We start from the raw sequence: 57,671 nt of genomic DNA, 5'->3' as shown, positions 1-57,671 counted from the left end.
ACAGGACGAATGCAGCTATAATTATAGCCCTTAGCGCTATCTAATTCATAGTAAGCATATCTGTTAATTAGAGATTTTATCAAGTTTAATAATATTCGAAGCTCGGTTTAATCGTATTTCGAGTGCAATTACACGCAAGTAGCTCAGTAGGAGAATTCATGGAATTTAGTGTAAAAAGTGGTAGCCCTGAAAAACAACGCAGTGCCTGTATTGTTGTTGGTGTTTTCGAGCCCCGCCGTTTATCCGCTATTGCTGAACAATTAGATGAAATTAGTGAAGGTTATATCAGTAACTTATTACGTCGCGGTGATCTGGAAGGAAAATCGGGCCAAATGTTGCTCCTCCATCATGTGCCAAATATTTTAAGTGAGCGCGTGTTATTAGTTGGCTGTGGTAAGGAACGTGAGCTAGACGAACGTCAATACCGTCAAATTATCAGCAAAACCATTAATACCCTAAACGAAACGGGCTCAATGGAAGCGGTATGCTTTTTATCTGAATTACACGTCAAAGGCCGTGATACCTACTGGAAAGTAAGACAAGCAGTAGAAGCGACGAAAAATTGCCTTTATAGCTTTAACAGCTTAAAAACTCGTAAAGAAGAACCGCGCCGTCCACTGCGTAAAATTGTATTTAACGTACCAACGCGCCGTGAATTACCCATTGGTGAACGCGCTATTGCGCACGGTCTAGGTGTTTCAGAAGGTATCAGCACCTGCAAAAATGTTGCGAACATGCCACCAAATATTTGTAACGCTGGATATCTTGCAGAACAAGCCAAAACCTTAGCCAATGATTATGACAAAGTCAGCGTTGATGTAGTGGGTGAGCAAGAAATGGAAGCCCTAGGTATGGGGTCATATCTAGCGGTTGGCCGTGGTTCGGTTAACGAGTCTATGATGAGCATCATTAATTACCAGGGTGGAGAAACAGGTCAAGCACCAATAGTTTTAATTGGTAAAGGTTTAACCTTTGACTCAGGTGGTATTTCAATTAAGCCAGGCGAAGGCATGGATGAAATGAAATATGATATGGGTGGTGCTGCTAGTGTCCTTGGTGCAATGCACGCGTTAGCTGAATTAGACTTGCCAATTAACGTTATTGGTATTTTAGCCGGTTGTGAAAACATGCCTGATGCCAATGCCTACCGACCAGGAGATATTTTAACCACGATGTCAGGTCAAACGGTTGAAGTTCTTAATACTGACGCTGAAGGCCGATTAGTACTGTGTGATGTGCTAACTTACGCAGAACGCTTTGAGCCAGAAGCCGTTATTGACGTAGCTACCTTAACGGGTGCTTGCGTTGTCGCGTTAGGTAAACATGCCTCAGGCTTGATGAGTAATCACAACCCGCTTGCTCACGAATTATTAAATGCCTCAGACCAAAGTGGTGATCGCGCATGGCGCTTACCTCTTTGGGACGAATACAACGAGCAACTTGAAAGCCCATTTGCCGATTTTACTAACTTAGGCGGCCGCGCAGCAGGAACGATTACTGCTGGCTGTTTCTTAGCAAAATTTGCCAAAAAATACCATTGGGCACATTTAGATATTGCTGGCACAGCATGGAACGGCGCGGGTAAGTTGAAAGGTTCCACTGGACGCCCAGTTAGCATGCTAACGCAATTTTTATTAAATCGCGCCGGTGCAGAGCAAAGCGAATAATTGGGTATGCAAACGCAGGCAGTATTTCATTTAATTCCTGATGGCGCTAGTGAATTAGCCAACGTGCAATATGCTTGTGCGTTGGCAGCAAACTATTACCGTCAGCAACAGAAAGTCTACATACTAACTAATGACCAAGCGCAAGCTCATCAAGTCGATGAGTTGTTATGGTCATTTGAGCCTGACAGCTTTGTACCGCACAATTTAGTCGGTGAAGGCCCTCGCCAAGGTGCGGCAGTAGAGATTGGTTGGCAACCGCCTAAAGGTAGGCGACCGGTGTTAATCAATCTCTCTCAAACCATGCCGACATTTGCCGGACAATTTTCTCACATTGTTGATTTCGTCCCAAATGCTGAAAATGAAAAGCAATTAGCCAGAGAACGCTTTAAGGCGTGTAGGCAAATGGGCTTTAACGTGGACACCCACACCATTAACAGCTAACGAAATCAGTTTAAACAACATAAGCGAATAGACAGTAAGATGGAAAAAACATTTAATCCTTCTGATATTGAACAACAGCTTTATCAAAGCTGGGAAGAAAAAGGTTATTTTAGCCCTACTGGTGACGGCGATGGTTACAGCATTGCCATTCCACCTCCGAACGTCACTGGCAGCCTGCATATGGGGCATGCATTCCAACAAACGATTATGGATACCTTAATTCGTTACCAACGTATGCAAGGCAAAAAGACCTTGTGGCAATCAGGTACCGACCACGCAGGTATCGCTACTCAAATGGTAGTTGAGCGTAAAATTGGCGCTGAAGAAGATAAAACTCGCCATGATTATGGCCGTGACGCCTTTATCGACAAAATTTGGGAATGGAAAGCAGAGTCTGGCGGTAATATCAGCCAACAAATGCGTCGTTTAGGTAATTCTATCGATTGGACGCGTGAACGCTTTACCATGGATGAAGGCCTATCTAGCGCAGTAAAAGAAGTATTCGTACGTTTATACCAAGACGATTTAATTTATCGCGGTAAGCGCTTAGTTAACTGGGATCCAAAATTACACACGGCAATTTCAGACTTAGAAGTTGAGAACAAAGATAAAAAAGGCCACATGTGGCAGCTGCGTTACCCGCTAGCTAACGGTGTTAAAACTCAAGACGGCAAAGATTATTTAGTGGTAGCCACTACTCGCCCTGAAACCATGTTAGGTGATACCGGCGTTGCAGTTAACCCTGAAGATCCACGTTATAAAGACCTTATTGGTCAACACGTGTTATTGCCATTAGTTAATCGTTTAATTCCAATTGTTGGCGATGAACATGCCGATATGGAAAAAGGCACCGGCTGTGTAAAAATCACCCCAGCACATGACTTTAACGATAATGAAGTGGGTAAGCGCTGCGGCCTTGCCATGATCAATATCTTCGATAAAGACGCTGCAGTATTAGCTAACGCTGAAGTTTATGATACCAACGGCGAGCCGTCTGACGTTTTTGACAGTGCCTTACCTGCGGAATATGCAGGTTTAGATCGTTTTGATGCCCGTAAAGCGATTGTTGAAAAATTCGATGAGCTTGGTCTATTAGAAAGCATTAAAGATCACGACTTAGTAGCGCCATACGGTGATCGTTCTGGTGTAATTATCGAGCCACTGCTGACCGATCAATGGTATGTTCGTGTTGCGCCTTTAGCTAAACCGGCAATTGAAGCGGTTGAAAATGGCGATATTCAATTCGTACCAAAACAGTATGAAAACATGTACTTTGCCTGGATGCGCGATATTCAAGATTGGTGTATCTCGCGTCAATTATGGTGGGGACATCGCATTCCTGCATGGTATGACGACAACGGCAATGTTTATGTTGGTCGTGATGAAGCCGAAGTACGTGCGCAGCACGGTTTAAGTGAGGACGTGGCATTGCGCCAAGACGACGACGTACTTGATACTTGGTTCTCGTCTGCATTATGGACGTTCTCAACCTTAGGCTGGCCAGAGAAGACTCCTGATTTAAAAGACTTCCATTCAACTGACGTGTTAGTGACTGGTTTCGATATTATCTTTTTCTGGGTTGCTCGCATGATCATGATGACCATGCACTTCATCAAAGACGATAGTGGCAAACCACAGGTGCCATTTAAGCAAGTCTATGTTACTGGGCTTATTCGTGATGAAAATGGCGATAAGATGTCAAAATCTAAAGGTAACGTCATTGACCCATTAGATATGATTGACGGCATTTCGCTAGAAGCATTATTAGAAAAGCGCACTGGTAATATGATGCAGCCGCAACTAGCGCAAAAAATTGCTAAAGCGACGAAAAAAGAATTTCCTGAAGGTATTGAAGCCCACGGTACCGATGCCCTGCGCTTTACCTTAGCCGCATTAGCGTCTACTGGTCGCGACATAAACTGGGATATGAAGCGCTTAGATGGTTATCGTAATTTCTGTAATAAATTATGGAACGCCAGCCGCTATGTGTTAATGAACACTGAAGAGCACGATTGCGGTAAAGCGGTAGATGGCAAGCAACCAGAAATGAGCTTCTCACTAGCTGATCGCTGGATTATGAGCCAATTCCAACATACGGTTAAAGCTGTTCATGAAGCGTTTAATACTTATCGCTTTGATATGGCGTCACAAGCACTTTACGAGTTCACTTGGAACCAATTCTGTGACTGGTATTTAGAGCTAACCAAGCCAGTATTATTTAAAGGCAATGAAGCTGAGCAACGCGGAACACGCTATACCTTAGTAACGGTATTGGAAGGCTTATTACGCTTGATGCATCCAATTATGCCATATATCACAGAAACGATTTGGCAGCGTGTAATGCCACTGACTGATTTTGCCGCAACTGGCGACAGCATCATGGTTCAACAGTTCCCGCAATACGATGAAACCAAAGTTGATCGCCAAGCATCAACCGATTTAGAGTGGGTAAAACAGTTTATCGTTGCTATTCGTAATATTCGTGGCGAAATGGATATTGCGCCAAGTAAAGCATTACCTGTATTACTTAAAAACGTCGAAGCTGAAGATCAGCGCCGATTAGATGAAAATCAGCAGTTCTTAAGCTCGCTTGCCAAGCTTGAAAGCATTCAAGTGCTAGAAGCTAATGATGATGCACCCGCTTCAGCATCAGCCGTTATTGGTAATATGACAGTGTTAATTCCAATGGCGGGATTAATTGATAAAGATGCAGAGCTTGCACGTTTATCAAAAGCGATTGATAAACTAGAAAAAGACGCACAAAAAATCAAAGGCAAATTGAGTAATGAAAACTTTGTTAGTAAAGCGCCAGCCGCAGTTATTGACAAAGAAAATGCGAAATTAGCCGAAGCCGAAGCGGCATTAAGCAAAATGATCGCTCAGCGCGATGAAATAGCTGCGCTATAGAAAGTGCTGCCGTAAAGGTTATATCATCCCCAAAGGGCTGCTCATTTGCAGCCCTTTTTATTTTCACATCATAATTATGTAACAGAAATTCAGTAAGTTTTTGTATGCTTAATCACAATCTTTGTGTTAAGCTAGTTTCGCGTTGAGTTTTTGCGTTCGGATGAAGGTTTTAATTAGCTGCAAAGTAGTAAGTTAAGTCACCTGGCGCGTTAGTGTTATTGGAATACCTTCCTCTGTCTGTACTTTTGGGTAGAGGGCATTTACTCCGTGAACGGCTATTTTGGCCACTTTTTTAATATTTATGACTACGGGAAATGAAGGTATGTCTGATACAGTAACTGGTAAAGTAAAATTTTTCAACGAAACTAAAGGTTTCGGTTTCATCGAACAAGAAAACGGCCCTGACGTTTTCGTTCACTTCAGTGCGATCCAAGGTTCGGGTTTCCGTACTTTAACTGACGGTCAAGCTGTTTCTTTCAACGTTAAGCAAGGCCAAAAAGGTCCAGAAGCTGAAAACGTTAACGCAATCTAAGTAATACTTGATTGAAATAAAAAGCAGCCTAGGCTGCTTTTTTTGTGTCTGGAATTTGGTGCTAAAGGCGCTCAATTCAAGGAAAGGACAGCGCTTAGATATGGGGTTTTATTAAATCCAGCATTAGCTCGATATGATCATCGCGATCATTCAGTGCTGGAATGTAGTGATATTGCTCACCGCCAGCATTGATAAACACTTCACGGTTTTCTGAAACCAATTCTTCTAAGGTTTCTAAACAATCAGCACTAAACGCTGGCGACATAATGGCAATATGCTTATTGCCCTGTTTTGCCAACTCTTCCAAGGTTTCGTCAGTATAAGGCTTTAACCATTCTGCTGTACCAAAACGCGACTGGAAGGTCATGACAAAATCATCGTCAGTTAGCCCTAACTGCTCTGCGACTAAGCGCGTGGTTTTCGCGCAAAAGCAATAATACGGATCGCCATTTTCCAAAAACAGTTTTGGCATACCATGGTAAGACAATACCAATTTATTTGGCTTGCCATGCTGAGCAATATGTTCACTTACCGTATTGGCCAGCGCCTGAATATACAACGGATGATCATGATAACCACTAACAAAGTGAATGCTAGGGATCCAACGCCACTGCTGAATTTCTTTAACCACAGCATCAAACGCCGACGCTGTCGTTGGCCCTGCATATTGTGGGTATAATGGCAACACAATTAAATTATTAACCCCACGTTGCTGCAGCTTTTTAAGAGCGCTGCTCACCGAAGGGTTACCATAGCGCATCGCCACCTCAACAGATACATTTTCGCCATACTCACTATGTAACTGCTGTTTAACTTTGGCCATTTGCTGCTGACTAATGACCAATAAAGGTGAACCTTCGTCGGTCCAAATACTTTGATAAAGTTTCGCTGACTTTGCCGGACGAATGCGCAAAATAATGCCATGTAGAATGATCATCCAAGCAATGCGTGGTATTTCTACCACACGAGGATCAGATAAAAATTCTTTTAAATAGCGCCTTAACGCGCCTTCTGTTGGTGCATCGGGTGTGCCTAAGTTTACTAATAGCACACCGGTTTTTAATGATTTGTCGTGAACACTCTTATCTAAGCCGGTATAACGAGACATACTACTTACTTATCTCCAAAACAATTATAAAACGACTTCTATAGCCTGAATAAATTCCGCATCATCAGGTGCTACACGGCTATTAAAATGTTGAATGTTTTTGCCATCTTTAGAAACTAGGTATTTATAAAAATTCCATTTTGGCGAAGTAGTTTCATCACCTAAATGTTTAAACACTGGATTAACATCTGAGCCTCTGACCGCTGTGGTCTGCAGCATGGTAAACGTTACGCCATAATTAACAAAACAGACTTTTGCCGTGTCTTTTTCATCATCTTCTTCTTGAAAGAAGTCATCCGATGGAAAGCCAATAACCACTAGGCCTTGAGCTTGATATTTCTTATGTAGTGCTTCTAGCCCTTTAAACTGCGGTGTAAAACCACAATTAGAAGCCGTATTAACTAATAACACCGGCTTGCCAGCAGTAAGTTTGCATAAATCAACTTCGTCGCTTGCATGCAATTTTCTAAATTTATGATCTAAAAATGCCAGGCACTGATTCGCCTGTTTAACCTGTTGTTCATCACCAACTTCAGGGGCTGCAACAGCCATAGTTATATTTACCAACAGCACTAATGATAGTATCGCGATTTGTTTCAGCATTATCGACCTCTTGTCTAAGCTTAGTTACCTTAGTGATTTATTCAACTAACGTATTAATTTCTAAAGATATTGTTTCTGTAGTGCTCACGGCAATATTCTTAACTTCAGCTTTCATATCACCCGGCTTAATACCTGCGCCACCTAGTTTTGATACCACCGCATAAATATTCACCCTTTCAACACTACTTAAGTTCATTTGCGGGCTCATGGCTCTGGCATTGTTAAGTACAACATTGACAGGCAAATCAGAAGCCATCAGTTTAACTGCCGCTACTGGCATTCTTCCGCCATTGGCAGGCACCGCATAAACAAATACGACCTTATCTTCACCTTGGTTCAATTGTGCTAAAAATTCTTCACTTAATGTCACCGCTACGGTTAATTCAGGTCCAACTTCTGCATTTTGATCGTTACTTTCTGCATCATTAGTCAGCCCTAAACGTGCTTTTGCCTCATTTACCGCTTGGGTTAACGCCGCAACATTGACGGTAGGTCTAGCATCATCAATCACTTTTTGCCAAAAGCCAATTGCCGCCTGATAACTTTGATTCATAAAGTTATGCATACCCAGCAAGATATTAGTCGACGGATCATTAGCATCAATTGTCAACGCTTGATCAATGAGCGCCTGCACTTGTGGCGTAATTTGCTGCTGTGCTGCGTAATAGCTAGCTTGCGCTTTTGCCCCTAATAAATCGGCATGAATACCTTCAATGGCAATGACTTGATCAAATGCCTTAATCGCTTGTTCAAACTGGCCAGCACTCACATACATTTGCCCTAAGCTATACCAAGTTTCAGGGTTAGTAGCATCAGCCTGAGTTAATTGTTCTAAACGTTCAACTTCCGCTAAAATTTGCTGTTGCTGATCCATCATTTGTTGCTGCTGTTGAGCACTAACACGAGGTTCAGACAGTTTTTGATATGCCCCTTGCTTGCTATACATTACAAGGCTAAAAACCAAGACAAAAATACTTAAGCCAATTGGCCATAACACAGATAATGACCGAGAACTGCGCAGTTTAGTCGCTTGTTCCGCTTTATTTTGTTCAATATCTTGCAATAAGCTTTTATCTAACTCTGCCAGCAAATAATCATAACTTTCTTGATCGATATTGCCTTCAGCAAAGTCATGTTCAATTTCAACTTTATGCTCTTTATACAAGGCAATATTAGTTGTTTCACGCTCTTCACTTTCGCCAGTAGTTGATGGTAATTTCGCTGACTTAATAAAATGCCACCAAATAATGGCCAACAGCAAAATAATAAATAAAACAATTAAAACCAAAACTTCAAACATAGCTTACTCTTTTTCTTTTAGAATGGCGTCGAGCTTAGCTTTTTGCTCGTCAGATAAGGCTAACTCTTGGCGACTAACCGCTTTTTTTCTCGCAACCACCACCACAATAACCACACCAATAAATAACAAAATGGCCGGGCCAAACCATAGGATGTAGGTGAGTTCATTTACTCTTGGTCGATATAAAACAAACTCTCCATATCGGTCCACCATGTAGCTGGTAATTTCCATATCGGCTTTGCCTTCTTTAAGCATGGTATAAACTTCATGACGCAAATCGACAGCAATTTGCGAGTTTGAATCAGCTAAGTTTTGATTTTGACATTTTGGACAGCGCAACTCTTTGACTAAGGCTTTATAGCGAGTTTCCATGACCGGATCATCAAAACTATAAGTGTCACTTGGCATCGCCTGAAGGTCGGTAGCAAACAGCAGGCTGAAGAATAATAAGGCACTGAAACGCTGAACTATTTGAACTAACATCACTATTCCCCTCGCGCTTTTTCTTGTTTAATCATTTTAACCAAAGGCGCAAATTCTTTTTGCCACACTTTGGCGTCAATCGGGCCAGCAAAGCGTTTACGAATAATGCCGTGATGGTCAATAACAAAGGTTTCAGGGGCTGCATACACGCCAAGATCTAGCCCAAGGCGACCTTGGTCATCAAACACTGAAAACAGATAAGGGTCACCTAAATCTTCTAGCCATTTCACTGCCAGTTCACGTTCATCTTTGTAATTTAAACCATAAAGCTTAACGTCTTCATTTTTTGCGACATCCAAAAGATAAGGATGCTCATAGCGACACGACGGACACCAAGTTGCCCAAACATTCAGTAAGACAATATCACCCGCTAAATCACTTTCGCTGACTTGGGTATTTTCATCAAGCAACTTGGTCAACGTAAAGCTTGGTAGTGGTTTTCCTACCAACGCTGACGGTAATTCCTGAGGATTTAAAAACAAACCGCGATATAGCACTGCACCTAACGCGATAAAAACAATTAGTGGTAAAAAACGTATTAATTTTGCCATAAAGATTCTTTCTTAAATTCTTTTTATAGTGAAAAGGTTATAACGCCGAGGCATTAACATTGGCGCTTACAGCTGGTGCTGCTTTTGCCACTTTTCTGGCTTGGCGTTGACGATAACGTTTATCCAAAATCGACATTAAGCCACCAATACCCATAAAGATCGCCCCTAACCAAATCCATCTTACAAATGGCTTGATATGCACACGAATAGCCCACGCTCCTTGTTCTAGCGGATCACCTAATGCCACATAAACATCACGGAATAAGCCTGGATCAATTGCCGCTTCGGTCATACCCATGGTTTGTACCATATAAGTTCTACGCTCTGGCTGTAATAGCGCGATAAATTTATCGTCTTTATAGACCTCAATTTGGCCTTGCTCCGCTGAATAATTCGGCCCTTTCACTGGTGTAATACCGTTGAAAGCTATGGTAAAGCCATCAACATTTACTCTATCGCCGGCTTCCATTCGAACGTTAGTTTCGGTTTCATATACTGAAACCAAAGTTACACCAACAATTGTCACCGCAATACCGAAGTGAGCCGCGGTCATGCCCAACTGGCTCATGCTTAATTTACCGGTTTTTCTTAAGGTGATAATCGCTTCTTTAATTACTACGCAAGCTACCCAAGTTGCTAAACCAATGCCTAGGCTTACTAACCAGTCAAATTCGCCGCCATAAATAAATGGGAAAATAATGCCGACAAAGACGCTGACTAGAGTAATAGGATTAATTTGTTTTCTGAGCTCGCCTTTTTTCGCTTTTTTCCAGCGAATCAATGGTCCTATACCCATGGCAACAAATAATAAGCACATCATAGGAACAAATACCGCATTAAAATACGGTGGTCCTACGGAAATTTTGCCAAGCCCAAGCGCATCAATAAACAGCGGATATAAAGTGCCTAACATCACCGTTACCGCGGCAGTAACCAAAATCACGTTCGCGACTAATAATGCCGTTTCACGCGAATAAAATGAGAAACGCGAAAAACTTTGCACATTGCTGGCGCGCAGTGCATAAAGCGTAAGTGAACCACCAACAGCTATCGCTAATAGTAATAAAATAAATGAACCACGGGTTGGATCGGCAGCAAACGAATGCACAGAAGTAATTACCCCTGAACGCACAATAAAGGTGCCAAGTAAACTCAAGCTAAAAGCGAAAATGGCTAGCAGTACTGTCCAGTTTCTAAAGGCGCCACGTTTTTCGGTTACCGCTAAAGAATGAATTAATGCAGTGCCAACAAGCCAAGGCATAAACGAAGCGTTTTCTACTGGATCCCAGAACCACCAGCCGCCCCAGCCAAGTTCGTAGTACGCCCACCAGCTGCCTAAAGCAATGCCTAAGGTTAAAAATATCCAAGCGCCAACTGTCCAAGGTCTTGACCAACGTGCCCATGCCGCATCCATTTTGCCGCACATTAATGCCGCAACAGCAAAGGCAAACGCAACGGAGAAACCAACATAGCCCATATAAAGCATGGGTGGATGCACTATAAGGCCAATATCTTGCAATAAAGGATTTAAGTCTCGTCCTTCCATTGGCACATTCGGCCATAAGCGCTCGAACGGGTTAGACGTTAATAGCGTGAACGCCATAAAGCCAACGGCTATCATGCCCATAATCGCCAGCACCCGAGCAATAAACTCTGGCTCAATGTTTTTGCTAAAACTCGCAACCGCCATTGTCCATGCCGTTAAGGCAAACACCCATAACAATAATGACCCTTCATGACCGCCCCAAACCGCACTTATTTTAAAGTAATACGGCAGGTGGCTATTGGAGTGGCTGGCGACATACATCACCGAAAAGTCATCAACTACAAAGCAGTATCCCAAGATAACAATACTGATAGTAGTAAAAATAAACATGCCAAACGTCAATGGTTTAGCATAACTGGCTAGTTTAGGTTGATTAACGAATACGCCAACAAGTGGCACAATAGATAAGCAAATAGCAAACGCCATGGCAATAATCAGGGAAAAATGCCCTAACTCAGGGATCATGAACTTCTCCAATGCAATGTAATAATGTCGCTGCTGGTTATTTTGTTTATTAGCAGTCGATAAAGCTGGTGAATTCTACCACTAAAGAAGTCTAATTTTCAGCTTTTTCGCCGAGCAAATTTACGACAAAATGCGACAAAAGCTGATTTAACGCAATAAATGATTAGCCACGGCGACCGACACTGTTTCGCTCAGCCAGTTTTGTAGTATGATAGGTCGCATTATCTAACGGTAACGACAAAAATAGCGTTCGCCTTAACCTAAATAAAATGAAGTAACCCTTTGTCAGATTCATCAGCCCTGCTCCAAGCCCACCAATTAACCTGTATTCGTGAAGATCGCATTCTGTTCGAGCAGCTGTCGTTTGACATTCATGCTGGCAATATTGTGCAAATTGAAGGGCCGAATGGCGCAGGAAAAACTAGCTTATTACGCTTGTTAGCTGGACTGTCTTCACCGTATGAAGGTGAAATTCATTATTTAGGCCAAGCAATTAATGAGCAGCGAGAACGCTTTACCAGCGATTTACTTTATATCGGCCATATGCCGGGGGTAAAATCAGAGCTTACCGCTCAGGAAAATCTAGCGTTTAATTTAAGCTTACATGGGCAAGCTGCTGACAATGCTGAAGCTGTACTAGCAAACGTTAATTTACTAGGTTTTGAAGATGCACCAGCCGCGCAATTAAGTGCCGGTCAGCATCGCCGTATTGCACTAGCAAGATTGTGGCAAACTGATGCGAAAGTTTGGATCCTCGATGAACCATTTACCGCCATTGATAAACAAGGGGTCAAAGCGTTAGAGCAACGTTTTATTGAACACACTGACAACGGTGGCTGCGTTATTTTGACTACCCATCAAGATTTATCAATTCCCGCAGATAAATTTCGCAAAATTACCCTAGCCTACAGGTTTTATTAATGTCGACGTCACTTTCATATCGCAAAGCCTTTAGCTTAATTTTAAAACGCGACTTAACCATAGCTTTTCGCCATAAAGACGAAATGCTTAATCCACTGTTATTTTTTATTATTGTGGTCACCTTATTCCCGTTAGGTATAGGCCCTGAAGTTAATACGCTATCAAAAATTGCACCAGGCATTATTTGGGTGTCTGCCTTACTAGCTACTTTACTCTCGTTAGATCGATTATTTAAAAGTGACTTTGCCGATGGCTCATTAGAGCAATTTCTAATTAGCCCGCAGCCACTATTTATTTTTACCTTGGCTAAAATCACCGCCCACTGGTTGCTCACTGGCCTGCCGCTAATTTTAGTGGCGCCAGTACTGGCCGTGTTGCTGCATTTACCCGAACAAAGCTATCAAGCATTATTTATCACGCTATTACTGGGTACGCCGGTACTAAGTTTCATTGGTGCCATTGGCGCAGCCCTAACCGTTGGCATTAAAAAAGGTGGCGTGTTATTAAGCCTTATCGTTTTACCTTTGTATATTCCAGTACTAATTTTTGCCACCAGTGCAATTGATACTGCCAGCATGAACTTACCCTACAGCGGACAACTTGCTATAATTGCCGCGCTATTTTTTGGCTCTCTAACACTGACCCCATTTGCAGTAGGAGCCGCATTAAAAGTGAGTACAAACTAAATGTGGAAATGGTTACACCCTTACGCCAACCCTGAAGTGTCTTATCACTTTACTGGTAAACTCAAACCTTGGTTTGGTTGGTTAAGCGCTATCTTGCTATTGGTTGGTCTTATTTGGGCACTATTATTTGCGCCTGCCGATTATCAACAAGGCGATAGCTTTCGTATTTTTTATATTCATGTGCCAAGCGCTATTTTATCTATGGGGATTTATTCCACCATGGCAATTGCCGCCATTAGCAGCTTGGTCTGGCAATTAAAACTTGCCGATGCCGCTGGTGCTGCCTTAGCACCTATTGGCGCAGTGTTTACCGCTATTGCGCTGATTACTGGCGCTGCTTGGGGTAAGCCAATGTGGGGCACTTGGTGGGTATGGGATGCACGTCTAACATCAGAGCTGATTTTATTATTTTTATATTTAGGTGTAATTGCCCTGCACAGCGCATTTGACGATAAGCAAATGGCGGGTAAAGCTGCGGGCATATTAACGTTAGTCGGCGTGATTAACTTACCGATAATCAAATATTCGGTAGAATGGTGGAACACCCTGCATCAAGGCGCGACGGTTTCTAAACTTGGCGCACCTGCTATGTCTGCTGATATGTACTGGCCGTTCTTAGTATGCTTTATCGGCTTTAGTTGTTTAGTCGGTTTTATTATGTGTATGCGTTTTCAAACAGAGATTCTTGCTCGCAATAAAATGCGCCCTTGGGTGAGACAACTGGTTTGCCCTGAACTTAGCAATAGCAATGGCGGAGGCAAACACTAATGCAATTTGACAGCTTTGCAGCATTTCTCGATATGGGCGGTTATGGCTTTTTTGTTTGGCTGAGCTTTGGTATATCGGCAGCACTATTGGGGCTACTGATTTTTGCCAGCTCGAAATCTGCCAGTAACACTCGCCTGCAAATCGCTCGACAAATTAACCGCGAACAAAAATTAAAGCGCGCTGCCAAGCAGCAACAGCAAGAGGTAAACAATGAATCCTAGAAGAAAAAAACGATTAACCATCGTTATTTCAGTACTTTCAGGTCTTGGTATAGTGTTGGGTTTAGTGCTTTACGCATTAAGCCAAAATATTGATTTATTTTATAAACCATCAGAAATTCACCACGGTAAAGAAGATACTGGCTTAAAAGCACAAATTGGCCAACGTATTCGTGTCGGTGGCTTAGTGGTTCCAGGCAGTGTGAAACGTGATGAAAACAGTTTAAAAGTTAGCTTCAAGTTAGCTGATATGAAAATGCCGATTAGCTTTAACGACGCAGACCCAATGATCACGGTGAAATACGACGGCATATTGCCTGACTTATTCCGCGAAGGTCAGGGTATTGTTGCCAACGGCACCTTAGCCAATGGCTTTATTATCGATGCCAGCGAAGTGCTAGCTAAGCATGATGAAAACTATATGCCGAAAGAACTAGCTGACGAAGCAGGCATTAAGCATGAAAAAGCGGGCTACCAACCTGCTGCTGATACTAACTAGTTCACGTTACTGAGCGCTACTGAGCGCTTTCAGTTACTTTTAATTATCTGAAAATCGAGGCTTAACCCTCGATTTTTTATTGTCTGTTCTTTCCTATATCTAAGAAACTGGCAACTCTTAGTTATATGCAATAGTCGCATATGGCAAACGGCGGACTTTTACTAATATCAAACTTATCGCGTCATTGCGGAGAAGGCCGCAATCTCCTAGATTTAAAGAAAATTTTTTAATGCTCTGCTCAATTGCTGAAGATCCCGTGTAAAAGCATCACGGGATGACGACAGTTATTTGTAGTTTGGCTGATTGTATTAAGCTCGCTCATAATCGACCATTTAATACCAAACCCAAATTTTAGGCATAAAAAAACCCCGGGTAAAAACCCGGGGCGATCACTGTGATCATTTAACGCACTCGGAAATAAACATAGTTAATCTAAAACGCCTTTAGTTAGGCACTTAGCTGATGAACTACCAAGTCTCTTTTTTATGGCCAATTACCGCATAGTAAAGAATGAAAGCATAACAAGGTAACATCACTACATAGCCCATTTGCATTGAGCTGGTGCTACTAACCATGCCCCAAAATAATGGGCCAAATGCACCACCAGCAATACCCATTACTAATAACGCTGAACCGGTACTGGTTAATTTACCTAAACCAGATAACGCTAACGGCCATACCGCAGGCCAAACAATGGCATTGGCTAAACCTAAAAATGCAATCAGCATTAAGGCATCTGGTAATTGCACGCCACCAAATGGCACAAATAACGCATCTGAAATCACCGTAGTTTCAGTGTTGGCAAATAAAATCGCTAACGCTAGTAACAAGCCTAAACAGGCAGAAATCATTAACGCGGTTGGCTGACTGATAAAACGAGGAATGGTGATAATACCTAAGATATAACCTAACACCATGCACACCATGGTATAGGAGGTCATCACGGTATAATTCTCAACACCTAGTGATAACGCAAAGGTACCGATAGTGTCTGCGGCAATAACTTCCACCGCAACGTAGACAAAAATCGCGATAACACCTAACACTAATTTTGGATGCGCCAATGCTTCTTTAACACGGCCAGTATCACCTTCATCACCTTGACTCACTAACTCAGGTAATGGCGAGAACTTAACAGCTAGTGCTAATACACCAATAAACAGCGCCATGCCCATATAAGGTAACACTAGGCCTGCAGCCATATCATCAATTTGTGTTTGGGTTAACTCAGCACCAGTATTGTGAGCAAAGTTACTTAAAATCAATGCTGAGAATACAATAGGAGCCACAACACCGGCGCCTTTGTTTAGAATACCCATCACGCTTACGCGTACAGCGGCTGATTCTTCAGGACCAATACGTACTACATAAGGGTTAACCGCAGTTTGTAATAACGTTTGACCAGTACCCATGACCAGTTGAGCAAATAAGAATAGCGCGAAAATTTGTGTTTTAGCCGCAGGAATAAATAAGAAACCCGCCAACATCATTACGCCCATACCTAATGCCATGCCGGTTTTGTAGCCGACTTTACGGATCACCCAAGCCGATGGAATAGCAGTAAACGTAACCGCGATATAGAAAGAAAATAGAATTAACGAACCCTGAAACGGGGTTAATTGTAATATTTGGCTTAAATACGGCATTAACGAGCCGTTAAGCCAAGTAGCAAAGCCAAGAATAAAAAATAGAATGGCGACAATTGCCATTGGCACTACGCTACTCTTTGCTTGTGAATCTAATACATCTGTTGTCATTGTGCGTTCCTCATTGCGCAGTATTACTTATTATTTTTGTTATATTTTTAATTTGTCTGTACTTGTTATTCTTTAATCAGAATTAGACAAGCTTAATTCTGATTAAAGACGCTTTTGCCGTTAATCCAAGTTTGCGATACGGCTAAACCATCATCGAGTAACGCCATATTGGCGGCACTGCCGACAGTTAGCTGACCCATTTTTTTATCAAGCTTCACGTATTGCGCTGGATATAAACTAGCCATTCGAATGGACTCATCCAGTGGCATTTTCACTTGCTGATGACAATTTCTAACCGCGGTTGCCATATCCAACACTGATCCGGCCAATTCACCTGTTGTTGAGGTTAATTTGCCGTCATTTAAATGCACAGTGCGATCAAAAAACGCGAACTCATTATCATCAGTGCCTACTGGCGGCATGGCATCGGTTACTAAAAAGATTTTGCCTGCAGGTTTTGCTTTAATCGCCAACTGGCAACTGGCGTAATCAACATGGTGACCATCAATAATCAAACCACAACTGGCACGATCATTTAATAACGCGCAGCCAACAACACCAGGTTCACGACCAGTTAATGGCGACATCGCATTATAAAGGTGAGTAAAACCATCAGCGCCAACATTAATCGCTTTTTGCGCAGTTTGATAATCGGCATTGGTGTGACCTAGACACACTTTAATACCTAAATCGACCATCTTCGCGACATCATCTGGCAACACGTTTTCCGGCGCCAGTGTGACTAAAATTTGACCTAAGTCTTTACGGGATAAAATACGCCATTCGCGCGCAGAAATTGGGCGAATATATTCAGCACTATGGGCGCCTTTTTTCGCTACTGATAAGTGCGGACCTTCAAAATGAACGCCGATAATGCCAGGCGAACCAACAGCAATCGCTTTTGCGATCGCATCAGCAGCTTGCTCCATCACCTCAATATCGTCAGTAATCAACGTTGGTAGCATTGCGGTAGTGCCAAATTTGGCGTGAGCGGCCATGATGGTTTGTATGCCATCTAACGAGGGAGAAGTATTAAATAGCACTCCACCACCACCATTGACCTGCAAATCGATGAACCCCGGTACTAATAAACCCTGACAAATTTGGTCGTCAGCTTCCGGTTCCACATGAGTATCTATCGCGCTGATTGCTCCATCACTAACCACCATACGCACTTTGTCTAGAAAACTCTGACCATCAAATAAACGTTCAGCATAAATTGTGTAGGTATCAGTCACGAATAATACTCCTAATAAACGACGAAACGGCTATATTGCTGCCGCTTGTTGACGAGCAAAAATCACCGAGCCCATTTCTGGCGGGTAAACAGGTGCTGTCAGTTTATCTTGAATATCTTGATCAAGATAAGGGGTTAATAACGGTGTTAAACCACCAATTAATGATATTTTCGGTGGATTTTTGGCTAGTAGTTTACGAGCAACGCGGCTAATGTAATCTGCCCCTTCGGCAATAATCTCATGGGCTACAGCGTCTTGCTTATTGGCGGCCTCAAAGACTAAGCCTGCCATTTTCGCATAAAATGTTGCAGGTTTTGACGCAATCGCTTCTACTAGTTCAACGGCATCACTAACTTGCAAATGATTAAGCACTGCCTTAGTAAGTAGCGTTGGCTCGACTAACTCATCAAGCGACAACAATACTTGTTTTGCCGCTTGTAAGCCAATCCAAGCTCCACTGCCTTTGTCGCCATGCGGGAAACCATGTGCGCCAACAATTTCTTCAACACCATCAATATAAACAAAGCCACAAGAACCTGTACCCGTGATCATCACGGCACCATCTTCGCCAGCATGTGCGCCAAGACAGGCAATTAATAAATCGGTTGCCAAGTACATTTGTTTAAATGGATGTTGCCATGCGCTCATTTGCTGAAACAGCACAGGTAAATTGACACCTGCAAGACCAACACCGGCAGGGATTTCGCTTAGTTTTTCAGCGGGTAAACCTGCTTCAGCAAGCGCTAAAATTGCCGATTCGGTAATTGAATTAGTTGCTTGCTCAAAACCGTGTAACGGATTTCCAGGACCAGAAATACCTGTACCCAGTACAGTGTTATTTTCATCGACTAAAATGGCCTTGCACTTACTGCCGCCACCATCAATTCCCAGAAAAAGCCCTTGGCTATTGTTATCGCCTTTAAGCATATCAACCTCATCATTAATTCGTTAACCGTAATGTTTTTCACATATTGCTAAAGGCAAAGTTATTACAGCTAGCGTTGTAACTGGCACCGTTATTACTAGCGCAATAACTGCTGTCTAATCATCTGCTCCTGCGCATTACAGTTAGCTTTTATAAATTTTATACTAACACAAATGACAGCGTTGTCATTTGTTTTTTTAAGGATTATCAAAAAAGCAGCAACTTCTTTAATAATCCTATGTTTTTATTGGTTATTTATTTTCGTTTCCTGAAGGGGAATTTACGATTAACGCTCGGCTAAAGCGTTTACCATCATAACTAGCGCTTCTCACTTTAACTGAGCCGTTAACTGCGACCGGCGCTTGATATAATTGCCATGCGCCATCATCAACTTGGTATTCAATAGCTAAGCCCGGAAATGCAACATTAGCGTGAAGCTTGCCATCAATAATTTGCGCGCCGACTGTTGGCAATCGGTAGTGAATACCTGCTTGCGTTAGTTTAGGCAGCTCTTTTTTCCCTAAGGTGTAGGCAAAATTTGTCCACGCTTGGTCTCGTGCCTGCCTCATTTCATCAGTAAAGGTATTGGTTTGCTGACTGTATTTAAAGCCTTGGTAGTTGTATGGCACTGCCCAATCAGCCTGATGCCAACCGCGCTCTGCTAACGCCATTAACCGTGGATAAATTTTATATTCGGCAGTGGCTTCAGTGCGAGTATTTTCACTCCATAACTGCCCTTGCACGCCTAAGAATCTAACCCCAGCATTTAATGGCGCAGAGATAACTTTGCCGTGCTCATCTTTTTGTACGGTATCGTCAGCAACATACGGGTTACCTTCTCTATCTAACCAAAATTCAGCCTGTGCAGGTAAGTTATCCGGCATAAAGTTAAACATTTTCTGGGTATTACTTTGGCGTGATGCCCAATAATAACCATGTTCTTTAGGGTCAGCTTCATACGGGAAATCAAAATAAGTAACATCTGGACTTGAAACCACTATTTGCCAATTGTAATTTGCTAGTTTATGAGCTGATTTATGGCCGCCCCAGAACAGTGGATGCCAAGCATTAGCTTGAACAACTGCAGGCATATTTTTCGGGTTTGTGTGCTCTAAGCCGTCAATCCAAGCAGCCGCTTCAATACCTAAGTCGGCCAACATATTGGCAACGCGCTCAACAAAGTAAGCACCTAATTCTTTTGGCGATGCAATTTCCGCATCATGTTCAGCAAGAAACGCTTTACACGCTGGTGAGTCAACCCAGGCACCGGCCGTTTCATCAGCACCGATATGGTAACGCGTTAACGGCTGACCAGCAGCTTCATGCATCGCCTTAACATCTTTCATTACGGTTTCAATAAAATGATAAGACGACTCTAAACAGACATTGATGGTGTTATCGTTGTAATACTGTACCGACGAATAAACCGTTGTATCTTCAGGGTCGTACAACATAAATTCTTTGGCTTTCTCTGGCTGCTCCATTGCCATATATTTATTGTAACGTGCAGTCATGGCTTTTACTGCTGCACGAGAATGACCGGGCATATCAAGTGAAGGAATTACCTGAATATAACGCTTACTGGCTTCGCGTAAGATTTCCTGATAATCAGCCACAGTATAATAGCCATTGACGCCGCTATTTGGGTCAACACCTGCGCCCAGCTGTGGTAGTAAACATTGCGTTTCGGTTGGTTCAAAGCAACGCTTGCTGCTGATATCAGTTAGTTCAGGTAAGCTTGGTATTTCAAGGCGCCAGCCTTCATCTTCACCAAGATGTAAGTGCAATTTATTCATCTTGTAAGCTGCCATTTGATCCAGCAGTCTTAATATAAAAGCTTTGTCATGAAAGTTACGGGCAACATCAACTAACAAGCCACGAAATTCAAAATGCGGTGCATCTTCAATCGCCACCACAGGAATAATATTACTGTCTAACTGCTTGAGAGATGCTAATGACTGCAAGCCATTAAACACGCCGTTTGCATCACTGCCGATAATAGTAATATCACTGTCGGTAACTTTTAACCGATAGCTACCGATTTTCGCTTTATCATCGGCAACAATTTGTAGGTTTAGCTTTACCCCTGATGGGTTAAGGCTAACTCCCAACTTGGCCAAGCGCTGAATTGCCGCTTCTACTTGAGCAATTTCAACATTGTGCCAATTAATTGCTAGACCAGGGCTAAGGTCAAGCTGCTGCTCAGCGCTAACGCCAATATGTTTGGGTGTAGGAATTACTGACGATGAAACATCTAATGACTTATTGTCAACCAACTGGTTTCGCTGATATAAACGCTCTGCGGTTAACCATGGCGTATTATCATTGGCGTTGCGTTTAAAATGTTTTAACTCGTCTGTGTAGCTAACGACATGAGGTAGAATTTCCAAGCCAGTATCTGGGTCGATAACTGTTTTGGTCGATTCAATCACCTGCGCGATAAGATCGTCGCCTGTGACAATATAGTTTGGTAACGCGTCCGTTTCAGATACCGACCAAAAGTTTGCTCTAAATAAAATTGATTTGGTTTCACCTGCGCGAAAACCGTTAAATTGGTCAGTTAGGGTAATTCGATGTAAATCGCCATTAATATGGGAAATGCTCGCCCAATCGCTTTCAATCGATTGAATGGGTGAGATTTGGCTAAAATAAATAGACCAATCTTTTGCTGAAATTGCGTTTTTAGCGGTAAAAGACAGTTCAACCTCAAAACAGGCGCCTTCTGCTTTTTCTTGATCACATTTGTCTGTTGGCACATTAGTAACCAGACGGTAAGAAACGTCAAGTTCATTAGCTATTTGTGCGATATCTTGCTGTGTTGCCGGCTTTAATGCCTGAAGATTTTCTACCGCACTTGCCTGACTTACTTTCGAGCTATTATCTTGTTTAGCTTGCTCGCAGCCCGACAAAATTACTAAGCTGAGCACGGCGCTGGTTACAGCACCAGCGATTGTTGACTTGTTCATTTCTCACCCGAATCTGGTTGTTATTTGAATATTATTTGACTAGTTAATAGCTATAAGATACCGATTTTGACAGCGCTGTCAAAAATATTTACCCCGTTATGATACCCATCGGATCAGTTTGCACTTTTGTTTGCTTTTTTTGCTTGCATGGTTAGCTTGCAAAAATTCAATTGCGAGCACTTATTCGCAGCTATAAAAAAAGCGACTTTTGATAGTCGCTTTTTCATATTAGGTCTGTTAATTATTTAGCTTTTAAACGCGCTAAATTATTTAATTGCTGCACAGACAATAAGTGGGCATAGATTGGTGATAAATAACCACGCTTTTTCATATCCAAAAAGTCTTGATCTGACAATTCATTTAGTTTGCCTTCATGAATTAAATAAACACCACTTAACTGACGTTTTTGACCATTAAGTTCAAGGTTTAGTGTTTGTTCAACTAATAAGTCTTTTTCTTTTAAGAAGTTAACAAAGGCTTTGGTAACGTGACTGTGTTCAAAGTACTTACCTAATGCATTTTTACGCTGTTCTAAATAAGCGGTTTCGCTGCCGTCTTCTTTAAATAGCGCTTCACCTTCAGTGCCATTAAGTACTTCATCAGTCTCAATAACAATCATCTGTAGGTTTTCTGGATCTTCTTTTGATGGCATCAACGCAAAAGGGTGATGCATAACCACGGCAGGTACATAGCTTGCACGCCAAGTTTCACCATAAAACAAGTTCTCACCGGCTTCAAAGCCCATAATAGCGACAGGCGTAAATTCACCTGTATCGGCGTTTTTAACAAATACCACCGGCATTTCAGCTGCGGCACTGGCAAACTCATGCACGATTAACGGCACAATTTGTTCTTTTTCAACATGTGGGAAATGACGAGATGGCTTAATTTTCACTTTGCCATGGTCGACAAAATTAAGCGGTCTAGCAGGAGCTGACATAACGAATCCTTAATACTAATCGGTACTAAATATGCCCGATATTTTTATACAAATAAAATTAACCAAGGGGTTATATCAAAATGATAAAAGGAAAGTAACCCTAAATAAAAAAATATAGCTACTGACTAACAACGCTCCTTTACACGTTAGCTGATATGCAGACGAACTCAAAGGTGCACTCGATTTTTTCTACGAGTACACCTATTCCATAACTTACAATAGCTTACGTTAGATTATTAGTGCGGTTATGCATTTAACCTTTTCAAATAATCACTATGGGTTAACGCAATACCCGCGACATGATTAGCTTGCTGCTTAATATAATCAAATATTTGCTGAGAGTCGGCTTGGTCTACGCCGCCATTGAGGGTCGGTAAATAGTCCATACCATATAAAATATAACGATAGTTATTTTCGGAAAATAGCACGGCATTGCTGCCATCCATATCCATTTTTTCACAATATTTATGGCGCCATAATTCTAATTTGCTAGCTAAGTTGCCGCTGTACTGGGCAGTAGTTTGGGCATGTTGCCAAAATTCAGTATCGTCGCGGTCGGTAATGCAATAATGCAGCACAATAAAGTCTTTTAAGCTGGCGTAAAATTCATTCATTAGCTTGTTATATGACTGTTTAATTGTGTCATGGGTATCAGCTGCGGGGACATGGGTACTTAATAAACGCACCGCTAATTCAATTAAGTGCAAGCCAGTAGATTCCAATGGTTCAATAAAGCCGCCTGACAAGCCAATGGCGATACAATTGCCGACCCAAAATTCATGTCGACAACCAATGTTCATTTTTAAATGGGTGGTTTTAATCGCTTCAATATTGTTGTCGCCATTACTATCGCCAACACCAATATGGGCTAACAATTCAGCTTCCGCTTGTTCAGGGGTTAGACGGTTGCCATCATAGACATAGCCATTACCGCGCCTGCCAACTAGATCAATTTCCCACGCCCAACCATTAGTTAACGCCGTTGCCGCGGTATAAGGTTTAGGCGGGGTGTTTTCCGGATAAGTGGTTTGAATGGCAACCGCGCGATTACACGGCAACGCATCTTCAAAAGATTGCCAGTTATCAGCCTTTAATTGATTAATCAGCAGACTATGAAAACCAGTACAGTCAATAAAAACATCACCGTGTAACTGATGCCCTTTATCGGTATGCACCGCGCTAATGTTGCCATTATCAAGAATAACGTCATTTACATTAGCAACAATATGCTCGACACCTGCAGCTACCGCCATATCTCGTAAATAGCGCCCCATTAGTGTGGCATCTAAATGGTAGCCATAAGGCACACAGCCTTCATAAGGTTTTGAACCGCTAAGCTTAGGCGATTTTTGATGTGCAATTAAGGCACTGCTTAAACAGGTGGATTGATCAAAACGCTCTTTTTTATATTGCTCTGATAACAGCCAACTTAATGATATATCCATTTTGCCAATTTGCGGCTGCGCTTCAAACGGATGAAAATATTCATGCATTTCGCCATTAACCGGCTTCATCCAGTTACGAAACATAATGCCTGACTTTAACGTACCATTGGTTTTCTTTAGTAAGTCTTGCTCGTCTATTCCTAAAATACTAAAGAAATAACGCAGCGTATGCACGGTCGCTTCACCAACGCCAATGGTGCCAATATCTTCACTTTCCACGACAGTGATGGCGTAAGTTTGCTTGTCACTATTAAACCATTTAGTTAAATAAAGCGCCGTCATCCACCCGGCAGCACCGCCACCGACAATGACTAATTTCTTTAACGCTGTAGACATAGTTGCACCTGATTGTTTTCGTAATTCTTTGGTTAGTGTTTAGTTATTATTTGCTTATTAGTAAACGCTTTATTTAAAAGTCAGTTTGCTTGGTTCGGATTAATTAAATTTTAGCAAAGCCATATTGATAGACTTTTTCCACTAGCTCTCGATGGCTAGGTAATTCTCGCTTTAATAATTCGCCGACCCGTTCAACATTATCAAACTTAGCTTTAGCTTCAGCTGATTGAGCAAACGAGGTTACGTTGTGAGTTAAATCAACATCATACTCCATGCCGTACAACACAAATAAATAACTATCTAACACAAACGGCTCATACGCATAATCAAAGTCATATTTAGTCGGCGGATGGGTTTTCCAGTGAGCTAAACGTTTTTGCAGCGCTTCGGGGATTGATTTTGGATCGCAGTTATCTTTCCAGTAATCACTGTCCTGACGCTTGGTAATACAGTAGTGCAGTTTGACAAAATCGACACTTTTATCCCAACGTAAGCGGAAGGTTTTATTATATTTTTCTTCAACATAGGCCATGGCATCCCATTGGCGTGGGAACTGATCCGCCAACATATTTGCCGCCGCTTCAATCAAAAAGATGGCCGATGCTTCTAACGGCTCAATAAAGGCGGCAGACATACCAATGGCGACACAGTTTTTATGCCAGAACTTTTCTCGATAACCTAAGTTCAGGGGGATTTTTCGAACTTCAATACCCGCCGACATAGGGCCAGCATACTCCCTTAACACCTGCTCAGCGCGCTCATCTGTAGTGTATTTACTGCTGTAGACATAACCGACACCGCGACGATTATGCAGGCCAATATCCCATGTCCAGCCAGCTTCATGTGCGGTGGCGATAGTATGGGTGGCAATGGGTGCATCAGCCGTTTCATACGGCACCTGCATAGCCAGCGCTGTGTCGTTAAAAATAACATCATCAATTTTAAGCCAAGGCACATTCAGCGCTTTTTCCATCAGTATTGCCCGTGTACCTGTGCAATCTAAGAAAAAATCAGCTTTTAACTCGCCAGCACTATCGGTCATGACAGATTTGATGTAGCCATTATCGTCAAGCACAACCTCAGTGACATCAGCCAGAATATGCTGAACACCTAACTTTTCACTGCTAAATTTAGTTAAGAATTTCGAAAACTTATTGGCATTTAAATGATACGAATAATTTTGAATGGCATCATATTGCGGCGTGGTAATTTTCTTCGGGGCAAGACCTGCATCACACACATAACTTTGAGTGGCAACGGCTTTATCATAAGGCTTATCTTGCGCGCCTTTTAGCAACCAATATGGCGCTAAGTTAAAATCATAAGACGAATGGAATACTGCGCTTAATGGGTGATAATAGCTATGCTTTTCATCGGCTTGTGGTGTGTAAACCCAGTTAACAAATTCAGATCCTTGTTTAAAGGTTGCATCACACTCACGCATAAATTCGCCTTCATCAATCCCTAAATTTTGCAAAGTAGTACGCATCGTCGGCCAAGTACCTTCGCCAACACCAACAATCGGAATATTCGGTGATTCCACTAACGTGACTTTAACCGCGCCATCGTCTTTACTGTTAAGTTGCTTAGCTAATATTGATGCCGTTAGCCAACCAGCTGTGCCGCCACCGACCACCAACACGTGATTGATAAGTTTGGTCATGATACTTCCTCTTGGGCTGCTCTATGCAATTGTCTTATGCTGTTTTACAAATTCACAGGGTAACTTATTGCGCCATTGCCAACTTAATTAAATTATGGACGCGGTGCATAGAAAGCATCGATGCATAAATGGCAGGCAATACGCCCTTTTCGCGTAGCTGGCAAAATACTTCATTGGATAACGCATTAAGTTTTGCTTCGTCAATGACATATAAACCATTTAGCGCATAGCTTTCACCACCGTCAATATTTAAGGTTAACGATTGCGGCGCTAATAAATCATGTGCCAATAGCAATTGGATAAACTGATCGGTCATCTGTGATTTTTCAACGTGCTGAATAACACGCTCACCCGTTTGAGCTAACCAATCGCTTTGGTTACCTTGCTCATCAAATAATGCATGACCTTCGCTGTCATTGATTAATGGCGAGTCTTGGTCAATACACAAGACATTTTGCTGATCATTTTGGCCAAGTAAAAATGGGTATAATGCTAAAGTTTCTGGTTGGTAACCTGCTAACCACTTTTCTGGGCTATAAAACAGGTTTTGCTCTGGCTTTAGGCCCAATAAGGCAATAGCTTTGAACTGCCCAGTTTCTGCATTTTTGACAAATACTACCGGAAATTCCTGACTAGCAGGCACAAACTCTTGCAACACCACAGGGGCAAAATGACGATGCTTACTTTGCTCTAGCGTTGGGTTGTCTTTAATTTTAGTTGTTTTGTGAGTGATACTACTTAAAACTTGGATATTCGCCATGGTGTTCTCCGAATTCGGTACTTGTTATAACTTTTGAAAACCGTGCTGATAGACTTTATTTAATAGCGCACGGTTACTTAATAATTGTTTTTCTACTTGTTGGGCAATTTGCTGCACTTGCTGGCTGCGACTAGTGGCCAATGACTGCATGGTAAAGCTTGAACGCAAATGTGATAAATCTTGTTCAAAGCCCATACCATAAAGCACATATTGATAACTTTCTAATGGAAACGGTTCATAAACGTTATCAAAATCATAGTTACTCACCGCATGATGCTGCCAACGCTCTAAAGTGGCTAATAAGCTATCTGGCACAGTAGATAGTTCGCGGTTATCTTGCCAGAACGGTGCTTGACGCTTCGACAGAAAATAATGCATTTTGATAAAATCGATGGTCTTTTGCCAACGAAATTGAAAGGAACGGTTAACCTTTTCTTCAACAATCGCCATCGATTTGCGATCGCGCGGAAATAAATCGCACAGCATGTTACTAGCTGCTTCAATTAAAAATATTGCTGATGCTTCTAAAGGTTCAACAAAAGCCGCTGACAGGCCAATGGCCAGACAATTTTTATGCCAGAATTTTTCCCGATAACCAACATTCATTTTAATGCGTTTTGCCATCAAGCCTTCGGCTTGTGGGCCAATATAGTCTCTTAGGGTTTGTTCGGCACTGTCGTGATCGGTATGGGCCGATGAATAAACAAAACCAGTGCCGCGACGATTTGCTAAGCCTATATCCCAAGTCCAGCCGGCATCATGAGCGGTGGATATGGTGCTGCTGGCAATTGGCGCTTGTTCGTCTGCGTATGGCACTTGAATGGCAACGGCATGATCGGTGAGTAAAGTATCGCTAATTGACTTAAAACCAACACCTAGCGCTTCACCTAACAACAAACTTTTAAAGCCAGAGCAATCAACAAAAAAGCCCGCTTCAATATGTTGACCAATATCGGTATCAAGCGATGCAATAAAACCATCGTTATCTAAATTAACTCGAGTAACGTTGGCGGAAATATAGTTTACCCCAAGCGTTTCAAGGCAATGTGCTTTGAGTAAATCTGCAAACAAGCCAGCATCAAGGTGATAGGCATAATTTTGAATGCCTTCAAATTCTTTATTGGTGATTAATTTAGGTGCTAAACCGAGCTCACAAACTTGCCCCTGCACACTAACTGTTTCAGCGTAAGTTTTTCCTTCACCAATCAAATTGAGTTGCCAATAAGGCGCTAAATTAAAATCACTTGGATCAAAAATTGAGGTAAACAAATGATAGTAATGGTTGTTTTGACCATTAATTGGATCGGCTTTCCAGTTAACAAACTTAGTGGCTTGTTTAAATGACGCCTGACATTTTACTAGAAATGTCGATTCGCTAATGCCGAGTTTAGCAAGAGTTTTTCGCATAGTTGGCCAAGTACCCTCGCCAACACCGATTGTTGGAATATCTGGGGATTCAACCACAGTTACTTGAATCGAACTTGGGTCTTTCGCATTAAGTGTTTTAGCTAAGTTCGCTGCGGTTAACCAACCGGCAGTTCCACCACCAACCACGACCACATGATTCACAGTATCTTGAGACATTGTTGCTCCTAACTACACAAAAGAGGTTTATCTTTATATCTCAAAAAGGCTAGACGTAAAAGGGAAGACAATTGTCTTCCCTTTTGATCTATCACTTCTTCACATTACATTTGCTTAGAAGCGCATTGACGCTTTAACAAAGTAACGAGTACCGTTATCGACAGCTGTACGAAGTGTATCTGAACCACCGTTGTGACGTGCATAAACCACTTCACCTAGTAAGTTAATACCTTCAACAGTGATATCGATTTCGTCAGTTGCATGCCATGTGAATGACGCATCTAAGAAATCTTGTTCATCGTTGATATCAAGCTGGTTAGCAATGGCAGTACCTGCTGCTAAGAACTTGCTACGGTAAGTGTAAGCAATACGTGCAGCAAACATGTCATCTTCATAGTAACCTGTTAAGTTGAATGCATTGCGCGAGTTACCTGGTAATTGGATAGTATCACCAGCTTCGTTCTCTGCTTCAGAATCAGTGTAGGTATAGTTGAAGATAGTACCAAAGTTACCAAACGCTTGTTGATACTGTAGTTCTACGCCGTCTACGTTACCACCACGACCTTGTGCAGGCACTGAAACAGTCCATGGCACGATTTCACCATTTGAGTTGTCATTTGGCGAAGGAAGGTAACGAATTTCGCTACGATCAGTGATAAACGATTTAATATCTTTAGTAAAGTAAGCTAATGATAATAAAGATTCATCATTGAAGTAGTACTCTAAACCGATATCCATTTGTGTCGCACGGAAAGGTTTAATACCTGGGTTACCCGAGTTAGCGCTTGGCTTAGTTGGGTTGATATTTGAGTACGATGGCGTTAATTGGCTGTAACCAGCACGAGACATTACACGTGCTGCTGACATACGTAAAATCATGTCATCGGCTAAATCAATCGCCAAGTTAAAGCTTGGTAACCAGTCTTCATAGTCACCTTTAACTTTTTCAATTGACGTTTGCGTTGGATCGTATGATCTACCAGTAATATCAGTACCTGTGTAACGTAAACCAACGTTACCGCGGAAATTATCACCGTCGAAGTTACCTTGAACATAGGCAGAGAAAATTTCTTCTTTTACTTTACCGTAAGCAGATAAATCTTCCGTCCAACCGGTAACAGCTGAGTTGATTGCTTTGATATAAGCGTCTTCATCTAAACGAGGATATTTGCTGATAGAACCCGATGCGATTACTTCACCAAAGTCTGAAATATAGCCATCTTGATAATCAGCTAAGTTAGTTAACCAGCCGCCATCCAGATTCGCATTTATGTAAGCTTGAGAGAATTCATGATCACGGAATTTAATACCCGCTTCAATTTGAGAAATTGCGCCTAACTCAACATCAAAATCAACATCTAGTTGTGCGTAAGTTTCTTCATCTTTCAGTTTAGTTTTTGCTAATGAACGGTCATTATGCGCTTGCCATGTACCATCAGTAGCATCTAAACCATTAATGGCCATGTAGATGTCGTTCTTACGATCCATATCGTAATCAACAGTTACACCATTATCTCTAAGTGGTGTAGAAGCACCAGAGCCTGGCTCTGACCAAGGATACTCAGGTGAGAAACCTGCCATACCCCATAAACCATTGTAGTTACCGCCGTTACCACCTTTTGATTCAGTGTAACCAACGATACCTGAAAGTGTGTAACCATTACCTTGATATTCAAGCGTTAAATCAAATACTTCAGAAGTAATTTTTGCTTTACGGGTATTGGTATCTTGTGCAAGCCATGCAGGTAAAACTGCCGTACCTGTTAATGGTAAACCACTAGCAGTGTAACGAGAACCGCTATCACCAATCCAGCCACCTTCACGAACGCCATTCGCGTCTTCAGTACAACCTTCATAACCTGGTGTTACATTTGGGCTATCACAACCAATGCCTGCATCCCAGTGCGAGTTAATCGTTAAGAAGTTTTGGTTAGTGTTTTTTGCATCTAATTCTGTTCTAAACGCGTGACCTGTGATCACTAAGTCATCACTTGGCGCCCATTGTGCTGTTACATCAAACGCATCGCGTGTACGGTCTTGATCAAATGCTGAGATACCAGAGGCTGTCCAGCCCTCTTCCCAATAGTTTTCTGATTTACGTGCACGACCGATTGTTTCTAATGTAGAGGCAGCAAGTAGAACACCGAAGCTTTCTTCGTCGTTTTTCCAGCTATACATACCGGTAGCACCAAAACCGTTGTCATCAGCTAAGCTGTTAGTGTTACCTTCAACAGAGCCATAGATAGTATTAGCATCTAATTCCAATGGACGGCGAGTACGCATTACAACAGTACCACCAACACCACCTTCGTCTAATGACGCTTCAGGTGATTTATAAACATCAACGCCAGCAACTAATTCAGATGGCATTAAGTCCATGTTAAATGCACGGTTGTTAGCTGATTGCGAGAACCATGCAGTCGACGCCACAAAGTTACCATTTAAAAGTACTGAGGTTAGTTGTGGGTCAATACCACGAATAGAAACTTCGTTACCTTCACCAGTAAAACCACGGTTAATAGTTACACCAGATACACGCTGCAATGTTTCCGCGATATTTTTATCTGGAAACTTACCAATATCTTCAGCAGATACTGATTCAACGACAGCGTTAGCAAATCGCTTAGCATTCAAAGATGCTTTAAGCGAGCCGCGAATACCACGAACTTCAATAACTTCGACTTTGTTATCAGCAGCTTGAGCTTCTTCAGCCATTGCATGCGGCGCAACACCACCTGCAAAGGCGACAGCAATGCTAGTAGCTAATACACCTTTTTTAAATGTTAAAGTTGACATCGACTTTCCCTTACACACGTTTTATTTAATATTTTCATTATCTTAGCTTGTTTATGAATGATAGCGTTGTCTTTTGTTGTTATGACAGCGTTGTCATTCATCTAGTTAAAACCATACACATAAAATTTACTCTTGGCTAGAGCTTGTTCATATTTAATACAAACACAATTATTAAGTATATGTTTAATAAGACTATTTAATTGTAACATTACTGTATTATTGTTAATGCTCAGTTAAATTCACTTGACTAAAAGGTCAATTTTCTTAACTTTTTCCATTAATAAGGCGGTCTAAAACCGCCTTATTAATTACCAATTATGGCACTTATTTAGTTGTCCTGACTATTCTCGAACAGTTGGCCACTGCGTATTTCATGATAATAACGAATCAAACTTTCCGTTGAGCAATCATGACTTCGCGGTAATTCACTGTCTTCTAGCTGTGCCTGAATGGTCGCGGCCAAGCCTTTGCCTAGCTCCACGCCCCACTGATCAAACGAACATATTTGCAGTAAAATGCCATGAACAAAAATCTTATGCTCATATAGTGCAATTAAATTACCTAAAGAGCGCGGATCAAGACGTTTTAATAACAAAGTGTTAGTTGGGCGGTTACCTTTATGCACCTTATGTGGCGCAACCATATCGATATACTCAGCTGTTCGGCCTTTAGCTTTTAAATCTTCCCTCACTTGTGATTCATTAACCCCGGTCATCAAAGCTTGAGTTTGAGCAAAGAAGTTCGCCATTAATGTTTCATGATGCCCTGAAACCGGCGTAACACTTTCAATTGAGCCAATAAAATCAGCCGGCACAACATTATTGCTTTGATGCAGGTACTGGTAAAACGCATGCTGGCCATTGATACCTAGTTCTCCCCAAATTGACGGAACGGTTGCGTAGTTAATTTCCTGTCCATGCCACGATACAGATTTACCGTTACTTTCCATTTCCGCCTGCTGTAGATAAGCCGCTAACATATGCAGCGTTTGATCGTAGGGCAAAATTGCTTGCGATTTAGCGCCAAGAAACGTGGTATTCCATAAACTAAGCAATGCTAAGATTACTGGCATATTTTCATTGTAAGGGGCTGATTTGAAATGCTCATCCATTTCATTAGCACCAGCGAGTAATGCTTGAAACTTATCAAACCCCAAATCTAACGCAATAGGCAAACCAATCGCTGACCATAATGAAAAGCGGCCACCAACCCAATCCCACATATCAAAGATATTTTCTGGTTTAATACCGAACGCAGTAGCATTTTCTTTGTTCGAGGTTACTGCGACAAAATGCTTACCTATGGCTGAGTCATCAAAAGAAGATGCAGTAAGCCATTTCATGGCCGTGCGTGCGTTAGTCATCGTTTCAGTAGTGGTAAATGTTTTACTCGAAACAATAAATAACACTTTTTGTGGATCAAGTGGACGCAGTATTTCGACAATTTGAGCACCATCAACATTAGAAACGTAATGAACGTTGACGCTATTATCGCTGTAGTGTTTAAGCGCTTCAGTAACCATCTGCGGTCCTAAGTTTGAACCGCCAACACCAATATTGACGACATCGGTGATACGCTTACCTGAATATCCTAGCCAATGCCCTTGTCGCACTTTGTCACTAAATTGCTCAATTTTTTCTAGTTGTTTGCTTACACATTGGCTAACATTTTCGCCATCAACTACTAAATCTTCACTGACCGAGCCTCGAAGCGCAGTATGCAATACCGCACGATCTTCTGTTTGGTTTATTTTTTCACCACCAAACATTTTGTCGCGCCAACCACTCACGTCTGTTTCTTCAAGCAACTGAAACAGTGCCGACAGTGTTTCCTCATCAATTAAGTTTTTTGAGTAATCAAGTAATATATTAGGCAGCTTTACCGAAAATTTATTAAACCGATCACCATCCTCTGCAAATAAATCATTCATATGCTGATGCTTTTTATGCTCGGCTAATTTCACCAAGCGTTGCCAACTGGCTAAACTTTCTCGACTTGACATACGGACAACCTTCCATCATCTTTAAATTTTGCACGTACAGTAGATAAAAATGACAGCGCTGTCAATTTGACTTTTAGTGGTTCTCAAGAATTATTTATTGCGAGCCTTTACGTTTCACAATACTCTAGTGCCGACTCAACATCACAAAATAGGACGTTAACGCGCAACTCAAACATGAAAGCTACCATTAACGATGTCGCGAAGCAGGCCGGTGTATCAATAAAAACAGTTTCGCGGGTAATGAATAATGAACCTTCTGTTCGTCAACCGACCAGAGAAAAGGTGATGGCTGCTGTTGAAGCGCTAAATTATCGACCTAACCTTGCCGCCCGCAATTTAGCTGGCACAAAGGCATTTAGCATTGGCTATGTCTATGATAACCCCAATGCCTATTACGTCATTGATATGCAAAACGGCATATTAGCCGCCTGTCGCAAGCAGGGGTTTGAGCTGGTAATTCACCCGTGCGATTCAAAAAGACCAGATATTTTTGACGAAATCAGCGCTATGGTTAGAACCTCACGCATTGCTGGTTTAGTGCTGACCCCACCATTTTCAGAATCGAAGGAGTTTGTAGAGAAAATCAAAGCCTTGGATGTTGAAGTAGTACGAATTATGTCTGGTAACAAAGCGCCAGATAATTTAACGCCTTGTGTGATGATCAATGACCATGACGCCGCCTTTGAAATTACTGAACATTTAATCAGTTTGGGACACAAGAAAATTGGTTTTATTGCCGGTGGCATGGAGCATAATTCAACCATTGAACGGTTAAATGGTTATAAAGATGCGCTACAAAAAAATGGCATTGCGATTAATGAAGCGCTAATTAAGTCAGGGGAATATTCATTTGAATCGGGTGTTGAAGGGGCAAAATACTTAATGTCACAAGCAGATAAGCCTACCGCCATTTTTTCATGTAATGATGAAATAGCTGCGGGTGCATTATTCTCCTCTAGGCTAATGAATATCAATATTCCAGAGCAATTATCGATTGCAGGTTTTGAGAATAGCCCATTCTCTAGGCAAACCTGGCCAAAACTTACTACGGCGCATCAGCCGAATGAATCGATTGCCGAAAATGCCGCGAATTTATTGATTGCTCATACACGTAAACAAAGTGCTAAGGTTGAAGACAAACAATATACGCCAGAGCTAGTGGTGAGAGATTCAACCGCCCAAGCCCATTAAGCTACGCTAAAACTAGTTTGACCCACAACCTTTAGCCGCATAATCTTTAGCCGCATAGCCTCGCATAAAAAATTCAACACTGTCAGCAAGGTATAAATCAATATCTTGCTCAGTTAATTGTTTTTCAGTATTAAATTCTATCCGCAGCCACGCCTCGCCTTTCATCATGTGAAGAAATTGGATAGCGGCAAATCTTGGATCAACTATGGTTAAAATTCCTTGTCGGTCAAACTCCACCATCAGCTTCGTCATTTGAATCGTTAACTTTTCTGGCCCTGCCTGATAAAACAATTCAGAGAGCTCTGGATAGGTATTGGCTTCAAATGCGCAAATCTTATGAACGGCCAATGCTTCTTTTGACGTGATCATACAAAAAAAACTTTTAGCTAACTGGAATAAAGTTTGCTTAGGCTTAGTAAAGTCGATATTAGCAATGTCTATCATCACGGTAGCGTCACATTTTTGTTCAATTGCGGCAGAAAATAGTTCTTCTTTACTGCCAAAGTGACTGTATACCGTTTGTTTTGAGACATCGGCCTGTTGTGCAATCAATGCCATGGTCGTCGATGCATAACCTTGCTCGGTAAATAATTCGGTAGCAGCCACTAATATCTGCTTACGCTTAGTTTGGTTTTTACTACGAGTTTTCGACATATACTTATAAAGGTTGACATTAATTTGACTACTGTAGCTAAAGTAGACTAGACAGTCCAGAAATAACAAACTAAACTCACTAGACCGATCAGTCTAGGTTGGTAGCTTTAGGACAAAATAATATTCATCAAAAGGATGATAATGAAATTAATTACTCAAGTGTTTAGTGTTTTGCTCAACGTTAATCCGCTAAAAGCAATGGCAGCAACCTTCGTCACCTTGTCGTGCATTGCGAGTTGTAGCAAACCTGTGGCTGAAGAATCTACAGAAAGCTATGTTCACACCGCTGCCATAGAAAATATACAAGCACAGACTAGTTATACTGTGGTGCGTGAATACATTGGCAAACTCGCTGCAACACAACAAACCAATCTTAGTTTTGAATACCCTGGACGCGTAATAAAAATAAATAAAGACAGTGGTGATACCATCGAGGTTGGCGAAGTATTAGCTCAAATGGATGATGAATTACTAAACATCAAAGCCTTTGAGTTAAAAACCCAAATACAGCAAGTCGATGCTCAACTTAGCTTAAATCAAGCAAATTTAGCTCGAGCTAACGAGTTAATCAAAGATCAATACGCGTCAAAACAATATATCGATGAATTAATTGCAGAGCGGGCAATTTTAACTTCCAAACGCAGCGGCTTAAACGCCTCGTATGATGCCTTAAGTTATCAAATCGCTAAAACTGAGTTACGCGCACCGTATGCTGGTGTGATTTTTCAGCGTTATATATCAGAAGGTGACAACCTTGGCGCAGGGCAATTAGCCTTCAGCTTAGTACAACAGTCTAAGCAACAAATTAGCTTAGGGGTGCCAGCCGATATTGCCGAAAATTTATCAATCGGCCAAAGCCTAGCCGTCAACGTTAATCAGCAACAATTTCAAGCCAAAATCACTGCCATCGGGCAACAACTTAATCAAGAAACTCGCACAGTAAATGTACGATTAACGATGGACAACTCGTTGCTAAATGTCAGCGGCTTAATCGCTCGTGTTAGTATCAAACAAGAAATTTCTGAACCCGGCTTTTGGGTGCCACTTACTGCATTAACCGATGGCGTAAGAGGCCAATGGAATATCTACACTGCCGAACCTGCAAAAGGAGCTAATCAAGCCCAAGGCCAATATCAAATTACGCCACAAACGGTTAAGGTGCTTCATACCACACAAGAACAAGCCTTTATTAGTGGGCTTTCAGGCGAATCACTGTCTTTAATTAGTCAAGGTTTACACCGATATGTGCCTGGTCAGTTAATTAAAGCTGCAGGAGCCAAATAATGATACGTTCATTTGTTAAAAATGGCCGTTTAATGTCGTTGGTGATTGCGCTGCTGATTGTATCTGGATTAGGAGCACTCTCCACCCTACCTCGTACTGAAGACCCACATATACAAAATAGACTTGCCAGTGTTTTAACACAAATGCCTGGCGCCAGCGCTGAACGCGTTGAAGTATTAGTCACTGAAAAAATTGAACAAAAGTTACGTAAACTTTATGAGATCAAGTTAATTACTTCAGTTTCTCGCCCTGGGTTATCGGTTGTTCAAATACAATTAAAAGATGAAATTACCGACACTAAACCGATTTGGTCGCGCGTTCGTGATCTTATCAGTGATGTAGAGCCCGAACTGCCACAAGGCGCGCTAAAGCCAACATTAGAAGATGATAGAGGCTATGCCTATACCCAATTGGTAGCATTAAATTGGCTTAATGATAATCAACCAGATATTGCGATATTAGGTCGTTATGCCAACGAGTTACAAAACCGCCTACGGTTAATAAGCGGCACTGATATCGTCACAGTTTTCGGTCACGGTGAAGAAGAGATTTTAGTGGCCATTGATGAAGCTAAAACTTCACAAATGAAGCTTTCGGCCGCTTATATATCTCAACAAATTTTCTTAGCAGACGCTAAAGTTTCAGCCGGTCAGTTGGTTAATAGTAATAACCAAATGCAGGTGGAATTAACTGGCGCGCTAGATAGTGTCGAACGAATTCGCAATATACCGTTAAAAACCAACAGCCAAGGAAACGTGGTTACCTTAGGCGATGTTAGCGAGGTCAGTAAATCATTAAATTGGCCTGCTCGTGAAATGGCAATTATCAATGATAAGCCGGCAGTGGTTGTTGCCACACGTATGCTGCCAGATTTACGTATCGACAAGTGGACCCATGACGTTGAAAACGCATTAGCAGAATTTAAATCGACATTACCCGCCTCAATTGGCTTAGAAGTGTTATTTGATCAAAATACCTACACTGAAACTCGATTAACCGAGCTACTCGGTAATATCACACTGGGTTTTGTGCTGATATCGATGGTATTGTTCTTAACCTTAGGTTGGCGCAGCGCCGCTATTGTCGCCAGCTCACTACCGCTTACCGTACTTTTTACGCTAGCGGTAATGAATATTTATGGTTTACCTATTCACCAAATGTCAGTGACTGGTTTAGTGGTCGCGTTAGGCATTATGGTTGATAACGCCATTGTAATGACCGATACCATTCAAGTGAAACGTCAACAAGGTATGCGACGTCTAGACAGTGTCGGTTACGCCGTTAAGCATTTATGGCAACCATTAATGGGCTCAACCATTACGACAATTTTGGCTTTTATGCCGATTGTACTAATGCCAGGACCTGCGGGTGAATTTGTTGGTGGAATTGCCTTAAGCGTTATATTCTCATTAATTGGCTCTTATATTATTTCACATACCATAGTTGCAGGTTTAGCTGGACGCTTTATTGCTAAGCCAACCGAAGGAACAAAGCCACATTGGTATGATCACGGTATAGAGTTAAATTCGCTTAGTCAGCTGTTCGAAAAGTCACTGCATTTTGCCTTACACTATCGCCGTTCAATTATTATTGCGGTCATGAGTTTACCGTTAATGGGCTTTATTGCAGCTCAGCATTTAACGGAACAATTCTTCCCGCCCTCTGATCGCGATATGTTTCAAATAGAAGTGTTTATGCCCGCACAAAGCAGCATAGACAATACCAAAGATATGACCGATAAACTGAGCGCGTATTTGCATACTCAAACCGGTATTAACAAAGTTCAATGGTTTATTGGTAAAAATGCGCCGTCATTTTATTACAACATGATGCCAACCAAAGACGGGCTAAGAAACTATGCGCAAGGTATGATCACAGCTTCAGATTTTAAGGCTGCCAACCGGCTTATTCCGCAAATTCAAATTGCGTTAGATGATATGTTTCCGCAAGCACAAGTGCTGGTACGTAAGTTAGAACAAGGACCACCATTTAATGCACCTGTTGAGCTGCGACTATTTGGCCCTAATTTAGATACTTTAAAAACATTGGGTGACGAAATACGGCGGGTGATGAGTTTAACGGATGATGTTATGCACACCCGAGCCACCTTGCAACCTGGTACTCCGAAAGTTTGGGTTAAAACCGATGAGTCTGCTGCTGCGCTTTCTGGGCTTAGTTTAGTTGATATTGCCCAGCAAATGAGCCAATCACTAACCGGCCAAGTTAATGGTTCAGTTATTGAAGCGACTGAATCAATCCCAATTCGTGTACGTATGCGCAATGAATCTCGTAACGAATTAATTGATATCGCCAACGTGAATTTATTAAGTAATAAAGCCAATGACAGTATTCCATTAACCTCGCTGTCTGAGCTCACTATTAAGCCGTCACGCGGTGCAATTCCACACCGTGATGGTATGCGAGTCAACGTGATTGAAGGCTATATTCGTGCTGGTGTTTTACCATCAATTGTCTTGGCGAAAGTGCAAGAAAACCTAGCGAAAAATAACTTTACCTTGCCTGGTGGTTATCGAATGGAAGTTGGCGGCGAGTCGGCGGAGCGTAACACGGCAGTGAGTAAATTACTCGCCAGTGTTGGCATCATATTTACCTTACTGATCACCGTTGTCGTGCTGTCATTTAATTCGTTTAGGATCAGCGCAATTATCTTTCTTAGCGCCATTCAATCAGTGGGGTTAGGTTTACTTAGTATCTTTTTATTCAGTTACCCGTTTGGCTTTACGGTAATCATTGCACTGCTTGGTTTAATGGGGCTAGCGATTAACGCAGCTATCGTGATTATTGCCGAACTTAAAGCGGATCCTTTGGCAGTTAAAGGCGATAAAGAAGCGATTATTTTAGGGGTGAAAAGCTGCACCCGTCATATTACGTCAACGACCATTACAACAGTTGGTGGCTTTTTACCCTTGATATTGGCTGGTGGCGGTTTCTGGCCACCATTTGCTGTAGCTGTGGCTGGCGGCACTTTATTAACTACGTTATTGTCTTTCTACTTTGTTCCTGCGGCATTTTCGTTGTTTAGCACAAGGAAGGCGTTTGAAACAACTGGTGCTCTAGTTGACCATTCACTAGCGGTAACTAATGAGTAACTTTTAATTGATAAGCTTAAATCAGTTTTTAACCCAGAGTTGCATTATTTCTCTGGGTTAAAACCTTGCTTAATCTTTTCAATACGCTCTTGGTGCTTATGATGAGCATTGAGCGCCGCAACAGCAAATGCACCAACTATAGCGACAATAGGAATTAATAACGATAGAACTTCAGGTTGTAACAACTGACTTAACCACTCCATTGGAAAATCTCCTTTAAAATATTAACTTACTATTTTGATTATTTATTCTTCAAAATAGGTACCCCAGCCATCATAATCAACTTTTGTCTGTTGTGCCAGTTGTACCATTTTTTGCGTCTCATCTAAGATTAGCTCAGCATCCAGATATTGCTCGGTAATTATGTCAAAAGCGAAAACTTTCTCGCCTGTTTCTAACTCAGCTTCTTCTGGTTCTTCAACTTCAAGGCCCATTTTAAATGCTGCAATTGCTGCTTTTTCTAATGCATCAAAGTCTGGTGAAGAAAAATGGTGCTCAATGGTGTGAAGTGCCTCATCATTACTGCCATCTTCAAGTAATTCATTAACCAAAGACTCGGTATAACCGGTCCAATATTGTATTTCTTCGTTTGTCATGGCTTATTTTTCCGTTTTCACTTCCGGTAATTCAGTACCAGCTTCAATACTAATTGCTTTAATTTTACCAAGCATAGTTGCTCGGGTTTGGTCGGTGACGACTCTAATATTCTTTTTATCATCGCTATCAATATAGATTGGCGGCATAAACTCAATGATCATTTTACCGTTATTCCAGCGATTTAATTTTACAACACCATGGGTATTACTTGCGCAAATTGGCACAATAGGGGCATTCGCTTGTTGTGCGGTTCTAAAAGCCCCGGTTTTAAATGGCAACAACCCTCGACCATAACTTCTGGTTCCTTCAGGAAACAACCAAACAGATAGCTGTTTTTCTTTCATTTTTTCAGCCGTTAATGCAATGGTGTTAATGGCTTTATTGGTATTTTTTCGGTCGATCAAAATATTACCTGTTAGCCAATACATCTGACCGAAAAACGGTATCCATTTTAAGCTTTTTTTACCAACACTCACCGTATGCTCTTGAACCGCATTACTTAGGGTAAAAATGTCATAAGTATTTTGATGATTACAAATATAGACCACAGGAATATCAGCTGGCACTAATTCTTGGCCTCTGATATCAACTTCCAAGCCGATTACTTTGGCTAACTTACCCATAGTGCGAGCAGCAACATGGACATTGTTACGGTGAAAAGGTCGCAACAAACTATATATACAAGCAAAAACTGAGATAAGTACCAGCGCCAACGCTAGTAAGACAATACGGATAATAGCTAACAAAAACCTAGTCCTATAAAATTTCAAGGGCGCAAGTATACATGGATTCCGATTAATGTTTAATCATGCGCTAAATAAATAATTCTGCTCGCTTCCTGACCTGTGGCGTATCAAAACCACTGTTGCAGTAACCAAACGATCTAATTGGCTTATCTGAAAACCTATAGCTTGATGTGCAAATAACAAAAATTAATTATCTTTCAATACACTAAGATAAATTGCTGATTTTTTTCTGTCAGCTAAAACAAAAGCAACTATAGTTAAATTGCAATAACAAAAAAATTAAAAACAATTATCGCCTAGGGAGGATATATGACTTTTCGCTGTGTGTTCATATTGTTTTATCTCTTTTCGGCGTCTGGTTACGCCTTCACCGATGATGACCAGAATCAGCAAACTCACGAGTGGCTTAGTCGCTCAAATATGCAAGCATTGGGAATTTCCGATCAGCTATTACTAACAGAGATACCAGCACTTCACTACTCGCTTGATTTCGACTTAGAAGCTGGGCTAAATGATGAGGTGCTAGCAAGTCAATATGCTACGGTTATCAGCCCTGCCCAAACTCAATTAACCTCAGGAAGTTTTGACTCCAGCAAGGGGCGTCAATTCTTCCTTCAAGGTAGTTATGTTGTTATGTCTTATCGTGCACTAGACATTGCAGTTGCTGCTAAATTAGAGGTAGTAGAGCAATCGCTAACAGAGCAGCAATACCTATTAACTCCAGCAACGCCATTAATGCATTCATTAAATGGAGAACCAAGCACTAACACTACAGTCAGTGTCATCGGCAGTTATCACTTAAATGCAAAATGGGCCATTGTTGGCTCACTATCAACCACTTCACTTGATAGCGAAGCATTGAACAACCCATTAATTGAACATGACTTACAACATATGGCCTTAATCGGCACTACCTATTCATTCTGAATAACTAACCAAGCTAATGACTTTAGCCAAAAACAAGTGCTGATTGGTTATGAGGCTAGCTGAGTTAACTGTTGCGACTCATTAAGCACATAACCTTGACCCCAAACAGTTTCAATTGACGCATATTTGAACCCACTGTTATTAAGCTTTTCTCTTAGCTTGGCCATCCGCACATCAATTGTCCGTTCAACACCGTTATAAGTACGATTCAACAACACTCGGTACATGTTAGCGCGTGTTTGTACTCGACCTTGACTGGCAATTAATAAATCAAGCAGCCTAAATTCAAAACTACTTAATTTTATTGGATCTCCGGCAATAAAGCAGCGGTGCCCTTGAATATCTAAAGCTAAATTACCCACTTGTCGTTCACGACTGTGATCATTATCTTGAGTAAGTTGTGCGCGGCGAACCAAAGATTCAGCTCGCACTTTGATCATGGTTGGTGATACTGGTTTCACTAAATAATCATCGACCCCGGATACAAATGCGGCAATTTGCACCTGCTCACTACTATCTTGGTCGAGCAATAATAAAGGTCCCAAATAGGTACGGCGAATTTCACGAGATAAACTAAGGTTATCTATAGTAGGAAAAGCGCCAGAAATAATAATAATATCTGGCTGAGTCGCGGTAATGGTTTGGCCAAGAATATCAATATCCGCTAGTACCTCGATTCGAAAGTAACATTTCTCTAAATAGTTTTTTAACAACGCAGAAGCCATGCTGTCACTATCAAGTAACAACGCGCAGCAGCCTTTATTAATTATTGCTTGATTTTCTATTGCTGAATACATGACGCTCTCCCGAAACAGTCAACTATAAGAGCAATAAGTATACAAATCAGTAACGATTTAATATGTGATAAATTGTTATATTCTTTAGTGATTTTGTTGTTTTCGAAAGAAAAAAAGAGCCAACATTGTGGCTCTTTTTAATGGGTTAAATGCTAGCGATTAATTAAAACAGCTCGTCTTCAATTTCAAACAGTACATCACTTGATTGTGCTGCAGTGTGGATTAATGACAGTCTACGTGGCAATACACGGGCAAAGTAATAACGTGCAGTTTTCACTTTTGCCTGATAGAAGCTGTCACCAGAGTCTAATTTCTCAAGTGCCACTTTTGCCATCTGTGCCCAAATAAACGCCATTGCCGTATAACCAAAGACATGTAAATAGTCATTTGCCGCGGTACCTAGCATATTGGTATCACCCTGCGAGCGAGCGATAATATTATCGGTTAATGTTTGTAAGTCAGCTAGCGCTTCAGTTAAAGGCTTAATAAACTCAGCCATTTCTGAAGATTGGTTTTCATCAATAAATGCTTTTATTTCATCAGCGAAAACACTGAACATTGCACCTTTTGACGCAACAACTTTACGCGCTAATAAATCCATCGCTTGAATACCATTGGTACCCTCGTAGATTTGAGTAATACGCGTATCACGTACTAGCTGCTCTTGTCCCCACTCACGAATAAAGCCATGACCACCAAATACTTGCTGACCAGCTACCGTTGACTCAAAGCCCATATCGGTAAAGAAGGCCTTAGCAATTGGTGTTAACAGTGCAACTAAAGTATCAGCTTTAACTTGGTCATTGCCTTCACCGTAGGTGGCAATATCTAACTGCTTAGATACATAAGCTGATAACGCACGTGAGCCTTCAGTCAATGATTTCATGTTGAGTAACATGCGACGCACATCACCATGCACCATAATAGAATCAGCTGCTTGATCAGGTGATTTTGCCCCCGTTAATGAACGGCCTTGAATACGATCTTTAGCATATTCCAGTGCATTTTGATAAGAACGCTCTGCAGCACCAATGCCCTGGATACCCACACCAATACGTTCAAAGTTCATCATAGTGAACATACAAGCTAAGCCTTTGTTCACTTCGCCAATTAAGTAACCTTTCGCATCATCAAAGTTCATTACACAAGTTGCAGAACCATGAATACCCATTTTATGCTCAATTGAACCGCAGCTTACGCCGTTAACGTCACCTAAACTACCATCATCATTAACATTAATTTTAGGTACTAAAAATAAAGAAATACCGCGTGGCCCCGCTGGTGCATCAGGTAGTTTTGCTAACACTAAGTGAATGATATTTTCAGTTAAGTCATGCTCACCGCCGGTAATAAAAATCTTATTACCCGTAATACGGTAACTGCCATCTTCTTGTGGCACAGCTTTTGTGCGGATCATGCCTAAGTCTGTTCCTGCATGTGCTTCGGTTAAACACATAGAACCAGCCCACTCTCCACTATACATTTTAGGTAAATAGGCTGCTTTTAATTCATCACTACCATGTTTAGCTAGCGATAAGCTTGCACCGGCAGTTAGCACAGGATAAAGGGTAAAAGAGATATCACCCGAACAAAGCATTTCTTCATGCATTGCAGTGATCATTTTAGGCATACCCATGCCGCCATATTCTGGATCGCCGCCTAAGCCAGCCCAACCACCTTCAGCATAAGTATTAAACGCGTCTTTATAACCAGTAGCTGTTGTTACAACGCCATTATTAAAACTAACGCCTTCCTCATCACCCACGCGTAATAGTGGTGCAATTTCTTGTTCTGCAATTTTTGCACATTCTTGCAATATCGCATCGGCAGTATCTCGGTCGACATGGTCTGATAATGCTGGCAATGACTGCCATAGCTCGTCTGCCTTGAACACATCAAACAAAATAAAGTTCATATCTTTTAATGGAACTTGATACTCAGCCACATTACACCTCAAAAATTAAAACACACAATTTAAACATGCGTTTAAATATAGTGAATTATTGTCGAAAGTAAAGCTTTGTCTGATTTATTTTGGTGTTTCTGTGCTAGTCATAATCGATTTATTTGAATTAAATAATTAATAAAATTTATTTTACCAAGTCACTGCATTTGATAATAGTTCTCATTAACATTTATTTGAGATGAAATTTTAGAATGAAAAAGACTTTAACTTTTGCAGTGTTACATTTTAGCGTTGCTTTTAGCGTCACTTACCTACTGACGGGGAGTTATATAATTGGCGGGTTAATCGCAATTGTCGAGCCAGCAATAAATACCATAGCGTTTTATTTTCATGAGATGTTCTGGAGCCATCTTGAACGGAAAAAACTCGTGAATGTTAAAACTGACATGGTAGTGTTAGCCTAACAGTCTAATATTCAATGGTATGATCAACGACTTGGCGACAACCACTGATTAACGCTATAGTAAAAAACATAACAAAAGCGGTTAGTTAGGAATTTTGGTGCGAATTGTCTTATCGGTAATAGTTTACTGTGTACTATTGAGTGTAAATGGGGTCAATGCGCAACAATTAAACTTCACCAAAACCGACCTTGGTGATAGCTATCAGTTTGATTATCAATGGCTTGATATTAATAAAAATCAACGCTCACTGAGCTTCACCCTCAATAAAAAAACATTATTTAAAAAGTTTCGTCGCTTTAAAGAATATAACCCAAAGTTTGCCACCCGATACGTTCAAAAAAATATAAAACGTAGTTTGCAAAAACAGCCTCTTAAAGGTGTTTTAGTCAATTTTGACAATAGCTTTGAGAATATATCGCTGTCAGGCAATAACCAAGAAGCGATTGCGTTAGCCAAGCAACGCATCCAACAAGAAGAGCAAACCTTTTTTCACCAGTATTTGCAATCTCAATACTATCATCAATTTACCGATCACAATCAAAACGCCGGCATCAAACCCGATCACATCCGTATCGCCCATGAATCAGCACAATTGCTAGCGCCCGCCAAAGAGCCAATTATGGCAGCAGTTGATGTGCAAAATATTCGTAAAGTCACTGATTTCACCTTAAGCTTTGTTCAAAACATTCCTTATTCAGAGCTCATCTCACGTACGACCTCATCAGGGGCTGGGTTTAATGTACCAACAAAAGTGATATGGGAAAATCAAGGGGACTGTGACAGTAAGATGACGTTAACCATTGCCATTCTAAGAGCATTAATGCCCAGAATTACGATGGCCATGATCTATATCGATCAACATGCGTTTATTGGCATTGATACCTTACCTGAAGGAGATGACATCACCATTACTGTTAACGGTCAGACTTTTGTACTGGGTGATCCTACAGGTCCTGCACTGATGCCACTGGGTAAATTATCATTTGATTCCGAACAAGCCATTCATGCCGGACTTTACACTGCCGAAGTATTTGACTTATAAAAATACTACGCCTTTATTAATCGACAGTTTCTGCTTCTGATAAAACTTTTTTGATACTCGCTAGTAGTACTTCTGCAGTCACCGGTTTTGCCACATGCAAATTCATTCCTGCTTCGATGCTAGCTTTTTTGTCATCTGCTCGCGCATGCGCTGTCATCGCAATAATTGGCAAATGCGCAAACTCTTCTTGAGCTCGAATAAGACGAGTTGCCGTTAACCCATCCATCACTGGCATTTGTATATCCATTAACACAATATCAATTTTAGACTGTGGCAGTAAATCTAAAGCCGCTTGACCATTTTCAGCAATTGTCACTTGGGCGCCCATTGAAAAAAGTAACTCTTGCGCCACCATTTGGTTCACTAAGTTATCTTCAACTAGCAACACACTAACTCCCTCTAACTTATTAGCTAATGGTGCAGAAGGCTTAGTTTTGCTAGAAGAGATAGGCAATGGCATTGTCGGGGTATCGACGACATGATTATCCTGACTTAACTGCTGAAGGTGCTTGGTAATCTTTGTTAATGAATAGCGATAAAGAGGCATATCAAAAAGCGCATACGGCATGTTAACCTGAGCTAACTGTTGTAATACTTGCTCAGGAATTGATGCCATAATCGGCTGGCAGATGCCAACGAGTGCTAGCTGATGATACTGGCTGATTTGAGCAAGGTAATGAGCCGGTTGCGCATTTAATAATTCACCGTCTAACAACAGCACAACATCGTTGCTTAGTGTCAGCGCTTGATACTCTTCGATGTCATTAACCAAATGAAATTGCCAACCCAGCTGTTCAATTGCCGCCTGAAAACTTGCCGAGACATCACATCCCCAAAATACTAGCGTAATATCGGTTGGCTGCTTTTCAGGTTGTGACTCTATGCTTACGGGTAAAACAAAGCTAAATTCACTGCCTTTTTCTGGTGTTGATGACACCTTAATTTCACCACCAAATAACTGCACAATTTGCTGGCTTATTGATAATCCTAACCCTGAGCCACCATATTCTCTGGTCATCGACTCATCTGCTTGGCTAAAGGCATCAAACAAGCTCACTTGTTTATCTTTGGCAATACCTATGCCTGTATCGCTGACAACAAACTTAAGTAGTGCATTATTTCCATCTTTTGCTGTAGCCGTAACTTTTAATGCGACTTGCCCCTCGTGGGTAAATTTAATGGCATTATTAATTAAGTTAGTCAGCACCTGTGTGAGGCGCATTTCGTCAATAACAATAATCTCAGGCGCATTAGCGTCTAAGTCAACGGAAATAACTAACCCTTTTTTATAAGCGTTGACGGAGTTAAGTTGCAACACACGATCGATAATATTGTCTAGGGAAGCACACCCTAAATTTAACCTTAACTTACCTGCTTCAATTTTTGATAAATCTAATAATTCATCAATTAAGTGCAATAAAGCAGATGACGAACTTTGGGCATTAGCTAAATATTGTTGTTGAAAAGCCGTTAGTGATGTTTTCGCCATCAACGCCATCATGCCTTGTATAGCATTGATTGGCGTGCGAATTTCATGGCTCATGTTAGCCAAAAACTGGCTCTTTGCTCGGTTAGCTTGCTCCGCTTGTTCTTTTGCGCTCTGCAGCGCCGATTGCACCGCTGTTTGTACTGATACATCGCGTAAAATAACAATTGTGCCTAACGACTTACCTGACTCATTGTAAAAACGGGTACAAAAAATTTCATAAGTATCACCGCTGGTCTCAACCATTTGTTGATAACCCAGTGCGGTAGCAGCTTCAGGTAAAGCAGTGAATTCTTCAAAAGTCTGCTGAATTGGCTGTGGCAAACGCTCCATAACGGCGGTACCTATCAACTCAGCTTCAGAAAGTTGAATAAATTGTTCAAATGACTTATTACAACCTGTGAGCTTGTGGTCATTATCATTAAAGATAATAAATTCTGGGATGGCATTGATAACAGAGCGTAACAAGACATAGGCCTTATGTTGCTCTTCACTTTGCTCAATTAACGCCTGAGTTTTTTCTGCCACTCTAGTATCTAGCGCAACATTCTGCTCTTTTAGCTGCAACAATAAACTACGGTTTTGACCAAAGATATTTTCCACCAATCGAAACCAAGGTGACCATTCCTTGGTTGGCTTAATTTTTCCCGGATCTCCGTCCGCGCAATGTTCGATATGACTAATAAATTCAGAGGCAGGGTTAATAAAAGTTCGGCGCGTCATCACAAAAACCAGTGTTAAAAACGCAGCTAAGCTAATAAATAAAATCAATACTGAATAAAGAAAGCGATTTTTTAATTGCAAAGTGAAGTCATCAAAAAGTTGATATTTAACCAAACTCCAACCATTGGCTGACAATTGATATTTTTGTAATAACCAACCGCGATAGTTCATTTGTTTATCGAAGTTTCTCAATTGATTGACCGAAAAACTTTGCAAACTCTCTGGCACTATTTCACGCCACCTATGTTGGGAGATCAGGTTGTTCTCTACCAACGTCTGATGTACTAGAACATTCCCTTGATTGTTGATTAAGGCATACCCTTGGTTTTCTTGGCTAACATCGGGCAACTTAGCCTGTAAACTCAGTAAATCGACATCAATAACCAAAGCACCTTTAAAGTCAGCGCCAACAAATACCCCTGTGCCAACTGACGTTTTTAAACCTTTACCCGCTGCATCTTGATAGGGTTCAGACCAAACAAAGGTTTTTCCGGCAAGGTTATCTTGCCTTATTTGCCATAAATAAGATTCATTGAGCATATGATCGGTATATCGCCATGCATTCCTACTAATCCATGGATATATGCTAATAAAACGATTTAGCGATAAATAATAAAACCAGGTAGCGTGAGCATTGGTGTTGCTACCAGCAATAAATGCTGGTGTTAACGCATTTGCCATTGCCAACTCTTGCCACATTTCATCTGGAAATTTACTTAATTCGCCGATGCCAGTTATGTTGCCCCGCATACGTTTACGATTTCGGATACTATTGCGGACATTGTTGGTTTGATTCGCCACTAGATAAAACTGCTCACTGTCTTGAGCCAATAAAGGCGCTGCCGCGGCAATTTCCCCTGGATTAGCTAAATAATATTCAGCAAACTGCTTTAGCCCTTCCAAGGTTTGTTGGCTTTGCTCTAAACTCAGATTGATGACGTTAGCTTGTTGACCTAATTCGACAATGTCGCTATCAAAGCGCTCTTGTAGTTCAATTTGATAACGATAAAAACCAATCGCTGAAGCAACAAAAATCAGAAATATAAACAACAAAAGTACCGCAATATTATAGCGGCTAAATAAATTGACCTTGGATATGCCCTGATTGTCTCTGGCGCTTTTCATTGTACCTTTATTGCTAGGAATTTTTTGATGTAATCATTACAAGACTACCATAAATAAAAAAAGCGGCTAGTAATTCACTAGCCGCTTATCAAAACCACCTGATAATTATAAGTTTTCTTCAGCAAATGACGCTAATCGACTACGCACAACACCATTAAGATTAATTGTAGAGCTACCAGGAAAATCTTTAAAGCGCTCAACTATATAAGTTAAACCTGAAGTTACTGCGGTTAAATAGTTGCTATCTATTTGTGCCAAGTTGCCACTGCACACTAACTTTGTGCCTTCACCGCAGCGAGTAATTATGGTTTTCAGCTGTGATGCCGTTAAGTTCTGACATTCATCAAGTATTACGAAAGCATTTTGTATACTGCGCCCTCGCATAAAGTTCACCGACTTAAACTGAATATTGGCCTTCTCCATAATATAATTCAAACTACCGCTCATACTTTCATCTTGTTTATGCAGCACTTCCAATGAATCAGTAATTGCCGCCAACCAAGGCGCCATTTTTTCTTCTTCGGTACCGGGTAAAAAACCAATGGATTCAGCAATTTCAGGCGTTGAACGTGTAACAATGACTTTGTCATATAAGCCTCGTTCAATAACTTGCTCTAAAGCACTTGCTAGCGCTAATAAGGTTTTACCACAGCCCGCTGGGCCAGTTAAAATAACTAAGTCGATGGTAGGATCAAGCAAGGCATCCATTGCCATCCCTTGATAAATATTTTTCGGTGAAATACCCCACGCATTTTTCGACATTAATCGCTCACGAGAGATATCTTGAATTGCTAGCTTTTCATCATCCCAGCCCACAACTCTACCTGCGAAATGTTCACTTTCATCCAATAAATATTCATTCATATAAGTATTGGGCAGCACATCTCTTTTGAGATAATGGGTCGTGGTTCTACCTTCTGCTTCAGTTTCACATTCTTTAACGTTCTGCCAAAAATCCCCTTCAAATTGATGGTACCCTTTTGTTAAAAATCTAACATCATCAATAAGTTGGTCAGTTCTATAGTCTTCAACATGGGCCATGCCAGCACCTTTGGCCTTTAACCGCATGTTAATATCTTTAGTGACCAGCACCACTTTGCGTTTCGGATGTTTCTGTTGAATATAGATACCGGCATTAATGATGCGATTATCATTTTCATTAAATGACAAGGTTGACGCTTTTTGTTTAAGCGCATAATCATTGATAATCGATAATAAGCCACTTGGCGATTGGTCATGGTGACCTAAATGCTGATCAAGCGATACCCCCGCCAGCACTTGCTCGGGCGTGGCATTGGCTAAAACATCTTCTAATGCTCTAATCGCCACTCTAGCATCACGACTGACATCTTTTTGCCTGTCTTTGATTGAGTCCAGCTCTTCTAATACTGTCATCGGGACAACAACATCATGTTCTTTAAATGAAAGGAAGGCGAAAGGTTCATGCAGCAGAATATTGGTATCTAATACATAAATGATGGTTTGGTCAGTCATATAGGCTAGCTCGCTTAGCTAAGTGCTATCCCATCAAGGCGATAAAGCTGTAATAACTGAATCAACCCGAGTTAGGACGCTAATAGCGGTTGATGAATTCCATGTAAAACGCTCAGTTTCACTCTGACATTTTGCCCTTGATATCGCAAGCAAATTAATTGTTTTTTTCCGCCCAAAATGGCATGAAATTTAATCACTTGACCACACAAATAATCCTGTCATTATGGGGAATTACCTCAGCTTCCCCCCCCCCCCAACCTAACCCCGTCATTTTTCAATATCTTGATAATTTCTAGTGACATTACAATTTTCCGCACGATAAATACGAATTTTTTAATGATAACAACTAGTATTAACGGTAATATGGCGCCCTTTTTTTTCTAGGTCAGCACTTTTCCCTTATTTAGGTTTGAGCTAATTAGGTTTGAGCTAAAGTAGGTGTGATGTAATTTTTGTCTGACACTAAGCAATTTCGTAGGAGTATCTATGCAATTTTTTCCGGGCCAACGTTGGATCAGTGATAGTGAATCAGATCAAGGGCTAGGGACAGTGATGAATGTCGAGAATCGGTTTGTCACCATTGTTTTTACCGCAACCGGCGAGTCTCGAAAATATGCAATAGATAACGCACCGCTCACCCGCGTAATATTTAGCGAAGGCGATGTAGTTCCAAGCCATGAAGGCTGGGCGCTAACTGTTGAGAGCCTTGAAGAACAACAGGGCATGATCACTTATACTGGCGTTCGAGCCGATACAGGTGAAACCGTCTCACTAAAAGAAGTGATGATTGATCACTTTATTAAATTTAATAAACCCCATGACCGACTAATTAACGGCCAAGTTGATCGCCTTGATTGGTTCCGCTTACGTAAAGCCTCGCTAAAACATCAATATGAACAGCAGCAGTCACCATTAGTAGGTTTAAGTGGTGGTCGTGTTAGCTTAATTCCTCACCAACTATATATTGCTGAAGAAGTTGGCAGTCGCTTTGCGCCACGTGTTTTACTGGCAGATGAAGTAGGTTTAGGTAAAACCATTGAAGCAGGTTTAATTATTCATCAGCAGCTGGTTACAGGTCGTGCTAAACGGGTACTAATTGTCGTGCCAGAATCGTTAATGCACCAATGGTTAGTTGAAATGCTACGCCGTTTTAATTTGAAATTTTCAATTTACGACGATGAGCGCTGTCAGCAAAGTGGTGATGAAAACCCGTTTAGCGCTGAACAATTAGTCTTAGTGAATCTAAACTTTCTTACCGACAACCCTGAGTGGTATGAATCACTAATTGCCGAAGAATGGGATTTAATGGTGGTTGATGAAGCGCACCATCTTAATTGGTCAAAAGAAGCGCCAAGTATTGAATATCAATGTATTGAGCAACTAGCCCAAGTTATCCCTGGCGTATTGTTACTAACAGCAACGCCAGATCAACTGGGTCATGAAAGCCATTTCGCTCGCCTGCGCTTACTCGATCCTGATCGCTTTTATGATTATGAAGCCTTTATTGAAGAAGAAAGTCATTACACTGAGGTGGCAGATGCTGCTAATGCCTTAGTTGAAAAGCAATCGTTAACCGATAGCCAAATTCAAACCTTAACTGCATTGCTAAAAGAAACGGATATTGCACCATTACTGAGTGCGCTAGAATCTGCTGACAGTGAAGCGCAAGCTGGTGCCAGAAAAGAATTAATCAACCAATTATTAGATCGTCACGGTACTGGTCGCATCTTATTTAGAAATAGTCGCAACACCATTAAAGGTTTCCCTAAACGACAAGCCAAGCCAAGTGAGTTTGAGCTGCCGGTACAATATTATGACGCCATCACCGGATTAATTGCTGATAAAACGCCAGATCAAGTGGCGGCATTAAAGCAAAGTAAATACATCGCCAGCCCTGAGCGTCTATTTAGCTTAACCTCACCGACCGATGCTTGGTACGATTTTGATCCACGTGTAAGCTTTTTAATTGAATTATTACAATCACTTAACAATGAAAAAGTATTAGTGATCTGTGCTCACGCCGAAACCGCGATTGAGCTTGAGCAAGCATTACGCGTTAAAGAAGGTATTCGCGCAGCAGTATTCCATGAAGGGTTAAGTATTTTCGAACGCGATCGTGCTGCCGCTTATTTCGCTCAAGAAGAAGATAGCGCCCAAGTGCTATTATGCTCTGAAATTGGCAGTGAAGGTCGTAACTTCCAGTTTGCTCATCACTTAGTATTATTTGATTTACCTACCAACCCTGATTTACTCGAGCAACGTATTGGCCGTTTAGATCGTATTGGTCAAACGCAAACCATTAATATTCATATTCCCTACTTTGCTAATTCGCCTCAGTCTTTACTTTACCGCTGGTATCAAGAATCGCTTAATGCTTTTGAGCACACTTGTATCACCGGCAGAGCCGTATTCGAACATCACCATAATGACTTGCAGCAGGCAATGTTTGATCAACAGTGGCAAGGCAGCACTTTAGACAGTTTAATCGCCGCCTGTCATCAGCAACATTTAGCGATAAAACAAGAGCTGGAAAGTGGCCGTGATAAATTACTTGAAATTAATTCTAGTGGCCAAGGTAAAGCCCAAGCCATAGTGCAAGAAATAGCAACGCTAGATAACGACACAGCATTACCGCAATTTATGTTTCAAGTGTTTGATGTGTTCGGTATTCAACAAGATGATAAAGCCGATAACGCCATAGCGCTAAATCCGACTGAGCATATGTTATCGCCTAACTTCCCGCATTTACCTGATGACGGCACAACGGTTACCTTTAGCCGTGATACAGCACTTGCCTGTGAAGATTATCAGCTATTAACTTGGGATCACCCAATGGTTACTGGCGCAATGGATTTAGTGCTAAGTGATGAAATTGGTAATGCCAGCATCGGCTTATTGAAAAATCCTGCACTACCCGTTGGCACTTTCTTGTTAGAGTGTATTTTTACCGTTGAGGCAACTGCGCCTGCACATTTGCAATTAGGTCGCTATTTACCGACAACGCCTATTCGTATTTTAGTGGACAAAGCGGGGAATAATTTAGCCAGCAAAGTGTCCTCTCAAGTACTTGAACAACAGCTGAGTCCAGTGAAAAAACAAGTGGCATTGCAGTTAGTTAAAGCATTAAAAGCAGAGATCCAGCCTTTGGTTAACCTGGCTGAGCAACATGCCCAGCAACAAATTCCAACTATTGCTGAAAAAGCTCGTACAAACATGCATCAAACACTTGATTTAGAATACAATCGCTTAAAAGCGTTAGCGGCGATTAATCCGAGTGTTCGACAAGAAGAGCTTGATTTTGTTAAGCATCAACAAACTGAGCTTACCACCTATATTGATAAGGCACAGCTTACCTTTGAAGCAGTGCGCTTAGTGGTTGTCACCCACTAAGGTTACATTACCAGCGTAGGTTAAAAACAAAAAATACTATGGTTGCAAATCCTGACTTCATTTATCGACCACCTAAGTCACCGTACCTTGAAATAATTTATCAAGACGATGACTTAGTGGTATTAAATAAACCCAGTGGCCTGCTTTCTGTGCCAGGGCGATTACCCGAACATCAAGATTGCCTGCAAAATCGCGTTGCATCAGTTTTGCCGACCGCAACCATAGTGCACCGTTTAGATATGGCAACCTCCGGCATTATTTTGATGGCGCTAAATAAAAACGCTCATGTCAGTATCAGCCGACAATTTGAAAAACGACAAACTTCGAAAACCTATTTGGCCAGAATTTATGGTCAATTAGCGGAGCGGCAAGGGGAAGTTGATTTACCTTTGATTTGCGACTGGCCAAATCGCCCAAAACAAAAAGTGGATTTTGAACATGGTAAAAAAGCGTTAACCCGCTACCAAGTGTTATCCCACGAACCCGAAACAACCTTAGTGGCACTAACGCCGATAACTGGCCGTTCGCATCAATTGCGGGTACATATGTTATCCCTTAATCATCCAATTATTGGTGACCGGCTATATGCCCATGAACAAGCACTGGCATTGAGTAATCGCTTGCAATTGCATGCCTTTCAGCTAACTATCAGCCATCCGGTTACGGGTGAAAGTATGAACTTTGAAGCGCCATGCGAATTTACAAACAATGTTCCGCAAAGCTAGTTTCCTTACTAAAGAAAAGTGACTACTAACCGATACATTAACTAGTTTGCTTGCCAGCAGATAATCTGAGGTTCCATTGAAAATATTTTGTCAGACATTATTACTTCTTTTACTGCTGAGCCCGGTTAGTTCAATTTATGCTCAGCAATCAACAGAAGATAAAACGGCACCTGAAACAGTAGAAACACCAAAGCCAGAGCAAACCAAACCAGCGCCAGCAACAGATGAATCGCCTTCAGAAAGTGGTAACTCACAAACACCTGCCAAGGTAAACATTGCGCCACCGGTGTCACTAATTAGCCAATATCAACAAGATATCGAGCGCGCCGTTAGCCCTGAGTTGCTTAAGCCGATGCTTGCTGGAACTGAAGATTTTCTGACCATAGTACAAGCTGATAATCATAGCTCAGATAAAGGCACCGCAATTTTATTACCCGAATGGAGCCAAGCAGCTACTGATGCGAAAGCCATTAACTTTCTGCGCCAATATCTACCTGATCAAGGTTGGACAACCATCGTAATACAGCCGCAGCAAAAGCCAATGGCATATCCCAGCCATGCAGAAAAAGCCGTGTTAGCAATAGAAGAAAATCAAAAGACACTTGCTGATTATCAAGCGAAGCTAACCCCTATCTTAAGTGCAGTAATGGAAAAGGCGGCTGAAAACCCGGGAATATTCTTAGTGATTGCCCAAGGCAATAATGCGGCAATATTGTTGGACTTATATCAATCAAATGAGCAACTAGAAAAACCTAATGCCCTGATTACCTTAAGCGCTCATTTGCTTACTGAAGCAGAAAACAAAGAATTAGCGAAAAAAATGGCAACATCGAGTTTACCAATTTTAGATTTGGTTTTAGCGAAAGATACACCGTGGGTTGATCACTTTGCATCGCTGCGTGTAAAACTTGCAAAGCAAGAACTTAAACCATTTTACCGTCAACGACAGTTAATGAATTTTCGTTCAGGTTATTACCCAGAGCCTGCATTGGCAAAAGAAATTAAAGGCTGGTTAGCCACCATCGGCTGGTAACCAGCAATTAAGGGGGTCAAAGCCTAATTAAGCTTATCGTTTTTCCAGTATTTTGTACCTTGTAACGTAGCTTGCAAGGCAATACCATTTTTAGTCATTTGGTAAATTTCTACATCCTTAACCACAGTACCAGCAGCGCTACCTTCACCACCCTTCTTACCTGATTTTGCAGCAGCATCCGCTTGCCCAGAAAAGTCCCAGCCAGACTCAATAAAGGTGTTTAGTGCATCCTGGGTTTTAAAAATAAATACCGCATTAAAGTCTTTAACACCAAAACCAATACCAACGCCTGCGGTACCCATCGACATATAAGTGTCTTTCCCTGTGGCATTGTTATGAACCACTCCACTACCGCCACCGGCTGATAAAAATATAACGTTAACACCTATGTTTGAAAATGTTGCATAACCCGCGGCTTTTTGAATTTTAGCTTTAGTTGATGGCTGTTCTTTATACAACCTAGCTAATGTTTCTTGACGCATTTCTCTAATTTCTTGACGATCTTCTTCAGCGCCAGCCATTGCAGTTAGCGGTACAAGTAACATCATCGCAGTAGCAAAAACTTGTTTTAACATAATGTTTCCTTTTCGTTGAGCCAATGTAAATTTACAAAGTTTTTACAAATACTAGCAGAGAAATCAACCACCTACTAAATACAAATTAAAATAAATTAAAATTGTTTATTGACTAAATCATAAGCAGCTTGAATGTCTTGAGTTTTTTGCTTGGCTGACTCCATCATCGACTCAGGTAAGCCCTTGGCAACTAGTTTATCAGGATGATGTTGCGACATTAATTTGCGATAAGCCTTTTTCACTTCTTGCTTAGTGGCATTTTCGCTAACCCCCAAAACTTTATAGGCATTTTTTAATAAGCTTGCTTGCTGTTGAGGGGATGCAGTTCTGCCTGATTGTTGATGAAAAGATTCACCGGCAATAATCATTTCTAGCAAACGATCAAGATCGGCTTTTGCAAAGCCTAAATGCTCAGCTATTTGGTGTAAGACATTACGCTCAGCAGGATCGAGTGAACCATCAGCGAAGGCTAATTGAATTTGAATTTCTAAAAACATTAACAATAAGTCATGTCGTCCACGACAGCGCTGCTTAAGTTTTGATAATCGTTCTTCAAGTGGAAAACCAGACGCCTTACCTTCGCGAAACGCTTCTTGTGCTTGCTGACGTAAAGACGCTTGTAAGCCAAGTTTATCCATGTAGGCGCTGGCAAAAGCAATTTCATGCTCAGTTACCCGCCCTTTAGCTTTAGCCATATGGCCCATCACTGAGAATGTGGTGTAAAAAAATGCCGCTTGGCGGGTCATTTCATTATCATTGCCAGGATTAAAGCTTTCAAAATCTAAACCAACACCTTTGTCAAATCTATGGCCTAGCCACATACCTAACAAGCCACCAAAAATATTTTTGGTCAGCATAAAGCCAAACAAAAAGCCGAGTAGTTTTCCCCAAAATCGCATGTAAGGTCCTATATCGTCATCGGTTAATTACTCAGGTAAGCTACTTACCTGTTGGTTAAGTTGTGCCAGCCTTTCTGGCGTGCCGACATCCACCCAAGTACCGTTCAACAATTGCCCAGTTACTTGCTGGTGATCGGCTGCATGCCTCAACATTGGCGCTAATGCCAGCTTTTCATTACCTATTTTCTTATGAGTTAGTTGTTGGTAAAAAAATGCGGGTCGATAAAGCGCTATACCACTAAAGGTATAAGACTGATCATCTGACTGCAATGCTTGGTTTGCAACGTAATTGTCTGAAAGAAAAAAGTCACCTTTGGTGTTGTGTATCGGGTTTTCGACTAACCACAAGTGCGCCAAAATATTGTCTGCAAGATTAGGAAATGGGGGCAAATCGCC

General features: G+C 41.4%; 46 protein-coding genes (1 of these 46 running past the window's edge). 18 read left to right on the top strand and 28 right to left on the bottom strand.

Going from position 1 to position 57,671, the window contains the following annotated elements:
- The first annotated feature begins 158 nt into the window (after positions 1-158).
- The 4 genes from pepA (at position 159) to ACOB82_RS05170 (ending at position 5,547) form a co-directional block, all read left to right on the top strand.
- Positions 159-1,667, top strand: a complete 1,509-nt coding sequence (gene pepA, locus ACOB82_RS05185) for a leucyl aminopeptidase (protein WP_448211878.1) — start codon at positions 159-161, stop codon at positions 1,665-1,667.
- Positions 1,668-1,673: 6 nt separating this feature from the next.
- Positions 1,674-2,108, top strand: coding sequence for a DNA polymerase III subunit chi (locus ACOB82_RS05180; protein WP_448211877.1), 435 nt, complete (start codon positions 1,674-1,676; stop codon positions 2,106-2,108).
- A 39-nt stretch (positions 2,109-2,147) separates the two neighbouring features.
- Positions 2,148-5,015, top strand: a complete 2,868-nt coding sequence (locus ACOB82_RS05175) for a valine--tRNA ligase (RefSeq protein ID WP_448211876.1) — start codon at positions 2,148-2,150, stop codon at positions 5,013-5,015.
- Positions 5,016-5,337: 322 nt separating this feature from the next.
- On the top strand, positions 5,338-5,547 hold the full coding sequence (locus tag ACOB82_RS05170; protein WP_448211875.1) for a cold-shock protein: 210 nt from the start codon (positions 5,338-5,340) through the stop codon (positions 5,545-5,547).
- Positions 5,548-5,641: 94 nt separating this feature from the next.
- Here ACOB82_RS05170 and hemH read toward each other — a convergent pair whose 3' ends face one another.
- From hemH to ACOB82_RS05140, 6 genes are read right to left on the bottom strand one after another with little or no spacing between them, the layout of a single operon-like run.
- Positions 5,642-6,655, bottom strand: coding sequence for a ferrochelatase (hemH, locus tag ACOB82_RS05165; RefSeq protein ID WP_448211874.1), 1,014 nt, complete (start codon positions 6,653-6,655; stop codon positions 5,642-5,644).
- Between the two features lie 24 nt (positions 6,656-6,679).
- A complete protein-coding gene (locus ACOB82_RS05160; RefSeq protein ID WP_448211873.1) occupies positions 6,680-7,258 on the bottom strand; it encodes a glutathione peroxidase in 579 nt (192 codons plus the stop codon).
- 37 nt (positions 7,259-7,295) lie between these two features.
- A complete protein-coding gene (ccmI, locus tag ACOB82_RS05155) occupies positions 7,296-8,558 on the bottom strand; it encodes a c-type cytochrome biogenesis protein CcmI (RefSeq protein WP_448211872.1) in 1,263 nt (420 codons plus the stop codon).
- Positions 8,559-8,561: 3 nt separating this feature from the next.
- Positions 8,562-9,041, bottom strand: coding sequence for a cytochrome c-type biogenesis protein (locus ACOB82_RS05150; protein ID WP_448211871.1), 480 nt, complete (start codon positions 9,039-9,041; stop codon positions 8,562-8,564).
- 2 nt (positions 9,042-9,043) lie between these two features.
- Complete coding sequence (locus ACOB82_RS05145; RefSeq protein WP_448211870.1) at positions 9,044-9,592, bottom strand: DsbE family thiol:disulfide interchange protein; 549 nt, start codon at positions 9,590-9,592, stop codon at positions 9,044-9,046.
- A 37-nt stretch (positions 9,593-9,629) separates the two neighbouring features.
- Positions 9,630-11,603, bottom strand: a complete 1,974-nt coding sequence (locus ACOB82_RS05140) for a heme lyase CcmF/NrfE family subunit (protein WP_448211869.1) — start codon at positions 11,601-11,603, stop codon at positions 9,630-9,632.
- Between the two features lie 282 nt (positions 11,604-11,885).
- Between ACOB82_RS05140 and ccmA the strand changes: the two genes are divergently transcribed.
- Genes ccmA through ccmE form a run of 5 tightly spaced genes read left to right on the top strand, consistent with a single transcriptional unit; the run spans position 11,886 to position 14,695 of the window.
- Positions 11,886-12,524, top strand: a complete 639-nt coding sequence (ccmA, locus tag ACOB82_RS05135) for a cytochrome c biogenesis heme-transporting ATPase CcmA (protein WP_448211868.1) — start codon at positions 11,886-11,888, stop codon at positions 12,522-12,524.
- Positions 12,524-13,210 carry a heme exporter protein CcmB gene (ccmB, locus tag ACOB82_RS05130; RefSeq protein WP_448211867.1) on the top strand — a complete coding sequence of 229 codons (687 nt, stop codon included), beginning with the start codon at positions 12,524-12,526 and terminating at the stop codon, positions 13,208-13,210. The genes ccmA and ccmB overlap by 1 nt, the downstream gene beginning before the upstream one ends.
- On the top strand, positions 13,211-13,978 hold the full coding sequence (locus ACOB82_RS05125) for a heme ABC transporter permease (protein WP_448211866.1): 768 nt from the start codon (positions 13,211-13,213) through the stop codon (positions 13,976-13,978).
- On the top strand, positions 13,978-14,199 hold the full coding sequence (gene ccmD, locus ACOB82_RS05120) for a heme exporter protein CcmD (protein WP_448211865.1): 222 nt from the start codon (positions 13,978-13,980) through the stop codon (positions 14,197-14,199). The genes ACOB82_RS05125 and ccmD overlap by 1 nt, the downstream gene beginning before the upstream one ends.
- Complete coding sequence (gene ccmE / locus ACOB82_RS05115; protein WP_448211864.1) at positions 14,189-14,695, top strand: cytochrome c maturation protein CcmE; 507 nt, start codon at positions 14,189-14,191, stop codon at positions 14,693-14,695. Before ccmD ends, ccmE begins: the two co-directional genes overlap by 11 nt.
- Before the next feature lie 467 nt (positions 14,696-15,162).
- Here the strand turns inward: ccmE and nagP are convergent, their stop codons facing one another.
- From nagP to pgi, 11 genes are all read right to left on the bottom strand, one after another.
- Positions 15,163-16,452: an N-acetylglucosamine MFS transporter NagP gene (gene nagP / locus ACOB82_RS05110; protein WP_448211863.1), complete on the bottom strand. Its 1,290-nt coding sequence runs from the start codon at positions 16,450-16,452 to the stop codon at positions 15,163-15,165.
- 92 nt (positions 16,453-16,544) lie between these two features.
- Positions 16,545-17,690 carry an N-acetylglucosamine-6-phosphate deacetylase gene (gene nagA / locus ACOB82_RS05105; RefSeq protein WP_448211862.1) on the bottom strand — a complete coding sequence of 382 codons (1,146 nt, stop codon included), beginning with the start codon at positions 17,688-17,690 and terminating at the stop codon, positions 16,545-16,547.
- Positions 17,691-17,720: 30 nt separating this feature from the next.
- A complete protein-coding gene (gene nagK, locus ACOB82_RS05100; protein WP_448211861.1) occupies positions 17,721-18,617 on the bottom strand; it encodes an N-acetylglucosamine kinase in 897 nt (298 codons plus the stop codon).
- A gap of 249 nt (positions 18,618-18,866) precedes the next feature.
- Positions 18,867-21,581, bottom strand: a complete 2,715-nt coding sequence (locus tag ACOB82_RS05095; protein ID WP_448211860.1) for a family 20 glycosylhydrolase — start codon at positions 21,579-21,581, stop codon at positions 18,867-18,869.
- A 241-nt stretch (positions 21,582-21,822) separates the two neighbouring features.
- Positions 21,823-22,521 (bottom strand): SapC family protein, encoded by a 699-nt coding sequence (locus ACOB82_RS05090; RefSeq protein ID WP_448211859.1) that lies wholly within the window; start codon positions 22,519-22,521, stop codon positions 21,823-21,825.
- 245 nt (positions 22,522-22,766) lie between these two features.
- Positions 22,767-24,302 (bottom strand): tryptophan halogenase family protein, encoded by a 1,536-nt coding sequence (locus ACOB82_RS05085; RefSeq protein WP_448211858.1) that lies wholly within the window; start codon positions 24,300-24,302, stop codon positions 22,767-22,769.
- A 103-nt stretch (positions 24,303-24,405) separates the two neighbouring features.
- Complete coding sequence (locus ACOB82_RS05080; protein WP_448211857.1) at positions 24,406-25,965, bottom strand: tryptophan halogenase family protein; 1,560 nt, start codon at positions 25,963-25,965, stop codon at positions 24,406-24,408.
- Between the two features lie 64 nt (positions 25,966-26,029).
- Entirely contained in the window at positions 26,030-26,725 is a 696-nt protein-coding gene (locus ACOB82_RS05075) for a SapC family protein (RefSeq protein ID WP_448211856.1), read from the bottom strand.
- A 24-nt stretch (positions 26,726-26,749) separates the two neighbouring features.
- Positions 26,750-28,309, bottom strand: a complete 1,560-nt coding sequence (locus tag ACOB82_RS05070; RefSeq protein WP_448211855.1) for a tryptophan halogenase family protein — start codon at positions 28,307-28,309, stop codon at positions 26,750-26,752.
- Between the two features lie 114 nt (positions 28,310-28,423).
- A complete protein-coding gene (locus ACOB82_RS05065; protein WP_448211854.1) occupies positions 28,424-31,105 on the bottom strand; it encodes a TonB-dependent receptor in 2,682 nt (893 codons plus the stop codon).
- 328 nt (positions 31,106-31,433) lie between these two features.
- Positions 31,434-33,107 (bottom strand): glucose-6-phosphate isomerase, encoded by a 1,674-nt coding sequence (gene pgi, locus ACOB82_RS05060; RefSeq protein ID WP_448211853.1) that lies wholly within the window; start codon positions 33,105-33,107, stop codon positions 31,434-31,436.
- Between the two features lie 174 nt (positions 33,108-33,281).
- Here pgi and ACOB82_RS05055 point away from each other — a divergent pair, with 174 nt between their 5' ends.
- Positions 33,282-34,298: a LacI family DNA-binding transcriptional regulator gene (locus tag ACOB82_RS05055; RefSeq protein WP_448211852.1), complete on the top strand. Its 1,017-nt coding sequence runs from the start codon at positions 33,282-33,284 to the stop codon at positions 34,296-34,298.
- Between the two features lie 12 nt (positions 34,299-34,310).
- Here ACOB82_RS05055 and ACOB82_RS05050 read toward each other — a convergent pair whose 3' ends face one another.
- A complete protein-coding gene (locus ACOB82_RS05050) occupies positions 34,311-34,952 on the bottom strand; it encodes a TetR/AcrR family transcriptional regulator (RefSeq protein WP_448211851.1) in 642 nt (213 codons plus the stop codon).
- A gap of 141 nt (positions 34,953-35,093) precedes the next feature.
- On the opposite strand from ACOB82_RS05050, the gene ACOB82_RS05045 reads away from it, so the two are divergent.
- Both ACOB82_RS05045 and ACOB82_RS05040 read left to right on the top strand, forming a co-directional pair.
- Complete coding sequence (locus ACOB82_RS05045; RefSeq protein ID WP_448211850.1) at positions 35,094-36,236, top strand: efflux RND transporter periplasmic adaptor subunit; 1,143 nt, start codon at positions 35,094-35,096, stop codon at positions 36,234-36,236.
- Positions 36,236-39,346, top strand: coding sequence for an efflux RND transporter permease subunit (locus tag ACOB82_RS05040; protein WP_448211849.1), 3,111 nt, complete (start codon positions 36,236-36,238; stop codon positions 39,344-39,346). Before ACOB82_RS05045 ends, ACOB82_RS05040 begins: the two co-directional genes overlap by 1 nt.
- A 44-nt stretch (positions 39,347-39,390) precedes the next feature.
- On the opposite strand, the gene ACOB82_RS05035 is transcribed toward ACOB82_RS05040, so the two are convergent.
- The 3 genes from ACOB82_RS05035 to ACOB82_RS05025 are packed head-to-tail and all read right to left on the bottom strand — an operon-like array spanning position 39,391 to position 40,689.
- Positions 39,391-39,549 carry a hypothetical protein gene (locus ACOB82_RS05035; RefSeq protein WP_448211848.1) on the bottom strand — a complete coding sequence of 53 codons (159 nt, stop codon included), beginning with the start codon at positions 39,547-39,549 and terminating at the stop codon, positions 39,391-39,393.
- A gap of 42 nt (positions 39,550-39,591) precedes the next feature.
- A complete protein-coding gene (gene rraB, locus ACOB82_RS05030; protein ID WP_448211847.1) occupies positions 39,592-39,942 on the bottom strand; it encodes a ribonuclease E inhibitor RraB in 351 nt (116 codons plus the stop codon).
- A gap of 3 nt (positions 39,943-39,945) precedes the next feature.
- Complete coding sequence (locus tag ACOB82_RS05025) at positions 39,946-40,689, bottom strand: 1-acylglycerol-3-phosphate O-acyltransferase (protein WP_448211846.1); 744 nt, start codon at positions 40,687-40,689, stop codon at positions 39,946-39,948.
- 309 nt (positions 40,690-40,998) lie between these two features.
- Between ACOB82_RS05025 and ACOB82_RS05020 the strand changes: the two genes are divergently transcribed.
- Positions 40,999-41,616 (top strand): MipA/OmpV family protein, encoded by a 618-nt coding sequence (locus ACOB82_RS05020; RefSeq protein WP_448211845.1) that lies wholly within the window; start codon positions 40,999-41,001, stop codon positions 41,614-41,616.
- A gap of 47 nt (positions 41,617-41,663) precedes the next feature.
- Here ACOB82_RS05020 and ACOB82_RS05015 read toward each other — a convergent pair whose 3' ends face one another.
- Both ACOB82_RS05015 and ACOB82_RS05010 read right to left on the bottom strand, forming a co-directional pair.
- Positions 41,664-42,413: a response regulator transcription factor gene (locus ACOB82_RS05015; protein ID WP_448211844.1), complete on the bottom strand. Its 750-nt coding sequence runs from the start codon at positions 42,411-42,413 to the stop codon at positions 41,664-41,666.
- A gap of 163 nt (positions 42,414-42,576) precedes the next feature.
- Positions 42,577-44,358, bottom strand: coding sequence for an acyl-CoA dehydrogenase C-terminal domain-containing protein (locus ACOB82_RS05010; RefSeq protein ID WP_448211843.1), 1,782 nt, complete (start codon positions 44,356-44,358; stop codon positions 42,577-42,579).
- Positions 44,359-44,570: 212 nt separating this feature from the next.
- Here ACOB82_RS05010 and ACOB82_RS05005 point away from each other — a divergent pair, with 212 nt between their 5' ends.
- Both ACOB82_RS05005 and ACOB82_RS05000 read left to right on the top strand, forming a co-directional pair.
- Positions 44,571-44,783 carry a DUF2061 domain-containing protein gene (locus ACOB82_RS05005; protein ID WP_448211842.1) on the top strand — a complete coding sequence of 71 codons (213 nt, stop codon included), beginning with the start codon at positions 44,571-44,573 and terminating at the stop codon, positions 44,781-44,783.
- 97 nt (positions 44,784-44,880) lie between these two features.
- Positions 44,881-45,825 (top strand): hypothetical protein, encoded by a 945-nt coding sequence (locus tag ACOB82_RS05000; RefSeq protein WP_448211841.1) that lies wholly within the window; start codon positions 44,881-44,883, stop codon positions 45,823-45,825.
- Positions 45,826-45,841: 16 nt separating this feature from the next.
- Here the strand turns inward: ACOB82_RS05000 and ACOB82_RS04995 are convergent, their stop codons facing one another.
- Together ACOB82_RS04995 and ACOB82_RS04990 are read right to left on the bottom strand one after the other, a co-directional pair.
- Positions 45,842-49,159 carry an ATP-binding protein gene (locus ACOB82_RS04995; protein WP_448211840.1) on the bottom strand — a complete coding sequence of 1,106 codons (3,318 nt, stop codon included), beginning with the start codon at positions 49,157-49,159 and terminating at the stop codon, positions 45,842-45,844.
- Positions 49,160-49,264: 105 nt separating this feature from the next.
- Positions 49,265-50,653 (bottom strand): PhoH family protein, encoded by a 1,389-nt coding sequence (locus ACOB82_RS04990; RefSeq protein ID WP_448211839.1) that lies wholly within the window; start codon positions 50,651-50,653, stop codon positions 49,265-49,267.
- Positions 50,654-51,139: 486 nt separating this feature from the next.
- Here ACOB82_RS04990 and rapA point away from each other — a divergent pair, with 486 nt between their 5' ends.
- From rapA to ACOB82_RS04975, 3 genes are all read left to right on the top strand, one after another.
- Entirely contained in the window at positions 51,140-54,043 is a 2,904-nt protein-coding gene (rapA, locus tag ACOB82_RS04985; protein ID WP_448211838.1) for an RNA polymerase-associated protein RapA, read from the top strand.
- Between the two features lie 38 nt (positions 54,044-54,081).
- Positions 54,082-54,768 carry a bifunctional tRNA pseudouridine(32) synthase/23S rRNA pseudouridine(746) synthase RluA gene (gene rluA, locus ACOB82_RS04980; protein ID WP_448211837.1) on the top strand — a complete coding sequence of 229 codons (687 nt, stop codon included), beginning with the start codon at positions 54,082-54,084 and terminating at the stop codon, positions 54,766-54,768.
- 76 nt (positions 54,769-54,844) lie between these two features.
- The gene (locus ACOB82_RS04975; protein WP_448211836.1) at positions 54,845-55,801 is read left to right on the top strand and encodes a DUF3530 family protein; all 957 of its coding nucleotides are present in this window, start codon (positions 54,845-54,847) and stop codon (positions 55,799-55,801) included.
- Between the two features lie 23 nt (positions 55,802-55,824).
- Here the strand turns inward: ACOB82_RS04975 and ACOB82_RS04970 are convergent, their stop codons facing one another.
- From ACOB82_RS04970 to murU, 3 genes are all read right to left on the bottom strand, one after another.
- A complete protein-coding gene (locus tag ACOB82_RS04970; protein ID WP_448211835.1) occupies positions 55,825-56,376 on the bottom strand; it encodes a lipid-binding SYLF domain-containing protein in 552 nt (183 codons plus the stop codon).
- 95 nt (positions 56,377-56,471) lie between these two features.
- Complete coding sequence (gene djlA, locus ACOB82_RS04965) at positions 56,472-57,275, bottom strand: co-chaperone DjlA (RefSeq protein ID WP_448211834.1); 804 nt, start codon at positions 57,273-57,275, stop codon at positions 56,472-56,474.
- A gap of 27 nt (positions 57,276-57,302) precedes the next feature.
- Positions 57,303-57,671 carry the 3' portion of an N-acetylmuramate alpha-1-phosphate uridylyltransferase MurU gene (murU, locus tag ACOB82_RS04960; RefSeq protein WP_448211833.1) on the bottom strand. The gene runs 351 nt beyond the window's last position, so 369 of the gene's 720 nt are visible here — the last part of the coding sequence; the start codon falls outside the window, past its right edge — the gene reads right to left on this strand; the stop codon is at positions 57,303-57,305.

Source organism: Colwellia sp. MEBiC06753, assembly GCF_053470325.1.
Note: the sequence above shows the minus strand (reverse complement) of the source record. Positions and strands in the feature narration are given on the sequence as shown.

Excerpts from the sequence above, each read along its gene's own strand:
- pepA (WP_448211878.1), top strand. The coding sequence starts at position 159 with ATGGAATTTAGTGTAAAAAGTGGTAGCCCTGAAAAACAACGCAGTGCC.
- ACOB82_RS05180 (WP_448211877.1), top strand. The coding sequence starts at position 1,674 with ATGCAAACGCAGGCAGTATTTCATTTAATTCCTGATGGCGCTAGTGAA.
- ACOB82_RS05175 (WP_448211876.1), top strand. The coding sequence starts at position 2,148 with ATGGAAAAAACATTTAATCCTTCTGATATTGAACAACAGCTTTATCAA.
- ACOB82_RS05170 (WP_448211875.1), top strand. The coding sequence starts at position 5,338 with ATGTCTGATACAGTAACTGGTAAAGTAAAATTTTTCAACGAAACTAAA.
- hemH (WP_448211874.1), bottom strand. The coding sequence starts at position 6,655 with ATGTCTCGTTATACCGGCTTAGATAAGAGTGTTCACGACAAATCATTA.
- ACOB82_RS05160 (WP_448211873.1), bottom strand. The coding sequence starts at position 7,258 with ATGCTGAAACAAATCGCGATACTATCATTAGTGCTGTTGGTAAATATA.
- ccmI (WP_448211872.1), bottom strand. The coding sequence starts at position 8,558 with ATGTTTGAAGTTTTGGTTTTAATTGTTTTATTTATTATTTTGCTGTTG.
- ACOB82_RS05150 (WP_448211871.1), bottom strand. The coding sequence starts at position 9,041 with ATGTTAGTTCAAATAGTTCAGCGTTTCAGTGCCTTATTATTCTTCAGC.
- ACOB82_RS05145 (WP_448211870.1), bottom strand. The coding sequence starts at position 9,592 with ATGGCAAAATTAATACGTTTTTTACCACTAATTGTTTTTATCGCGTTA.
- ACOB82_RS05140 (WP_448211869.1), bottom strand. The coding sequence starts at position 11,603 with ATGATCCCTGAGTTAGGGCATTTTTCCCTGATTATTGCCATGGCGTTT.
- ccmB (WP_448211867.1), top strand. The coding sequence starts at position 12,524 with ATGTCGACGTCACTTTCATATCGCAAAGCCTTTAGCTTAATTTTAAAA.
- ACOB82_RS05125 (WP_448211866.1), top strand. The coding sequence starts at position 13,211 with ATGTGGAAATGGTTACACCCTTACGCCAACCCTGAAGTGTCTTATCAC.
- ccmD (WP_448211865.1), top strand. The coding sequence starts at position 13,978 with ATGCAATTTGACAGCTTTGCAGCATTTCTCGATATGGGCGGTTATGGC.
- ccmE (WP_448211864.1), top strand. The coding sequence starts at position 14,189 with ATGAATCCTAGAAGAAAAAAACGATTAACCATCGTTATTTCAGTACTT.
- nagP (WP_448211863.1), bottom strand. The coding sequence starts at position 16,452 with ATGACAACAGATGTATTAGATTCACAAGCAAAGAGTAGCGTAGTGCCA.
- nagK (WP_448211861.1), bottom strand. The coding sequence starts at position 18,617 with ATGCTTAAAGGCGATAACAATAGCCAAGGGCTTTTTCTGGGAATTGAT.
- ACOB82_RS05095 (WP_448211860.1), bottom strand. The coding sequence starts at position 21,581 with ATGAACAAGTCAACAATCGCTGGTGCTGTAACCAGCGCCGTGCTCAGC.
- ACOB82_RS05090 (WP_448211859.1), bottom strand. The coding sequence starts at position 22,521 with ATGTCAGCTCCTGCTAGACCGCTTAATTTTGTCGACCATGGCAAAGTG.
- ACOB82_RS05085 (WP_448211858.1), bottom strand. The coding sequence starts at position 24,302 with ATGTCTACAGCGTTAAAGAAATTAGTCATTGTCGGTGGCGGTGCTGCC.
- ACOB82_RS05080 (WP_448211857.1), bottom strand. The coding sequence starts at position 25,965 with ATGACCAAACTTATCAATCACGTGTTGGTGGTCGGTGGCGGCACAGCT.
- ACOB82_RS05075 (WP_448211856.1), bottom strand. The coding sequence starts at position 26,725 with ATGGCGAATATCCAAGTTTTAAGTAGTATCACTCACAAAACAACTAAA.
- ACOB82_RS05070 (WP_448211855.1), bottom strand. The coding sequence starts at position 28,309 with ATGTCTCAAGATACTGTGAATCATGTGGTCGTGGTTGGTGGTGGAACT.
- ACOB82_RS05065 (WP_448211854.1), bottom strand. The coding sequence starts at position 31,105 with ATGTCAACTTTAACATTTAAAAAAGGTGTATTAGCTACTAGCATTGCT.
- pgi (WP_448211853.1), bottom strand. The coding sequence starts at position 33,107 with ATGTCAAGTCGAGAAAGTTTAGCCAGTTGGCAACGCTTGGTGAAATTA.
- ACOB82_RS05055 (WP_448211852.1), top strand. The coding sequence starts at position 33,282 with ATGAAAGCTACCATTAACGATGTCGCGAAGCAGGCCGGTGTATCAATA.
- ACOB82_RS05050 (WP_448211851.1), bottom strand. The coding sequence starts at position 34,952 with ATGTCGAAAACTCGTAGTAAAAACCAAACTAAGCGTAAGCAGATATTA.
- ACOB82_RS05045 (WP_448211850.1), top strand. The coding sequence starts at position 35,094 with ATGAAATTAATTACTCAAGTGTTTAGTGTTTTGCTCAACGTTAATCCG.
- ACOB82_RS05040 (WP_448211849.1), top strand. The coding sequence starts at position 36,236 with ATGATACGTTCATTTGTTAAAAATGGCCGTTTAATGTCGTTGGTGATT.
- ACOB82_RS05035 (WP_448211848.1), bottom strand. The coding sequence starts at position 39,549 with ATGGAGTGGTTAAGTCAGTTGTTACAACCTGAAGTTCTATCGTTATTA.
- rraB (WP_448211847.1), bottom strand. The coding sequence starts at position 39,942 with ATGACAAACGAAGAAATACAATATTGGACCGGTTATACCGAGTCTTTG.
- ACOB82_RS05020 (WP_448211845.1), top strand. The coding sequence starts at position 40,999 with ATGACTTTTCGCTGTGTGTTCATATTGTTTTATCTCTTTTCGGCGTCT.
- ACOB82_RS05015 (WP_448211844.1), bottom strand. The coding sequence starts at position 42,413 with ATGTATTCAGCAATAGAAAATCAAGCAATAATTAATAAAGGCTGCTGC.
- ACOB82_RS05005 (WP_448211842.1), top strand. The coding sequence starts at position 44,571 with ATGAAAAAGACTTTAACTTTTGCAGTGTTACATTTTAGCGTTGCTTTT.
- ACOB82_RS04995 (WP_448211840.1), bottom strand. The coding sequence starts at position 49,159 with ATGAAAAGCGCCAGAGACAATCAGGGCATATCCAAGGTCAATTTATTT.
- ACOB82_RS04990 (WP_448211839.1), bottom strand. The coding sequence starts at position 50,653 with ATGACTGACCAAACCATCATTTATGTATTAGATACCAATATTCTGCTG.
- rapA (WP_448211838.1), top strand. The coding sequence starts at position 51,140 with ATGCAATTTTTTCCGGGCCAACGTTGGATCAGTGATAGTGAATCAGAT.
- rluA (WP_448211837.1), top strand. The coding sequence starts at position 54,082 with ATGGTTGCAAATCCTGACTTCATTTATCGACCACCTAAGTCACCGTAC.
- ACOB82_RS04970 (WP_448211835.1), bottom strand. The coding sequence starts at position 56,376 with ATGTTAAAACAAGTTTTTGCTACTGCGATGATGTTACTTGTACCGCTA.
- djlA (WP_448211834.1), bottom strand. The coding sequence starts at position 57,275 with ATGCGATTTTGGGGAAAACTACTCGGCTTTTTGTTTGGCTTTATGCTG.